The 57,239-nt window shown below is 70.0% G+C and carries 49 protein-coding genes and 1 other RNA gene (1 of these 50 only partly in view); 24 read left to right on the top strand and 26 right to left on the bottom strand.

Going from position 1 to position 57,239, the window contains the following annotated elements:
- The first annotated feature begins 1 nt into the window (after position 1).
- Entirely contained in the window at positions 2–835 is an 834-nt protein-coding gene (locus AB0395_RS06215; RefSeq protein ID WP_366277561.1) for a TetR family transcriptional regulator, read from the top strand.
- A gap of 830 nt (positions 836–1,665) precedes the next feature.
- On the top strand, positions 1,666–6,543 hold the full coding sequence (locus tag AB0395_RS06210; protein WP_366277560.1) for an NAD-glutamate dehydrogenase: 4,878 nt from the start codon (positions 1,666–1,668) through the stop codon (positions 6,541–6,543).
- A gap of 41 nt (positions 6,544–6,584) precedes the next feature.
- Here the strand turns inward: AB0395_RS06210 and AB0395_RS06205 are convergent, their stop codons facing one another.
- Complete coding sequence (locus AB0395_RS06205) at positions 6,585–7,628, bottom strand: hypothetical protein (RefSeq protein ID WP_366277559.1); 1,044 nt, start codon at positions 7,626–7,628, stop codon at positions 6,585–6,587.
- A 94-nt stretch (positions 7,629–7,722) separates the two neighbouring features.
- Here AB0395_RS06205 and prfB point away from each other — a divergent pair, with 94 nt between their 5' ends.
- The gene (gene prfB, locus AB0395_RS06200) at positions 7,723–8,841 is read left to right on the top strand and encodes a peptide chain release factor 2 (RefSeq protein WP_366277557.1); all 1,119 of its coding nucleotides are present in this window, start codon (positions 7,723–7,725) and stop codon (positions 8,839–8,841) included.
- Between the two features lie 194 nt (positions 8,842–9,035).
- Here prfB and AB0395_RS06195 read toward each other — a convergent pair whose 3' ends face one another.
- On the bottom strand, positions 9,036–9,227 hold the full coding sequence (locus AB0395_RS06195; protein ID WP_366277556.1) for a hypothetical protein: 192 nt from the start codon (positions 9,225–9,227) through the stop codon (positions 9,036–9,038).
- Positions 9,228–9,462: 235 nt separating this feature from the next.
- Here AB0395_RS06195 and ftsE point away from each other — a divergent pair, with 235 nt between their 5' ends.
- From ftsE to AB0395_RS06165, 6 genes are all read left to right on the top strand, one after another.
- Complete coding sequence (gene ftsE / locus AB0395_RS06190; RefSeq protein WP_012888192.1) at positions 9,463–10,152, top strand: cell division ATP-binding protein FtsE; 690 nt, start codon at positions 9,463–9,465, stop codon at positions 10,150–10,152.
- Positions 10,153–10,188: 36 nt separating this feature from the next.
- The gene (gene ftsX / locus AB0395_RS06185) at positions 10,189–11,097 is read left to right on the top strand and encodes a permease-like cell division protein FtsX (protein WP_366277554.1); all 909 of its coding nucleotides are present in this window, start codon (positions 10,189–10,191) and stop codon (positions 11,095–11,097) included.
- Positions 11,098–11,176: 79 nt separating this feature from the next.
- Positions 11,177–11,644, top strand: a complete 468-nt coding sequence (smpB, locus tag AB0395_RS06180; RefSeq protein ID WP_366277553.1) for an SsrA-binding protein SmpB — start codon at positions 11,177–11,179, stop codon at positions 11,642–11,644.
- 2 nt (positions 11,645–11,646) lie between these two features.
- Positions 11,647–13,530, top strand: coding sequence for a penicillin-binding transpeptidase domain-containing protein (locus AB0395_RS06175; protein ID WP_366277552.1), 1,884 nt, complete (start codon positions 11,647–11,649; stop codon positions 13,528–13,530).
- A gap of 330 nt (positions 13,531–13,860) precedes the next feature.
- Positions 13,861–14,245, top strand: a transfer-messenger RNA (tmRNA) gene (gene ssrA, locus AB0395_RS06170).
- A 231-nt stretch (positions 14,246–14,476) separates the two neighbouring features.
- Positions 14,477–15,307, top strand: a complete 831-nt coding sequence (locus AB0395_RS06165; protein ID WP_366277550.1) for an isocitrate lyase/phosphoenolpyruvate mutase family protein — start codon at positions 14,477–14,479, stop codon at positions 15,305–15,307.
- 5 nt (positions 15,308–15,312) lie between these two features.
- Here AB0395_RS06165 and AB0395_RS06160 read toward each other — a convergent pair whose 3' ends face one another.
- Positions 15,313–16,452 (bottom strand): trypsin-like peptidase domain-containing protein, encoded by a 1,140-nt coding sequence (locus AB0395_RS06160; RefSeq protein ID WP_366277548.1) that lies wholly within the window; start codon positions 16,450–16,452, stop codon positions 15,313–15,315.
- Positions 16,453–16,775: 323 nt separating this feature from the next.
- Here AB0395_RS06160 and AB0395_RS06155 point away from each other — a divergent pair, with 323 nt between their 5' ends.
- The 5 genes from AB0395_RS06155 (at position 16,776) to AB0395_RS06135 (ending at position 23,868) form a co-directional block, all read left to right on the top strand.
- Positions 16,776–18,194 (top strand): hypothetical protein, encoded by a 1,419-nt coding sequence (locus AB0395_RS06155; RefSeq protein WP_366277546.1) that lies wholly within the window; start codon positions 16,776–16,778, stop codon positions 18,192–18,194.
- Between the two features lie 53 nt (positions 18,195–18,247).
- Positions 18,248–20,506 (top strand): acyl-CoA dehydrogenase, encoded by a 2,259-nt coding sequence (locus AB0395_RS06150; protein WP_366277544.1) that lies wholly within the window; start codon positions 18,248–18,250, stop codon positions 20,504–20,506.
- A 350-nt stretch (positions 20,507–20,856) separates the two neighbouring features.
- Positions 20,857–21,747 (top strand): decaprenyl-phosphate phosphoribosyltransferase, encoded by an 891-nt coding sequence (locus AB0395_RS06145; protein WP_366277591.1) that lies wholly within the window; start codon positions 20,857–20,859, stop codon positions 21,745–21,747.
- Entirely contained in the window at positions 21,744–23,069 is a 1,326-nt protein-coding gene (locus AB0395_RS06140; RefSeq protein WP_366277542.1) for an FAD-binding oxidoreductase, read from the top strand. The genes AB0395_RS06145 and AB0395_RS06140 overlap by 4 nt, the downstream gene beginning before the upstream one ends.
- A gap of 55 nt (positions 23,070–23,124) precedes the next feature.
- Entirely contained in the window at positions 23,125–23,868 is a 744-nt protein-coding gene (locus tag AB0395_RS06135) for an SDR family NAD(P)-dependent oxidoreductase (RefSeq protein WP_366277541.1), read from the top strand.
- A gap of 105 nt (positions 23,869–23,973) precedes the next feature.
- Here the strand turns inward: AB0395_RS06135 and AB0395_RS06130 are convergent, their stop codons facing one another.
- From AB0395_RS06130 to AB0395_RS06120, 3 genes are all read right to left on the bottom strand, one after another.
- Positions 23,974–25,428 (bottom strand): FAD-dependent monooxygenase, encoded by a 1,455-nt coding sequence (locus AB0395_RS06130; protein WP_366277539.1) that lies wholly within the window; start codon positions 25,426–25,428, stop codon positions 23,974–23,976.
- A 72-nt stretch (positions 25,429–25,500) separates the two neighbouring features.
- Complete coding sequence (locus tag AB0395_RS06125; protein WP_366277537.1) at positions 25,501–26,106, bottom strand: TetR family transcriptional regulator; 606 nt, start codon at positions 26,104–26,106, stop codon at positions 25,501–25,503.
- Between the two features lie 111 nt (positions 26,107–26,217).
- Positions 26,218–26,862 carry a TetR/AcrR family transcriptional regulator C-terminal domain-containing protein gene (locus tag AB0395_RS06120; RefSeq protein WP_366277536.1) on the bottom strand — a complete coding sequence of 215 codons (645 nt, stop codon included), beginning with the start codon at positions 26,860–26,862 and terminating at the stop codon, positions 26,218–26,220.
- 89 nt (positions 26,863–26,951) lie between these two features.
- On the opposite strand from AB0395_RS06120, the gene AB0395_RS06115 reads away from it, so the two are divergent.
- Positions 26,952–28,469: an FAD-dependent monooxygenase gene (locus tag AB0395_RS06115; RefSeq protein ID WP_366277535.1), complete on the top strand. Its 1,518-nt coding sequence runs from the start codon at positions 26,952–26,954 to the stop codon at positions 28,467–28,469.
- A 360-nt stretch (positions 28,470–28,829) separates the two neighbouring features.
- Here AB0395_RS06115 and AB0395_RS06110 read toward each other — a convergent pair whose 3' ends face one another.
- Positions 28,830–29,264 carry a hypothetical protein gene (locus tag AB0395_RS06110; protein WP_366277533.1) on the bottom strand — a complete coding sequence of 145 codons (435 nt, stop codon included), beginning with the start codon at positions 29,262–29,264 and terminating at the stop codon, positions 28,830–28,832.
- A 751-nt stretch (positions 29,265–30,015) separates the two neighbouring features.
- Between AB0395_RS06110 and AB0395_RS06105 the strand changes: the two genes are divergently transcribed.
- Together AB0395_RS06105 and AB0395_RS06100 are read left to right on the top strand one after the other, a co-directional pair.
- Entirely contained in the window at positions 30,016–30,408 is a 393-nt protein-coding gene (locus AB0395_RS06105) for a DUF1622 domain-containing protein (protein ID WP_366277531.1), read from the top strand.
- Complete coding sequence (locus AB0395_RS06100; RefSeq protein WP_366277529.1) at positions 30,401–30,661, top strand: hypothetical protein; 261 nt, start codon at positions 30,401–30,403, stop codon at positions 30,659–30,661. Before AB0395_RS06105 ends, AB0395_RS06100 begins: the two co-directional genes overlap by 8 nt.
- Positions 30,662–30,698: 37 nt before the next feature.
- On the opposite strand, the gene AB0395_RS06095 is transcribed toward AB0395_RS06100, so the two are convergent.
- Together AB0395_RS06095 and AB0395_RS06090 are read right to left on the bottom strand one after the other, a co-directional pair.
- A complete protein-coding gene (locus AB0395_RS06095; protein ID WP_366277527.1) occupies positions 30,699–31,346 on the bottom strand; it encodes a LysE family translocator in 648 nt (215 codons plus the stop codon).
- Positions 31,347–31,381: 35 nt separating this feature from the next.
- Positions 31,382–32,368, bottom strand: coding sequence for a LysR family transcriptional regulator (locus tag AB0395_RS06090; protein WP_366277525.1), 987 nt, complete (start codon positions 32,366–32,368; stop codon positions 31,382–31,384).
- 75 nt (positions 32,369–32,443) lie between these two features.
- Here AB0395_RS06090 and AB0395_RS06085 point away from each other — a divergent pair, with 75 nt between their 5' ends.
- The gene (locus tag AB0395_RS06085) at positions 32,444–32,968 is read left to right on the top strand and encodes a cysteine dioxygenase family protein (protein WP_366277523.1); all 525 of its coding nucleotides are present in this window, start codon (positions 32,444–32,446) and stop codon (positions 32,966–32,968) included.
- A gap of 159 nt (positions 32,969–33,127) precedes the next feature.
- On the opposite strand, the gene AB0395_RS06080 is transcribed toward AB0395_RS06085, so the two are convergent.
- The 8 genes from AB0395_RS06080 to AB0395_RS06045 form a co-directional block, all read right to left on the bottom strand.
- On the bottom strand, positions 33,128–33,874 hold the full coding sequence (locus AB0395_RS06080) for a PspA/IM30 family protein (RefSeq protein ID WP_366277521.1): 747 nt from the start codon (positions 33,872–33,874) through the stop codon (positions 33,128–33,130).
- 9 nt (positions 33,875–33,883) lie between these two features.
- Positions 33,884–34,618 carry a hypothetical protein gene (locus tag AB0395_RS06075; protein ID WP_366277519.1) on the bottom strand — a complete coding sequence of 245 codons (735 nt, stop codon included), beginning with the start codon at positions 34,616–34,618 and terminating at the stop codon, positions 33,884–33,886.
- A complete protein-coding gene (locus tag AB0395_RS06070; RefSeq protein ID WP_366277518.1) occupies positions 34,618–36,444 on the bottom strand; it encodes a substrate-binding and VWA domain-containing protein in 1,827 nt (608 codons plus the stop codon). Before AB0395_RS06070 ends, AB0395_RS06075 begins: the two co-directional genes overlap by 1 nt.
- A 62-nt stretch (positions 36,445–36,506) precedes the next feature.
- Positions 36,507–38,300, bottom strand: a complete 1,794-nt coding sequence (locus AB0395_RS06065; protein ID WP_366277516.1) for a substrate-binding and VWA domain-containing protein — start codon at positions 38,298–38,300, stop codon at positions 36,507–36,509.
- A 57-nt stretch (positions 38,301–38,357) separates the two neighbouring features.
- Complete coding sequence (locus AB0395_RS06060) at positions 38,358–39,197, bottom strand: TetR/AcrR family transcriptional regulator (RefSeq protein ID WP_366277514.1); 840 nt, start codon at positions 39,195–39,197, stop codon at positions 38,358–38,360.
- 14 nt (positions 39,198–39,211) lie between these two features.
- A complete protein-coding gene (locus AB0395_RS06055) occupies positions 39,212–41,491 on the bottom strand; it encodes a YhgE/Pip domain-containing protein (RefSeq protein WP_366277512.1) in 2,280 nt (759 codons plus the stop codon).
- Positions 41,488–42,177 (bottom strand): ATP-binding cassette domain-containing protein, encoded by a 690-nt coding sequence (locus AB0395_RS06050; protein WP_366277511.1) that lies wholly within the window; start codon positions 42,175–42,177, stop codon positions 41,488–41,490. Before AB0395_RS06050 ends, AB0395_RS06055 begins: the two co-directional genes overlap by 4 nt.
- Before the next feature lie 121 nt (positions 42,178–42,298).
- The gene (locus tag AB0395_RS06045; RefSeq protein ID WP_366277509.1) at positions 42,299–43,645 is read right to left on the bottom strand and encodes a M20/M25/M40 family metallo-hydrolase; all 1,347 of its coding nucleotides are present in this window, start codon (positions 43,643–43,645) and stop codon (positions 42,299–42,301) included.
- 333 nt (positions 43,646–43,978) lie between these two features.
- Between AB0395_RS06045 and AB0395_RS06040 the strand changes: the two genes are divergently transcribed.
- Together AB0395_RS06040 and ald are read left to right on the top strand one after the other, a co-directional pair.
- Complete coding sequence (locus tag AB0395_RS06040) at positions 43,979–45,373, top strand: aspartate aminotransferase family protein (protein ID WP_366277508.1); 1,395 nt, start codon at positions 43,979–43,981, stop codon at positions 45,371–45,373.
- A gap of 115 nt (positions 45,374–45,488) precedes the next feature.
- Positions 45,489–46,604 (top strand): alanine dehydrogenase, encoded by a 1,116-nt coding sequence (ald, locus tag AB0395_RS06035; protein ID WP_366277506.1) that lies wholly within the window; start codon positions 45,489–45,491, stop codon positions 46,602–46,604.
- Between the two features lie 94 nt (positions 46,605–46,698).
- On the opposite strand, the gene AB0395_RS06030 is transcribed toward ald, so the two are convergent.
- The 7 genes from AB0395_RS06030 to AB0395_RS06000 all read right to left on the bottom strand — a co-directional run bounded on the left by AB0395_RS06030 (position 46,699) and on the right by AB0395_RS06000 (position 52,879).
- Positions 46,699–47,454, bottom strand: a complete 756-nt coding sequence (locus AB0395_RS06030) for a heme ABC transporter ATP-binding protein (RefSeq protein ID WP_366277505.1) — start codon at positions 47,452–47,454, stop codon at positions 46,699–46,701.
- On the bottom strand, positions 47,451–48,449 hold the full coding sequence (locus tag AB0395_RS06025) for an iron ABC transporter permease (RefSeq protein WP_366277589.1): 999 nt from the start codon (positions 48,447–48,449) through the stop codon (positions 47,451–47,453). The genes AB0395_RS06030 and AB0395_RS06025 overlap by 4 nt, the downstream gene beginning before the upstream one ends.
- A gap of 110 nt (positions 48,450–48,559) precedes the next feature.
- On the bottom strand, positions 48,560–49,561 hold the full coding sequence (locus AB0395_RS06020) for an ABC transporter substrate-binding protein (protein ID WP_366277504.1): 1,002 nt from the start codon (positions 49,559–49,561) through the stop codon (positions 48,560–48,562).
- The gene (locus AB0395_RS06015) at positions 49,558–50,193 is read right to left on the bottom strand and encodes a DUF3386 family protein (RefSeq protein ID WP_366277503.1); all 636 of its coding nucleotides are present in this window, start codon (positions 50,191–50,193) and stop codon (positions 49,558–49,560) included. The genes AB0395_RS06020 and AB0395_RS06015 overlap by 4 nt, the downstream gene beginning before the upstream one ends.
- A gap of 150 nt (positions 50,194–50,343) precedes the next feature.
- Positions 50,344–50,967: a Uma2 family endonuclease gene (locus tag AB0395_RS06010; protein ID WP_366277502.1), complete on the bottom strand. Its 624-nt coding sequence runs from the start codon at positions 50,965–50,967 to the stop codon at positions 50,344–50,346.
- A 122-nt stretch (positions 50,968–51,089) separates the two neighbouring features.
- Positions 51,090–51,737, bottom strand: coding sequence for a response regulator transcription factor (locus tag AB0395_RS06005; protein WP_366277501.1), 648 nt, complete (start codon positions 51,735–51,737; stop codon positions 51,090–51,092).
- Positions 51,734–52,879: a sensor histidine kinase gene (locus AB0395_RS06000; RefSeq protein ID WP_366277499.1), complete on the bottom strand. Its 1,146-nt coding sequence runs from the start codon at positions 52,877–52,879 to the stop codon at positions 51,734–51,736. Before AB0395_RS06000 ends, AB0395_RS06005 begins: the two co-directional genes overlap by 4 nt.
- A 132-nt stretch (positions 52,880–53,011) precedes the next feature.
- Between AB0395_RS06000 and AB0395_RS05995 the strand changes: the two genes are divergently transcribed.
- Positions 53,012–54,763 (top strand): gamma-glutamyltransferase family protein, encoded by a 1,752-nt coding sequence (locus AB0395_RS05995; protein WP_366277497.1) that lies wholly within the window; start codon positions 53,012–53,014, stop codon positions 54,761–54,763.
- Positions 54,764–54,927: 164 nt separating this feature from the next.
- Here the strand turns inward: AB0395_RS05995 and AB0395_RS05990 are convergent, their stop codons facing one another.
- Positions 54,928–55,095 carry a hypothetical protein gene (locus AB0395_RS05990; RefSeq protein WP_366277496.1) on the bottom strand — a complete coding sequence of 56 codons (168 nt, stop codon included), beginning with the start codon at positions 55,093–55,095 and terminating at the stop codon, positions 54,928–54,930.
- Positions 55,096–55,238: 143 nt separating this feature from the next.
- Here AB0395_RS05990 and AB0395_RS05985 point away from each other — a divergent pair, with 143 nt between their 5' ends.
- Together AB0395_RS05985 and AB0395_RS05980 are read left to right on the top strand one after the other, a co-directional pair.
- Positions 55,239–56,000: an SURF1 family protein gene (locus AB0395_RS05985; protein ID WP_366277494.1), complete on the top strand. Its 762-nt coding sequence runs from the start codon at positions 55,239–55,241 to the stop codon at positions 55,998–56,000.
- A 54-nt stretch (positions 56,001–56,054) separates the two neighbouring features.
- Positions 56,055–56,366, top strand: a complete 312-nt coding sequence (locus AB0395_RS05980) for a DUF3817 domain-containing protein (RefSeq protein ID WP_366277492.1) — start codon at positions 56,055–56,057, stop codon at positions 56,364–56,366.
- 72 nt (positions 56,367–56,438) lie between these two features.
- Here AB0395_RS05980 and AB0395_RS05975 read toward each other — a convergent pair whose 3' ends face one another.
- The gene (locus AB0395_RS05975; protein WP_366277491.1) at positions 56,439–56,630 is read right to left on the bottom strand and encodes a hypothetical protein; all 192 of its coding nucleotides are present in this window, start codon (positions 56,628–56,630) and stop codon (positions 56,439–56,441) included.
- 359 nt (positions 56,631–56,989) lie between these two features.
- Here AB0395_RS05975 and AB0395_RS05970 point away from each other — a divergent pair, with 359 nt between their 5' ends.
- Positions 56,990–57,239: the 5' portion of a winged helix-turn-helix transcriptional regulator gene (locus AB0395_RS05970; protein ID WP_366277490.1), read on the top strand. It continues 707 nt past the right edge of the window; the window shows 250 of its 957 coding nt (coding positions 1–250); its start codon is at positions 56,990–56,992; the stop codon falls past the right edge of the window.

Here is a 57,239-nt window from a genome sequence, read left to right as displayed (position 1 = left end):
CGTGAGTGAGACAAGTCCTCAGAACACCCGCGTGAGGATCCTGGAGGCCGCACGCGACCTGTTCGCCGCGCGTGGCTACCAGCGCACGTCGGTGCGGGAGATCGCCGAGCGGCTCGGTCTGACCAAGACCGCGGTCCTGTACCACTTCCCCGCCAAGGCCGACATCCTGGCTGCCCTGGCCGAACCGCTGATCCGCGACCTGGAGGCGGTGACGGCCACGGCGACGATCGCCCCGGCGGGCCCGCCAGGGCCACCGGACATGCGCGGACGGGTCGTCGAGGGGTTGCTTGAGGTCTACATCGCCCACCGGCACTCGCTCCGCCTCGTCCTGCGGGACATCGCCCTGTTCGCGCAGGAACCGGTTTTCTACCGCTTCGTCGCGGTCATGCAGGAGGCGAACCGCCTGGTCGCGGGGCCCGATCCGAGCCTGGGGGAAAGGGTGCGCGCCGCGCAGGCCATCGCCATGCTGAGCGACCCCGTCATCATCCTCGCCGACATGCCGGCCGAGCCGCTCAGGCGGGAGGTGCTCGAGGGGGTGAGGCTGTTGCTCGCCGGGAGACCCGCCGACCCCCCCTCCGCCGCCGGAACCGTCCCGGCACCCGGCCCCGGTTCCGGCCCCGCTCCCGGCCCCGCTCCCGGCTCCGGTGGCGGTGACGACCTCGCGCCGCGTCGCAGGGGCGGCGGAAGGCCCGGTGCGATGAGCCCCGAGATGGTCGAGACGGCGCGGCGGATGTACGCGGGCGGTTCGCGCACCGTGGCGGAGATCGCCGCCGACCTCGGGGTCTCCCGCGCCACGGTCTACCGCTACCTCGCCCCGCAGGGGCCGCCGCAGTGAAACCTCGCGGTGAAGTCCTGTTCTGAGAACCCCATATTGAGACAGTTGTGAGACTTAATTTTGAGACAGTGGGCGCGGTGTGAGCCGTTCGTGGGACACTGCTGAGTCATCGGGTACGGCCGGTCCGGGCTCGTGCTTACCGGCGAGGCGGCGGAGACCCCGGACCCCGCCGGGCGGGCCGGGTGACCGGCGCGCGGCATCCGGATCCAGGTCCGGTGGCGTGCCGGAGGCCTCAGGCCGGGCTCCTGTGCCGCGCACCGGAGGCGGGACGTGTGCCCGAGGTCCGAGCGCACCGGAGGCTCAGGGCGCGCCCGGGATCCCGAGCGTGCCGGGTCGTGCGCCACGCCTGAGAGCCCGTGGCGCACCCGGCGTTTCAGGGAGACACAGGAATCTTCAGCCCTATCAGGCTGGAGCGCTCCAATTCCCCTGATGTTGGCCGTAAGTCACATTGACGTTTTACAGCTTTTCGGGTGGTATCAGGAGCGGCGGCATGCTTCGGTCAACGGGGATCGGGACAGGTGGCCGCTGGAGGTGTCGTGCCACGGGCCATGCCCGATGGGCAGGGTTTCGGTCAGGTGAGTGGTGGGAGGGCCCATCCCGTCGCCCGTGTCCGAGGACCGGCCCGCCGTGAGCCTGCCGCGCTGTGGCGGGCTCGTTCCGAAGTGGCCGAGTGACAGATCCACACGAGACCGGGCAGGGGCGATACGACGGGGCGTCCCAGCCGGTACGGCGCGCGCGCCTGCATTACTTCCCCCGCCATGGGAACGACGATATTGATCGAAGTTCCCCCATCTAATACGAAAAACCCCTCACAAAGGAGTGAGAGCGACATGCCGCTCGACGAGGCGAAGGACGAGCTGCTGAGGAGTGCCGCCGAGACCTGCGCGCACACACCCGGCAGCGACCACGTGAGTGATGAGGAGGCACTCGCCTTCCTCAGGCTCTACTACCGGCATGTCGCGCCAGAGGACCTGCTGAGCCGCAACCCGGTCGACGTGTACGGCCCGGCGATAGCCCAGCGCCAGCTCGCGGAGAAGCGCCCCCAGGGCCGGGCCCTGGTGCGGGCCTACACGCCGAGCCTGGAGGAGCACGGCTGGGACCCCGGATGCTCGGTCGTCGAGGTGGTGACCGACGACATGCCCTTCCTGGTCGACTCCGTGACGATGGAGCTCAACCGCCACGAGATCACCACCCATCTGGTCGTCCACCCGCAGATGCGGGTGGAAAGGGACGTGACCGGCAAGCTGCTCGACGGCGCCCAGGAGGAGGCGGCGGGGCAGGCGATCACCGAGTCCTGGATGCACTTCGAGATCGACCGGCAGTCCGACCCCGCCGTGCTCAAGAAGCTCGAGTCCGACCTGCAGCGGGTCCTGGAGGACGTGCGCTACGCCGTCGAGGACTTCGCCAAGATGCGGGCCCTGGCCGTACAGACGGCCGAGGACGTCTCGGTCAACCCGCCGCCGCTCGACCTGGCCGGGGTCGAGGACAGCCTGGAGCTGATGCGCTGGCTGGCCGACGGGCACTTCACCTTCCTCGGCTACCGCGAGTACCGCCTGGAGGAGAGTGAGGAGGGCGACAGGCTCCGCCAGGTGCCGGGGACGGGACTCGGTATCCTCCGCCACGACAAGGCGGGCTCGCAGAGCTTCGCCGCGCTCCCTCCCGAGATGCGCGCGAAGGCCCGTGAGAAGCAGCAGATACTGATCATCACGAAGGCCAACACCCGCGCGACCGTGCACCGTCCCGCCTACCTGGACTACGTGGGCGTGAAACTCTTCGACGACAGGGGAGAGGTCGTCGGCGAGCGCCGCTTCCTCGGCCTGTTCACCCACGTGGCCTACAGCGAGTCGATCTCCCGCATCCCGGTGCTGCGGCGCAAGCTGGCGGAGGTCCTCGACCTGGCCGGGCTGCCCGCCGACAGCCACGACGGCAAGGACCTCATCGAGATCCTGGAGACCTTCCCCAGGGACGAGCTGTTCCAGACCCCGGTCGACCAGCTGCTGCCCATCGCGCTCGGCGTGCTCAGGCTACGCGAGCGCAAGCAGGTCAAGGTCTTCCTGCGGCCCGACGACTACGGCCGCTACATCTCCTTCCTGATCTACCTCCCCCGTGACCGCTACACCACCAAGATCCGCATCAGGATGCAGGAGATCCTGCTCAAGGCGGTCGGCGGCACCTCCTTCGACTACAGCGCGATGATCGGTGAGTCGGCCCTCGCCCGCCTGCACGTGGTCGTGCGCGGGGAGCGGGGCAGGCCGCTGAGCGTCGAGACGCTGAACGTCGACGAGCTGGAGACCAGGCTGGCCGCGGCCACCCGTTCGTGGGACGACGACCTGGCCACCGCGATCACCGAGCTGAGCTCGGAGGAGGACACTCCCCGGCTCGTCCGCCGGTACGCCTCCGCGTTCCCCGAGGGCTACAAGGCCGACTTCCCGCCCCGGATGGCCGTCGCCGACCTGCGCCGTCTCGAGGCACTCGCCGGTTCGTCCGACGAGATCGGGATGAACCTCTACGAGCCGTACGACTCGTCCGAGGGCGAGCGCCGGTTCAAGCTGTATCGGATCGGCGCGCCCATCTCCCTGTCGCACGTGCTGCCGCTGCTTCAGCGCCTCGGCGTCGAGGTGGTCGACGAGCGGCCGTACGAGATCGACCGCGACAACGACCCGGCGACCAACGACGCCTGGATCTACGATTTCGGCCTGCGGTACACCCTCTCACCCGAGGTGGACAGGGACGAGTTCAAGCGCCTCTTCCAGGACGCGTTCGACGCGCTGTGGCGCGGCCGGGTGGAGAGCGACGGCTTCAACGCCCTGGTCCTGGCGGCCGGGCTGACCTGGGAGCAGGCGGAGATCCTGCGGGTCTACGCCAAGTACCTGCGCCAGGCGGGGAGCACCTTCAGCCAGGACTACATCGAGCGGGTGCTGCTCGGCAACGTACGGCTCGCGCGGCTGCTGGTGCGGCTGTTCGAGGCCAAGCTCGACCCGAGGCGCGAGGAGGAGGTCCGCTCGGAGCTGGCCGACGCGCTGAACGAGGAGATCCTCGGCGCCCTCGACGACGTCGCCTCCCTGGACGAGGACCGCATCCTGCGGGCCTACCTGGAGATGATCGACGCCACGCTGCGGACGAACTTCTTCCAGACGGTCGACGGGGTGCGCAAGCCGTACATCAGCCTGAAGTTCGACTCGCCGTCGATCAGTGTGCTGCCACTGCCGAGGCCGAAGTTCGAGGTCTTCGTCTACTCCCCCCGGATCGAGGGCGTGCACCTGCGCTTCGGCAAGGTCGCGCGAGGCGGCCTGCGCTGGTCGGACCGGATGGAGGACTTCCGCACCGAGGTCCTCGGGCTGGTGAAGGCGCAGATGGTGAAGAACACCGTCATCGTCCCCACCGGCTCGAAGGGCGGCTTCGTGGTGAAGAACCCGCCGAAGTCGGGAGCGCGTGAGGAGGTGCTGGCCGAAGGCATCGCCTGCTACCGGATGTTCATCTCCGGCCTTCTGGACATCACGGACAACCTCGTCGACGGCGAGGTCGTCCCGCCCGCCGACGTGGTCAGGAACGACGGGGACGACACCTACCTCGTGGTCGCCGCGGACAAGGGCACCGCGACGTTCTCCGACATCGCGAACGAGGTCTCGAAGGAGTACGGCTTCTGGCTCGGGGACGCCTTCGCCTCGGGCGGCTCGATCGGCTACGACCACAAGGCCATGGGCATCACCGCCCGCGGCGCCTGGGAGTCCGTCAAGTACCACTTCCGCACCATCGGCGTCGACATCCAGAGCACCGACTTCACCGTCGCCGGGGTCGGCGACATGTCCGGTGACGTGTTCGGCAACGGCATGCTGCTCTCCCAGCACATCAGGCTGGTCGCGGCCTTCGACCACCGGCACATCTTCATCGACCCGGACCCCGACTCCGCGCGGAGCTATGCGGAGCGGGCCCGCCTCTTCGCGCTGCCGCGCAGCTCGTGGGAGGACTACGACGCGACGCTCATCACACAGGGGGGCGGCGTCTGGTCGCGCACCGCCAAGTCGATTCCGGTCTCCCCGCAGGCGCGCGCCGCGCTCGGCATCGCCGACGGGGTGACGTCGCTGGCCCCGAACGACCTGATCAGCGCCATCCTGCGTGCTCCGGTCGACCTGCTGTGGAACGGCGGCATCGGCACCTACGCCAAGGCGTCCAGCGAGTCGAACGCCGACGTCGGGGACAAGGCCAACGACGGCCTCCGGGTCAACGCCTCCGAGCTGCGCTGCAAGGTGATCGGCGAGGGCGGGAACCTGGGCTTCACCCAGCTCGCCCGGATCGAGTTCGCGCGCGACGGCGGGCTTGTCAACACCGACTTCATCGACAACTCCGCCGGGGTCGACACCTCCGACCACGAGGTGAACATCAAGATCCTGCTGGACCGGGCGGTCCGCGACGGCGAGCTGACCGACAAGCAGCGCAACCAGGTCTTCCTCGACATGACCGACGAGGTCGCCGAGCTGGTCCTGCGGGACAACTACGACCAGAACGTGGTGCTGGCCGCCGCCCGCGCACAGGCGGCCGAGATGCTGCACATCCACGCGCGCCAGCTCCGCAAGCTGGAGCGGGCCGGGCTGCTCAACCGGGAGCTGGAGTTCCTGCCGTCCGACAAGGCCCTCGCCGAGCGGCGCCAGGCCGGGCTCGGGCTCACCGCGCCCGAGTTCTCCGTGCTGCTGGCCTACACCAAGCTGGTCACGGACGCCGAGCTCCTCGCCTCCGACCTGCCGGACGATCCGTACCTGGCGTCCTGGCTGGTGTCCTACTTCCCGTCCGCGCTGCGCGGGCCGCTGCGGGCCTACATGGACACCCACCCGCTCCGCCGGGAGATCATCACCACCGGCGTGGTGAACGACCTGGTCAACTCGAGCGGCACCACCTTCATGTTCCGCCTGGGCGAGGAGAGCGGCGCCTCGGCGCCGGACATCGCCCGGGCCTACCTGGTCACGCGTGAGGTCTTCGACCTGCCGAGCTTCTGGCAGCAGGTCGAGGAGCTGGACAACAAGGTGGACACCTCAACGCAGATCGCCATGAAGCTGGAGTCGCGCAAGCTCGCCGAGCGCGGCACCCGCTGGCTGCTCGGCAACAGGCGCGCGCCGCTCGACCTGGCCTCGACGGTGAGCTCCTTCGCCAAGGGGATGAACGGCCTGCTGCCGCACCTGCCCAAGCTGCTCACCGGCTCCGACCTGGCGGGCTTCGAGGAGCGGCGCGACGCGTTCGCCGCCAGGGGGGTGCCCGCGGAGCTGGCCGAGCGGGTCGCCGCGATGGTCCCCGCCTACTCCACGTTCGACCTGGTCGAGGTGGCCTCGCAGACGGGCCGTCCGGTGAACGAGGTGGCCGAGGTCTACTTCGACCTGGCCGACCGGCTCCAGCTCTCCAGGCTGCGCGAACGCGTGATCGCGCTGCCCCGCGACAGCCGGTGGAACTCCATGGCGCGGGCCGCGCTGCGTGACGACCTCTACGCGGCGCACGCCTCGCTCACCCGCGACGTCCTGGCCCACAGCACGCCGGGGCTGACGCCGGAGGAGCGCCTCGCGCGCTGGGCCGAGGCGAACTCGGCCGCGGTCGCCAGATCCAAGCAGACCCTGTCGGAGATCTGGGAGAGCGACAACTTCGACCTCGCGACGTTGTCGGTCGCCCTGCGCGCCATCCGCACACTGGTCGCCTCGACCGGCCTGCCGCACAGCGAGGCCTGAGCCGTCCGAGCCGGGCCCTTCCACGGGGCCCGGCTCCCCCCTCAGTTGGCGGACACCCTGGTGACGCCGCCCAGATAGCCGATGACCTTGGCCAGTGCGCGGCTGTTCTTCGCGGGCACCGTGCTCACATACTGCTGCGTCTCCACGGTGCGCAGCTCCTTGCGCGCCCCCGTCGCAGAGGCCAGCTTCTCGGCGTTCGGCGGCACCCTGATGTCCGCGCACGGCTCGATCTTGGCCGTCACGGTCGTGGTCCTGATCAGCGAATACATCACCATGGCCCCGCCGTCGGCGGTGCGCAGCGCGTGGACCGGATAGTTGCTGGCGCCGAAGATCGAGTCATAGCCGAGGCAGTCGCTCTTGTACTTCGGCCGCTTGCCCGTGATCTCCTCGGCGTAGCCCGTGGTGTGCGGCCCCTTCTCGATCAGCCCGGCGGCGAACCCCGCGCTGCCCTCCTCCGCGGAGGTCGCGTGCAGCGGCGCCATGAGCCGAGGGCTGATCGCCGTGGTCGGGTCGTCGTCGGCCAGCGCCGTGGCGTAGCCCTCGGCGTCCTTGGCGATCTCGGGCGCCCGCGCGCCGGGGTCCAGCAGCGAGGTCGAGCTGAGGTACCACTCGTGCTCGCCGTACTTCGTCAGAACCAGTACGGCGCGGCGCACCCCGCCCGAGCTGTCTTCGCGGTTGACGACCGCGGCGAACCAGAAAGGGGGGCGCTGGGCCCTCGGCACCAGCAGCTCCGGCCTGCCCCAGGTGTAGTGCGGGAGCGCGCCCGCCGAGCTGTTGAAGGCGGCCATGGTGAGCGCCTCCTGAGCGTCGCGGGTCTGCTCGAGGATGTTCCTGCGGTCGGCCTCCAGGTGTGGTGTCGCGCCTTCGAGCACCGCCTCCGCGCCCAGGATGCCGGACAGCGCCCTGCTCGCCTCCGCCTGCGTGACGGGAGGCGCGCTCAGGGCAGCCGGGGCCGGGCTCGAGGCGAGGCCGGTCGTCCGCGTCGTGTGTTTCTGCGGGGCGTCGCCCTGGCTGGAACACGCCGCGATCCCGGTCACCAGGGCCAAGGCGAGCACGAGCAGCCCCCGTCGCCCACGTCCCCGCACGTCGCCTCCTCACGGTCCTTCGGCGCCCATGCTAGCCATGCCGCGAGCAAGGCCGTACACAACGGGGTGCGCCGGTCGCGTACCCTTTACAGACGTGGCACTCATCGATCCGGTAGAAGAGATCAACGAGCTTATCGGCACGCTGAACAGCATTCAGGACGTGCTCGACCTCGGCGCGATACGCAAGCAGATCGAGGAGCTCGGGGAGCAGGCCGCGGCGCCCGACCTGTGGAATGACCAGGAGCGCGCCCAAAAGGTCACCAGCAAACTCTCCTACCTGCAGGGTGAGGTCAACAAGGTCGAGTCGCTGGTGCAGCGTCTCGACGATCTGACGGTCCTGTACGAGCTGGCCGCGGCCGAGGACGACGACGACACCCGCGAGGAGGCCGACCGCGAGCTGGCCTCCCTGCGGAGCGACATCGGCGCGCTGGAGGTTCGCACACTCCTGTCGGGCGAGTACGACTCCCGCGAGGCGGTCGTCACGATCAACTCCCAGGCCGGTGGCGTCGACGCGGCCGACTGGGCGCAGATGCTCCTGCGGATGTACATCCGGTGGGCCGAGCGCAAGGGCTATCCGACGGAGGTCTACGAGACCTCCTACGCCGAGGAGGCGGGCATCAAGTCGGCGACCTTCACGGTCAAGGCGCCCTACGCCTACGGCACCCTGCGCGGCGAGCATGGCACGCACCGCCTGGTGCGGATCAGCCCGTTCGACAACCAGGGCCGCCGCCAGACCTCCTTCGCCGGGGTCGACGTGGTGCCGGTCGTCGAGACGACCGACCACATCGACATCAACGAGGACGACCTGCGGGTCGACGTCTACCGCTCCTCAGGTCCGGGCGGTCAGGGCGTCAACACCACCGACTCCGCGGTCCGGCTGACCCACCTGCCGACCGGCATCGTGGTCTCCTGCCAGAACGAGCGCTCGCAGCTGCAGAACAAGGCGACCGCGATGGCGGTCCTGCAGTCCAAGCTGCTTGAGCGCAAGCGGCAGGAGGAGGCGGCGGCGCTCAACGAGATCCGGGGCGAGTCCACCACCTCGTGGGGGACGCAGATCCGCAACTACGTGCTGCATCCCTACCAGATCGTCAAGGACCTGCGGACGGGCACCGAGGCCGGCAACCCGAGCTCGGTGCTCGATGGCGACCTCGACGAGTTCATCGAGTCGGAGATCCGGTGGACCCGTCGCCAGGAGTCGGGCGTCGAGGGGTAGGCACGCGGAGCGCACGAGGGCCCCAGAAGGGCCCAGAAGGCATGGTGCCTCCGCCGTGCCGGACGGGCCTCCCGCTCGGCGCTTCCCGGCATGACCCCCAGGCGGGTGCTCCCAGGACCACGCGGCGACGCCGTACCGGCGCTCACGGCGCTCTGCCGGAGGTCTCCTTGGACGGCCAGGGCGCCTCTGAGCGATCAGGTGCCGGTGAGGTGCCTCAGGGCGAGCGTGAGGAAGAACAGCGCGATCAGTAGCAACGAGATCATCGCGGGCGTCAGCCCGCCGAACCCGTGCTGGTGCATCCGCTCGCGGTAGGCCCGGCACTGTGGACAGCGGCCCTCCGCGACGGGGTGGGCGCACCGGGCGCAGACGAGGTCTTCACAGCTCATGAGAGCCTCCGTCTCCTAGGTCAGAACTACTTTATGCGGTCGTTACCGGGCGCCGAATCGTTTTGTTTCCGTTATGGACGTTCCATGCCAGTCTTCCCCCTAGACTGGGCTCCGGCCAACCGGAACGTCGATCGAGAGTAAAGACCGGCGCCCCCCGGCCGGCGAGAGGCGGAAGTGAACCTCTGCCACCACCGCGACTGTCCTAACCCCTAGACTGGCATGCCGTGATGCGCCCGTGATCCATTTTGATAATGTCACCAAGGTCTACGCGAACCAGAACCGGCCCGCGTTGGACCACGTCAGCGTCGATGTCGACAAGGGCGAGTTCGTGTTCCTCGTCGGCCCTTCGGGGTCCGGGAAGTCGACCTTCCTCCGCCTGGTCCTGAAGGAGGAGCGCCCCAACTCGGGGGCGATCCACGTGGCCGGCAAGGACCTCGCCCGACTGTCCAACTTCAAGATTCCGCACCTCCGCCGCCGGATCGGCTGCGTCTTCCAGGACTTCAGGCTCCTGCCGAACAAGAACGTTTACGAGAACGTCGCGTTCGCCCTGGAGGTCATCGGCAAGCCGCGCCGGTTCATCCGCAAGGTCGTGCCAGAGGTCGTCGAGCTGGTCGGCCTCGAGGGCAAGGCGCACCGGATGCCCGACGAGCTGTCCGGTGGTGAGCAGCAGCGGGTCGCCATGGCTCGTGCCTTCGTCAACCGTCCGATGATCCTGCTGGCCGACGAGCCAACGGGAAACATCGACCCGGCCACGAGCATCGGCATCATGAAGGTGCTCGACCGGATCAACCGAACCGGCACCACCGTCGTCATGGCCACGCACGACGCCGCCATCGTCGACTCCATGCGCAAGCGCGTGGTGGAACTGGAGGACGGCAAGATCGTCCGAGACCAGTCGCGTGGCGTGTACGGCCAGGCGTACTGACCCAGGACCTCAAGGAAGCGAAGCGACAGGAAGAGCATGCGGGCAAACTTCATCTTCTCCGAGGTCTGGATCGGCCTCCGCCGTAACCTCACGATGACCATCGCGGTCATCGTGACCGTGGCCATCGGCATGGCGTTGCTGGGCGTCGGCCTGATGATCAACTCCCAGATCTCCACCATGAAGGACTTCTGGGCGGACAAGGTTGAGATCTCTGTCTTCCTGTGCAAGAAGAACGACCCGTTCCCGCAGTGCAAGGGCAGTGGCGGCGTCAACCAGCAGGAGCAGGCCGCCCTCAAGGCGCAGATCGAGGGCATGACGCAGGTTCAGGCCGTGACGTTCGAGAACGCGGCGCAGGCGTACGCCAACTACCGCGAGCAGTTCAAGAACGACACCGTGATGCTCTCGGTGGTGCAGGCCGGTGACATGCCCGAGTCGTTCCGGGTGAAGCTCAAGGACCCGAACACCTACGCGGCGGTCATCGAGGCCCTCAAGGGCACTCCCGGCGTCTCCAACGTGGTGAACCAGAAGGAGATCCTGGAGAAGTTCTTCGGGCTGCTGGAGAAGCTTCGCTGGGCGGCCCTGGTCGTGGCGATCATCCTGGTGTTCGCGGCCACGCTGCTGATCGGCAACACGGTGCGCCTGTCCGCCTACAACCGCAGGCGTGAAACCGGCATCATGCGGCTCGTCGGCGCTTCGAACCTCTACATCCAGCTGCCCTTCGTCATGGAGGGCGTCATCGCGGGCCTGATCGGCGGTGTGGTCGCCGCCGTACTGCTGATCGTCAGCAAGGTCTTCCTGTTCGACGGCGTTCAGCTCTACCTCGCCAACAACAGCCCGCTCACCTGGGAGACCGTCGCCTCGGTGATCAGCCTTACGATGATCATCGGCGTGCTCATCTGTGTGCTCGCCTCGTTCGTCACGCTGCGCCGCTACCTGCGTGTGTGAGGGGTGCGGGAGGCGTCCGCCGGGCGCGCTCCCGCTCTTGGGCGCGGTTCGCCGCTCCGGTCCCCGGTAGGCTCGGAGCATGCCACGTGAGACCGGGCGGAAGGTCATCGCCCAGAACAAGCGTGCCTGGCACGACTACCACATCGAGGACACCTACGAGGCTGGTCTCGTGTTGCAGGGCACCGAGGTCAAGTCACTCCGTCTCGGCAGGGCCTCCCTCCTCGACGGATACGCCGTCATCAAGGACGGCGAGGCCTGGCTGATCAACGTCCACATCCCCGAGTACACCATGGGGACGTGGACCAACCACGCGGCGCGTCGCACCCGTAAGCTCCTGCTCCACCGTAAGGAGATCGACAAGCTGGTCGCGAAGACCAAGGAGGGTGGCCTCACACTGGTGCCGCTCGCGATCTACTTCAAGGACGGCAAGGCCAAGATCGAGATCGGTCTCGCCAAGGGCAAGAAGGACTGGGACAAGCGGCAGACCCTCGCGGAGAACCAGGCCAAGCGTGAGATGGCTCGCGCTCTCAGGCACAGGAACAGGTAATTGTGACGGGGAAGGCTCGGCGAACCGTCGCCGCGGCACTCGCGCTGGCGGCGACGGTCCCCATGCTGTCCGCGTGCTTCGAGGAGCCTTCGGCCCACGAGGCGGTGCGTGACTTCCTGGTGGGCTGGCAGATGGGCGACTACGTCGCCGCGGCCAGGCGCACCGACGGAGACGAGAAGACGGTCAGCAAGGCTCTTGAGGACGCCAAGATCCAGCTTGACGCGGCCTCGTTTCGTTTCCAGGTCAAGGGGATCAAGCGCACGGGAGACGAGACGGAGGCCGATTTCGACGCCGAGGTCGACCTGGGGGAGAACAACCCCCTGTGGGAGTACACCGGCAAGCTCCCCCTCCAGCTGGTGGACGGCCACTGGAAGGTGCACTGGTCGCCCAGCGTGCTCCATCCCGACCTGCACGAGGGCCAGCGCTTCGCCGTCGATGTCATCCCCGAGGGGCGCAAGCCGATCCTCGACCGCAACGGCGACCCCCTCCAGCAGGAGGCGACGCTGTACGTGGCGAACGTCGTCCCGGCCACGCTGAAGGACGACGTCGCGGTCTGCGAGCAGCTCTCGAAGATCACCGGTTTTCCGCAGGACCGGCTGCTGAGCCGGATCAGGTCCGCCAGGCCCAACGTCCAGGTGCCGCTCGTCACCTTCGGGCGCGCCAAGTACGCCCAGCTCAGCGGTCAGCTGACCGCCATCAAGGGGATCACCGTCTCCGAGCAGAAGCAACCGGTCGCGCCCGACTCTCCGGCCCAGATCGTCGGCACCGTCACCGCCGTGACCCCGGAGACCGAGCAGCAGCTCGGCGGACCGCAGCGGGCCGGGGACACCGTCGGCAGGACCGGTCTGCAGAAGGCCTACCAGGAGCACCTGACCGGATCGACGGAGACTCGGGTGATCACGGTCGACCTCAAGACGAAGGAGCAGGTGGCCGAGCTGCGCAAGTGGCGGCCGAGCCGGTCGACCTCGCCGGTGCGCACCACGATCGACGGCCCGACCCAGAAGGCGGCGGACACCGCGCTCCTCGGCGGCACCCCCGGAATGCTGGTCGCGGTCCAGGCCTCGACCGGCGAGGTGCGTGCCGTCGGCAGCACCAAGGAGTACCACCAGGAGAAGGACGCCCTCGCGGGCAAGTTCCCCGCGGGCACCACCTTCTCCATCATGTCCGTCGAGGGGCTGCTCAAGGCCGGGATCAGCACCAAGCAGAAGCTGGCCTGCCCCGTGGAGCGCAGCGTCGGTGGCGCCCAGTTCCACCAGCCGGACCCGCCGGGCGGGACCGCGCCCAGCATCCAGGGCGACTTCGCCAACGGGTGCGTGACCGCGCTGGCCGCGCTGGCCCGCAGGATCGACGGTGCCGAGCTGACGGCGAGCGCCGCCAAGTTCGGCATCGACTCGCCCTGGACCCTCCCGCTGAAGTCCTTCAGCGGCTCGGTGGGGCCGTTGAGGACCGACTCGGCCACGGCCAGGGCCATCGCGGGGCAGAACGTCTCCGTCAGCCCGCTGTCCATGGCGCTGGTCGCCGGAGCGGTCGCCTCGGGAACCTGGCGCCCGCCCGTCCTGGTCACCGACCCCCAGAACCCGGACCCCTCGGCCGAGGCCGAGCCGCCGAAGCCGCCGGACCCGATCAAGATCGACGAGAAGACGATCGGTACGCTCCGCACCCTCATGCGCGCGGGAGTCACCGCGGGCTCGGCCCGTTCCGCCGCGGCCGCGGGTGACCCGGTCCACGGCATCACCGCCGTCGCCTCGCAGGCCCGCAAGCCACTGGCCTGGTTCGTCGGGTGGCAGGGAGACATCGCGGTCGCCGTGCTGATGGAGAGCGCCGACTCCACGGCGGGGGCGAGCGTCGCGGGCCGGTTCTTCCGGAGCCTGCACGCCGGAATGTGACGTCGTGAAATATTCTCATCACCTTGAGCAACCATTGGGTGCCCGGTCTGCGTCCTTCTAAGTGACCGGGCACCGCTTGGGGGGTTGCGGACCCGGTCACCGCGATGGGACCAGGGCTTCGTCTCGGGGGAAGCCCTGGCCGTCCGGGCCGGCTCGACCCTGCCGGTCGACCCCGGGGACGTGCGCGATGACGCCGCGTTCCCGGGGTTTCGCCGTTGCGCGCCCTCCCGGCGAGGCTCGCCGCTCGCGGGGAATTGAGTTGGCGTTACCGGTGTTGTAACCGGTATCTTCGGATGACTCGGTCCCAGGGCCGGGTTGACAACTCAACAGGGGGGTGACTGGTTTCGACTTTGGCTTTGCAAGTCAGGGGAAGCGGGTCGAGGACTGCGGACATAACCTCGTTAACACTGTGACCGCGACCAACAAGTGCCAATAAGACGCACTCCGAAGTCAGCCAGGGCAACCTGGCGCTCGCCGCCTAAGCAGCGAGTGACTTCTGCCGGCCCGGGAGCGCCTCCGGCCCGGATCCGGCATCGCTAGGAGGCTCAACCGATCGACCCGGCCACGGGGAAGATCGGGAAATCAAACAGTGGCTGAGCCCGTCGGCGTCTTGCCTGTGTGATCGCCGGGGCTGAGAAAAGCAAAGCAGGCTGTGCCCGGAGAAGCCCTGTCTTGGAGTTGAAGGACGCGGGTTCGATTCCCGCCACCTCCACCCCCGTTCCGTGCTCGAAACACACGGAACAGATCGTCTGAGGGCGGTCGGGCAGACGGCGACGCCTGCCCGGCCGCCCTTGGGTTTTCCCCGCCGGTGGGGTCAGAGTTCGGTGGTGTGGTCGGCGGGCGGGGCTGAGCGTGGGCCACGGGCTTGTGTCCGGGACGTGTCCTGTTTGGGGTATGTCCGAAAACAGCGGTAACAAGCATGATCCAGGCTGGTTTACTACACCGCATGACGACTCTTCGAGGCAAGGCAGAGCTGTTCCACTCGCTACACACGGCCGGTGAGCCGCTGGTGCTGGCGAACGCCTGGGACGTCGCCAGTGCGCGTCTGGTCGAGGAGGCCGGGGCCAAGGCGGTGGCCACCACCAGTGCCGGGGTCGCGTGGAGCCTCGGCGCCCCCGACGGGGACCGGCTCAACCGGGACCGCGCGATCGACCTCGTCGCCCGTATCGCCACCGCCGTGAACGTCCCGGTCACCGCGGACATCGAGAGCGGCTTCGCGAGCAAGCCCGAAGGGGTCGCGGAGACGGTCCGAGGCGTGATCGAGGCGGGTGGCATCGGGGTCAACATCGAGGACGCGCTCCACGGCGGGAGCTCCCCGCTGCGCCCCGTGCAGGAGCAGTGCGACCGGCTCGCCGCGGCCAGGCAGGCGGCCGAGACGGCGGGGATCCCGCTTTACATCAACGCTCGCATCGACGTCTACCTGCGTGCCGTAGGGGCCCCCGAGGAGCGGCTTGAGGCGACGGTCGAGCGCGCCGCCGCCTACCTCGCCGCCGGGGCGAGCGGCGTCTTCGTCCCCGGGGTCCTCGACCCCGCGACCGTCTCCGCTCTCGCCGAGGCCGTGAAGGCGCCCCTGAACATCCTGGCGGGACCGGGCGCCCCCACGGTCGCTGAACTGGCCGGGCTCGGCGTCGCCCGGGTCAGCGTGGGTTCCGCGATCGCGGAGGCGGCCTACACCGTCGTCCGCCGTGCCACGCAGGAACTGTTCGCCTCGGGCACCTACAAGACGCTCGAGGGCGCCCTGGAGTACGGCAGGCTCAACGCGGTCCTGGGCGGCTGACGTCCTCAGCCGCCCGCGGAGAGCTCGCCCAGGGGGACGGTAATTGTCGCTCTGGAGCCGTCAGAGTGCATGATCTCGACCTTGGCACGGTCGCCCGGGTTGAGGCCCGCCAGGAGCTCGGCCAGGGCCTGAGTGTCCTTGGTCGGGGTGCCGTTGATCGAGACGATCACGTCGCCGCGCCTGATGCCTGCCTTGTCGGCGCTGCCGCCACTGGCCACCCGCACGACGCCGACGCCCGAGGGCCTGCCGTCCGGGCCGATCACCGTCTGCACCGTGATCCCGAGGGCGGCCCTGTGGGTGTTGGTGACCTTGCCGTACTTGATGATTTGGTCGGCGATGTCGGTGGCGGTGTTGGACGGGATCGCGAAACCGATGCCCGGGGCCTGGCCCCCGCCCAGCTCGGGGTTGACGGCGGTCAGGGTCGGGATGCCGATGACCTCGTTGGCGAGGTTGGCCAGGGCGCCGCCGCTGTTGCCGGGATTGATCGCGGCCGAGGTCTGGATGGCGCCGGTGATCGTCGCGCCGGGCGCGCCCTCCTCCTGCGGTTCGCTGACCGTACGGCCCAGCGCGGAGACGATGCCGTTGGTGACGCTGCCGGACAGGCCCAGGGGGTTGCCCATGGCGAGCACGAGCTGCCCGACCCGTAGTTTGCCCGAGTCGCCGAACTTGGCGGGTCTCAGCCCCGTGGGATCGTTCACCTTGATGACGGCCAGGTCGCCGAGCTCGAAGGCCTTGACGAGTTTCGCACTGCGAGGCTTGCCGCCGCTGGCGAGCGTCACCTCAAAGGTCGTGGCCCGGCCGACGACATGGGCGTTGGTGATGATGTGTCCTGAGCTGTCGTACACGACACCGGAACCGAGGCCGTTCTGCGTGGTGATCTGCACGATGGACGGCAGCACCGTGGCGATGACCTGTTCGTACTTGTACTCCAGGGCCTCCGGCCCGATGGAGGCGGCGCCCGGCGGCGCGCCTGTCGGAGTGCCGGGGGGCGTGCCGCCCGCCGAGGTGCTCGGCGGCGCGGTCGTCGCCGTGCCTGTCCCCGAAGGCTCCGGGCCCGGTGACGCCGGTTTCGCGCTCTGGCCGCACCCTGCGAGCATCATGACGACGGCGGCGAACAGCCCGACCCGTGAGCTCCATCCCTGCATGCGTGAGTATCTTCCCAGCTCATCGCGGAAGATACGCCGCTGGGGATCACCGGTGCCGGGCTCGGCCGGATCCCCGGGGCCGCGCCCGGCCGCGGGGCAGCCGATCGCCCCGAGACGTGTGGGCCGGGCGGCCAGGGATGTACGGCGGGCCCGCGGATCCGCGACGCGTCAGGACCCGGCGGCGGCCCGGCGGCCACGGCCGATGCGGAACTATATTCTGTTCCCTTGGAGGCGGGGTCATCGAGGGGATTAGGGATGCCTCGTGGCCGAAGTGTGATGGTATGCGTTCCATCTATCAGTCGAGGTGACATAGCCTGGCGCCCATGGCGGATGTTGGCGGCGACTCCTCCGGGCGCTCTCACGACAGATACATCCCGTCCTATGACGCGCCCACGGCGCCCATACCCGCTGTCCGCGCCGAGGACGGCACGATGATCAACCCTCGGGTGCCGCGCAGGTTCCCCATCGGGGACGGCGAGGAGACCGTGCTCGTCCCGAGGCCCGGCTCCACCGGATCGTCCCCGGAGGCCGGGGCCGAAACGGGGACCGAGGCCGAACCCGGCGCACAGGGGCCTGAGGAGCAGGAGTCCGTCTGGCTCTTCCCGATGACCGGCTTCCCCGGGCTCGACACGACCGAGTCGGAGGCCGGCCAGGCTGTGTCCGACAGCGTGTCCGACAGCGTGTCCGGCACCGGGTCCCGGGCCGGATCTCAGGCCGGGTCCCTGTCCGGGATCTGGGCCTGGGACGCCGAGCCGGGACCCGCCGGCCCCGGGTCCGCCCGTTCCGGGTCCGTCCAGCCCTTCCCCGCTTCCGGGTCCTCCCGCCCCGACCCCACCTCTTCCGGGGCGGCTCGCTCGGAGCTCGCCGGGCACGTCAGGGGGCTCGGCTCCGACGTTTCGCCTCCTGGGGTGCGGCCGGGCGGATCGCCCCTCGTTCCTGGGCCGCCTCCCGCGCCCTTCTCGCCCCGGGCGAACCCTGGGCCCGGCGGCGTGACCGTGCGCAAGAAGGACGGCCTGCTGATGCGGATCGGGGACATCCCGATCAGGTTCATCTACAGCCTCGGCGCCGCCCTCGTCACCGCCCTGGCGGTCTTCCTCATCTTCGTGCTCTTCTCCGGCGACGAGCCCGCCAAGCCCTCCGGGGCCGACCGGCCGGACACCGGCACCGCCGTGCGGGCCTCTCCGTCCGTGCCTCCGATCACACTGCCCGGCCTGCCCGCGACGACGGTCCTGCGGGTGCTGCCCGGTACGCCGAGCCCGGTGCTGGGCGCGATGACCGACAGCAGGGCGGCGATCACCTACGCCAAGCTGGGCAAGCCATGGGTGGTCGCCGATATCCCGTCCTTCTCCGCGGGCCAGCAGGTCGGGACGGGGCGGCAGCCGGGCACGATGATCGCCTCAGGCCTCCTTCCCGGGGCCGCTCCCCAGGCCGACCTGAAGACCGACGCGGAGTTCCGCAGGGCCGCGGCGGGCGCGGTGAAGTGGACGATCGGTAACTACTATCCGGCGGGCAGCAAAGTGGCCTGGACCGCGTCGCAGAAACCGGCGGCGGGCAAGGGGTGGACGCTCGGATACCGGGTGGCCTACACGGTGAAGGGCAAGAGGCACACCTCGCAGGCGGCGCTCACGCTGCTGGACATCGGCCGCCGCAAGCCGGCCATGCTCCTCATCACCGTGCCGGACACGCACAGGCAACTTTGGGCCGACATCGCCCCGCTGGTGGCCAGCGCTCGGGCGTTGTGACGGAAATACATTCTAGAATATGGTTCTGTCACTGACCATGTCTGGAGGCTGTCATGGCAATCGGGTTGAGCGAGGAGCACGAGGCGCTTCGTGAATCGGTGACCGGCTGGGCAGAGCGGAACATCTCCTCGGAGATCGTGCGGGCCGCGGTCTCGGCCGAGAGCGAGGAGCGCCCCGCCTTCTGGGCGAGCCTCGCCGCCCAGGGGCTTGTCGGTCTCCACCTCCCCGAGGAATACGGTGGCAGCGGGTACGGCCTGCTGGAGGCGGCCGTGGCCGTCGAGGTCCTTGGCGAGCGGGTCACCCCGGGCCCCTACCTCCCGACCGTTCTCGCCGGCGCCGCGATCCTGGCCTCCGACGGCAAGGCGCCCGCCGAGCTGCTGCCCGGCCTCGCCGACGGCACGCTGACCGGCGCCGTCGCGCTGACCGGTTCCATCATCGGCACCCGGGGCGAGGACGGCGGGCTGACGGTCGGCGGCGTCGCGGAGCCGGTCCTGGGCGGCGCGCTCGCCGACGTTCTGGTGCTGCCGGTGAACACGGAAACGGGGCAGGAGTGGATCGCCGTCGACGCCTCCGCCGTGACCGTGACCCCGATCAGGGCGCTGGACCTCACCCGCGGTGTGGCCAGGGTCGAGCTTGAGGCGGTCGCCGTACCGGCCGGGCGGGTCCTCGACGGCCTCACGGGGGATCACGTTCGTCACCTGGCCGCGATCCTGATCGGCGCGGAGGCCGCGGGCATCGCCGCGTGGTGCGTGACCGCCGCCTCCGAATACGCCAAGGTGCGAGTGCAGTTCGGCCGCCCCATCGGGCAGTTCCAGGGGGTCAAGCACAAGGCGGCCAGGATGCTCGTCGCGCTCGAACAGGCCCGCGCGACTGTGTGGGACGCCACCCGCGCCGCGAGGGCGGCGAGTGCGACGGCCGGCGCCGAGGGGCAGGGGGAGGAGGCCGTACGGGGCGCCGGTGACGAGGCGGCCTACGCCGCCGCCATCGCGGGTGTGGTCGCGCCCGACGCCGCCGTGCGGTGCGCCAAGGACGCGATTCAGATTTTCGGCGGCATCGGCTACACCTATCAGCACGACGCCCATCTCTACTACCGCCGCGCGCTGAGCCTGCGCGCGCTGCTCGGCCCCTCCGCCGAGTGGGCCGACGCGGTCGCCTCGCTGGCGCTGAACGGCGTGAGCCGGGAGATGGAGGTCGACCTGCCCGAGGAGGCCGCCCCGCTCCGCGAGCGCGTCCGCGCCGAGGTCGCCGGGTTCGCCAGGCTTGAGGGCAGGCAGCAGAAGCGGGCGCTGGCCGAGGCCGGTTACGTCATGCCACACCTGGCCAGGCCCTGGGGACGCGATGCCAGGCCCCTTGAGCAGGTGCTCATCCTCCAGGAGCTCAAGGCCGCCGGGATCAAGCTTCCCCAGATGATCATCGGCGCCTGGGTCGTGCCGTCGATCGCCGCGTACGGCACACCCGAGCAGCAGGAGCGCTTCCTGCCCGCCACGCTGAGCGGTGAGCTGATCTGGTGTCAGCTCTTCTCTGAGCCCGGCGCGGGCTCCGACCTCGCCTCGCTCCAGATGAGGGCGGAGAAGGTCGAGGGAGGCTGGAGGCTCAACGGTCAGAAGATCTGGACCTCGATCGCGCATATCGCCGAGTGGGGCATCTGCGTCGCCCGCAACTCCTCCGCGGGCTCGAAGCACGAGGGCATCACCTATTTCCTGGTGGACATGAAGGGGAAGGGCGTCACGGTCAGGCCGCTGACGGAGATGACCGGGGAGAGCCTCTTCAACGAGGTCTTCCTCGACGATGTGTTCGTCCCGGACGAGCTGGTGGTCGGCCAGGTCGGCGAGGGGTGGAAGGTGGCCCGCAACACCCTGTCCAACGAGCGGGTCTCGCTCTCCTCGGGGGCGGGGGGCACCGGTTCCTCGGTCCGCGACCTGCTCGGGCTGACGGCCAGGCTCGGCCGCGAGCTCACCGCGACCGAGCGTCAGACGCTGGCCGGGGTGGTCTGCGAGGGTCATTCGATCAACGCGCTCGGCCTGCGGGTGACACTGAGGCAGCTGGGCGGCGCGGAGCCGGGCGCGGACGCCTCGGTCCGCAAGCTGCTGTCCACCTCGCACGCCCAGCACGTCGCCGAGTGCGCGGTCGACCTGCTGGGGGCCTCGGCCGTGGTCGCCGCGGACATGGAGCTCGGTGACGCGGGTTATTGGAACCGCGCCGTCCTCGCCACCAGGGCCATGACGATCTACGGCGGTACCACCGAGGTCCAGCTGAACATCATCGCCGAGCGAATGCTCGGCCTGCCCCGCGACCCCGAGCCCGGCAGGTAGCCGGGGAGAGACCGGGAGAGGGCTTTTCGACGGTTCGGGGGGCCGCCGGCGCCCTGGGCCGCCCGGCGTCCCGTGTCACGGGTGATGGATCGGCACGTACGGCGCCGCCGCCTTTGCGGTCCCGGCCAAGATGACTTTTCCCGCCGTCAATGACCTTGTGGACGACGCCATAAGGAACAAGAATCAGGTCATCATGCCCAAGGTGACATTACCCCCCTTATCGATTCTCCTTCCCGGCTCTGTTCCGCCGGTCGACGGGTTCCCCGCGATCCACGGTGACAGCGGGGCTCGATGACCGAGAACCGGTGAACGAGGAGACGGCGCTCGAACGACCGCAGGCTGACCCGCCTGTGGCCGCAGGCGCTGCTCGAAGGTTCCTGCCCCTGGCCCTTCTGCGCGCCTGCCGTCCGCGCCAGTGGCTGAAGAACGGCCTGGTCTTCGCGGCCCCCACGGCCTCGGGCGTGCTGTTCACCGTTCAGGGGGCGCTGGACGCGCTGATCGCCTTCGCCGCCTTCTGCGCGGCGGCGAGCGGTGCCTACCTGCTCAACGACGCGGCCGACGTCGAGGCCGACCGCCGCCACCCGCGTAAGCGCCACCGCCCGATCGCCGCGGGCCTGGTCCCGGTACGGCTCGCCTGGGTCATCGGGATCATGCTCGTGGTGCTGGCCCCCGCGATCGCCGCGCTGTCCGGCGGCTGGCGCCTGCCGCTCGTCGTCGCCGGATACCTCTCGCTGACCTTCTCCTACACCTACTACCTCAAGCACCAGGAGGTGGTCGACCTCGTCGCGGTCGCGGGCTGCCACGTGATCCGGGCCTTCGCCGGAGCCATCGCCGTCCAGGTGCCGGTGACGAGCTGGTTCCTCGTGGTCATCTCGCTCGGCTCGCTCCAGCTCGTCGCGGGCAAGCGCGAGACCGAGCTGCGCGCCTCCCTGGGCAACGCGACGGGCAACGCGACGCGGGCCATCCTGGCCGCCTACACGCCCGGCTACCTGGCGGGCGTCCGGGCGATGGCCTCGGGGGCCATGATCGTGACCTACTGTCTCTGGGCGCTGAACGAGCACCCGGGGCCCTTCTACCCGATGAGCATCGTTCCCTTCGTGCTCATCGTCCTGCGGCACAACCTGCTGGTCGACCGGGGCGTCGGCGAGGAGCCGGAGGAACTCGCGCTGAGTGACCGGCCCCTGCAACTGTTCGTCGCCCTTCTCCTCCTTCCGCTCCTGATCGGGATCTACCTGAGATGACCTTGCTGACCGGCTGGGGCCGTACCGCGCCGACTGCCGCGCGCCTGGCCCGGCCCCGTTCCCCGGAGGAGGTCGCCGAGCTGGTACGGCGGGCCTCCGGCCGCGGTGTGGCCGCCAGAGGACTCGGCCGCTCCTACGGCGACGCCGCGCAGAACGCGGGAGGGCTCGTCCTCGACTGCACCGCGCTGACCTCGTGGTCCCTGGACGAGTCCACGGGACTGGTCACCGCCGCCGCGGGGCTGAGCCTGCACGACCTGATGACGGCCCTGGTGCCGAGGGGCTGGTTCGTCCCCGTCACCCCGGGCACCAGGCACGTGACGGTCGGCGGTGCCGTCGCGGCCGACGTGCACGGCAAGAACCACCACGTTGACTCCTCCTTTGGCGCCCACCTGCGCTCCCTCACGCTGGTCACGGCGGGGGGCGGCAGCCGTACGCTGACGCCGGAGGACGACCTGTTCTGGGCCACGGTCGGCGGCATGGGGCTCACCGGAGTGATCACCGAGGCGGTCTTCCAGTGCGTGCCGATCGAGACCTCGCGGGTGCGGGTCGACGTCGAGCGGACCCGCGACCTGGACCACACCCTCGAGACCATGACCGCGACCGACGACCGCTACCGGTACACGGTCGCCTGGATCGATCTGCTCGCCTCCGGCGCCCGGATGGGCCGCAGCGTGCTCACCCGGGGCGACCACGCCGGGCGTGACGAGCTGCCCCGGGGCGCTGACCCGCTGGTGTTCGCTCCGGGATCGCTCCTGAAGGCGCCGCCGTGGGCGCCGAACGGCCTGCTCAACCCGCTGACCGTGCGGGCGTTCAACGAGGCGTGGTACCGCAAGGCACGTCCCGCGACCGGCCTGATCCAGGGGATCGCGCCGTTCTTCCACCCGCTGGACTTCGTGGAGGGCTGGAACCGGGTCTACGGCTCCAACGGCTTCGTCCAGTACCAGTTCGTGGTGCCCTTCGGCGAGGAGGCGACGCTGCGGCGGATCGTCTCCCGGCTCTCCGCCGAGGGCGTGGTCTCCTTCCTGACCGTGCTCAAGCGGTTCGGTCCCGGTACGCGGGGGATGCTGTCGTTCCCCGTCCCCGGCTGGACCCTCGCCCTGGACATCCCGGCGGGCCGCGCGGGGCTGGCCCGGCTGCTGCGGGAGTTCGATGGCTGGGTCGCCGAGGCGGGCGGTCGGATCTATCTCGCGAAGGACTCCCGGATGTCGGCGGCGACCGCCGCGGTGATGTACCCCAGGCTTGAGGAGTGGCGTAAGGTCCGCGACGAGGCGGATCCCTCCGGGGTCTTCCGTTCCGACCTGGCCAGAAGGCTCGCGCTTTGACATCCTCATTTCCCACCCGCCCTGTAGGACGGGGCATCCATGCTGGAGGAACGTGGTGAAGAACGCCCTGGGCTCGATCGACACCGTGCTGTTGCTGGGCGGGCGCAGCGAGATCGGTCTGGCGGTCGTCGAGCGACTGGTCCGTGACGGCGCCCGCAGGGTCGTGCTGGCCTCGCGCGACCCCGGCGAGACGCCGCTCGTGATCGGGGACGCCGAGGTGCACCTGCTGGACTTCGACGCCTCCCTGCCCGAGACGCACGGCGAGGTGATCGAGGCCGCGGTGAAGCTGGTCGGCGACCTCGACGTGGTGATCCCCGCCTTCGGGGTGCTGGGCAGCCAGGCCGCCTACGACGCCGACCCGGTCGCCGCCGCGCGGGCGGTCGCCGTCAACTACGGCGGGCACGTCTCCGCGGGGCTCTTCGCCGCCCGGCACCTGCGTGAGCAGGGCCACGGCACGCTGGTCGTCCTGTCGTCGGTCGCGGGGGTACGGGTTCGCAGGGCCAACTTCGTGTACGGCTCGGCCAAGGCGGGCCTCGACGGCTTCGCGCAGGGACTGGGCGACGCGCTGCACGGCTCCGGCGCCCGGGTGATGATCGTACGGCCAGGCTTCGTCGTCGGCAGGATGACCAGGGGCATGTCCCCGGCGCCGATGTCCTCGACACCCGGCCAGGTCGCCGACGCGGTGGTCGCGGGGCTGCGTTCCGGCACCGAGGTCGTGTGGGTGCCCGGCACACTGCGCGCGTTCTTCGCGGTGATGCGCGTGCTGCCCCGCGCCGTCTGGCGCAGGATGCCCCGCTGACGTCCCGGCGCTGCGTTTTCGTGCTGCCGCGCCACCGTCTCGTCCTGGGCGGGGCGGAGGGCCTCGCCCAGGACGGGACGGCAGATCCCTGTGGGGCGCCGCCGCTCAGGCGGCCCTGAACCAGGCGCCCAGCGCCTGATCCAGGCCTTCGTCCGTGGTGCCCTGCCAGGCGACGTAGAAGTCGGGCCGGAGCAGCAGCGCGGTGTCCAGTTCCGGGACGGTCACGGTGTCGATCTGTGACGCGTAGGGACCCGCGTCGAGGGTGCCGGTGGGGTCGAGGAGGAGCGGGCGGCCGGTGCGGGTCAGTTCGCGCAGGCCTGGCAGATCGGGTGCCCATCGGCCGACGAGCGGCCCGTTTGCCCCTCCCATGTCGTAGGTGACGTCGGCGCCGGACAGCAGACCGGCGATGTGCTGCCGCGTCGCGGGCTGGGCGAGAAGTTCGCCGAACAGCTGGCGCAACGCCGTCACGTCGCCGCCCGGCCGGATCAGCAGCGACTGTGCCTGGGTGTGCATGGCGACCCGCCACGCCGCCGGGAATCGTTCCGATTCGTAGGTGTCCAGCAGTCCCTCCGGTGCGTGGCCGCGCACGTGCGCGGCAAGCTTCCACCCGAGGTTCATCGCGTCCTGCAGGCCCAGGTTGAGTCCCGGGCCACCGATCGCCGAGTGCACGTGCGCGGCGTCCCCCAGCAGGAACACCCGGCCTGCGCGGTACCGGGACGCGATCCGGGTGTTGCCGCCGAACAGCCGCCTTGCCAGGTGCGGTCCCGGCCCGGTCGGCGGTCCGAGCGGCACGTCCGCGCCGAGCACACGGCAGACGCTGGCCCGGAGTTCGTCGAGCGAGGCCTCGCCCTCGGGGGGCTGCTCCCACTCCACCGTGCTGACCAACGGGTCGCCGTTGGGGAACGGCGCCCAGATGATCAGGCCGCGTTCGGTGCGCAGGTGTTGGAACGGCGGTACGACGCCGAAACCGGGGACGACCAGGCCGCTGTCGGCACCGATCATGTCCCGGGGCACGCTCACATGCCTGGTGCGCGACACCGAGTCGTCGGTGGTCACGCCGGGGAAGTCGATCCCGCTGAGCTTGCGGACCAGGCTGTGCCCGCCGTCGGCGCCGACCAGGAAGGCCGCCTGGATCGGCTCCCGGTCGCGCAGCTCGACCGTCACCGACTTCTCGTCCTGTGTCAGGCCGATGACCTCGTGGTCACGGCGAACCTCGACTCCCAGTTCGGCCGCGCGCTCGGCGAGGATGCGCTCGATCCGGTGCTGGGGCACCATCAGTGCGTAGAGCGGGTTGTCTGGCAGGTCGTGCAGGTCGAGCGGGAACGCGCCGAACACGAAACGCGGTGCGGGCTCGGGGACGGCGCCGGGGGAGGTCAGCCGCTCGTACAGTCCGCGCCGGTCGAGCATGCGCACGACCTGGCCGACCAGGCCGTTCGCGCGCTGCTGGTCGATCGGCTCGGTGAGGCGTTCCAGGAGGAGTGGGCGCACTCCGGCCAGGGCGAGTTCGCAGGCGAGCATCAGGCCATTGGGGCCTGCGCCCGCGATGACGACATCGATCATGAGGGGACTCCCTTTCCGGGCATGAGAGATCGGCCCGGCTGTCCGCCGGGCTGAAATTGTTTCTGGTGGCTTCTAGGGGGTGGGCAGTCCCGCCGCGATCCGGGCGAGGGCGTCGGCCAGCAGCCGCTCGACCGGTACCGACGAGTTGGTGCGGAGGTGGTGCGCCATGACGGTGTTCGTCGCGGCCACGACCAGGGAGGCGACGAGATGCGGGTACAGGTCCTGGTTCAGGTCGGTGCCGGTGCGCTCGGCGACGGCCGCGGCGATCTCGGCCTCGGCGACGGCCCCGGCCCGCAGCAATTCACCTTGCAGGGCCGGTTCGGTGAGCATCATGCGCACGCCCGCCGCCCACTGCGCCGCGTCGGGAATGGGGAGGGCTGCCGCCGCGGTGTCCGGCTCGAACTGTGGCAGCAACGACTGGGCGATCGCGTCCCACAGCGGCTCCGCCGGGCGCTCGCGGAGCATCTCGGCGACGCGCAGGAGACGGTCGAGGTGGCGGGCGACGATCGCCTCACCTTTGCTGGAGAAGTAGTTGTTGAACGTGCGTGGCGAGACACCGGAGGCCCTGGCGATGTCTTCCACCTTGATGGTGTCGAATCCGCGCTCGACGCTCAGCTGGAGCGCCGCCCAGCTCAGCGTCGCACGCGTCTCGGCCTTCTTCTGCTCCCGCCATCCCATGGGGCAACGCTAACAAGTTTTTGCGGGATCCGCAAAAATGCGCACCTCGCAAATTTTGTGGGCGCCCGTCGGTGTGGGGTGGAGGCGTACGGGCCCGATCTTCGGCGAGTGCTACGGCGACTCCAGGCGGGCGCGCATGCCGCTGAGAATGACCTGCAGGCCGTGCTCGAAGCTCGCGTCGCCGTCGGGGTCGAACAGGTCGTCCAGCGCCCGTGTGGTGAGAGGGAAGCGTTCGGCGTCGAGTGAGAGGGCGATCCGGCCCGGCAGGTAGGGGTTGTCGTCGCCGTACGAGACGCCGGTGCGTGCCTGCTCCTCGATGGTGAAACCGATGGTGTAGTGCAGGAGTGTGGGGAAGGTGCGCGCGGCCTCGCGGAGGGAGAAGCCCGCATCCTGCATCGTCCGCAGGGACAGCTCGGTTATCCGGAAGATGGCCGGGTCGGTGACGTGGGTGCCCGCCATCATCCTGGCCCCGTCCCGGTAGCGCAGCATCACCCGGCGTAGCCGCCGGATCGAGTCGGTGACCCACTCCTCCCATGAGACGCCGCGCCCCGGCAGCTCCATCCCCTCGGTGCTCTCGGCGAGCACGAGCCCGCTCATGGCGTCGAGCAGTTCCTGCTTGTTCTTGACGTGCCAGTAGAGGGCGGGGGCCTGCACGCCGAGCTCTTTGGCCACCAGTCGCATGGTGAGCCCGTCGAGGCCGACCTCGTTGAGCAGTCGCAGCGAGGTCCGTGCGATCGCCTCGGGAGTGATCTTCATCTTGCCCTCCGTCCGGGAACGCTTGACAGCTTAACATCGTTCAATTAATCCTTAACGTAGTTAAATTTAACTGCGTTAAGGAGGCGATCGTGGCGAAAACGGACGTGGTGATCGCGGGGGGCGGGCCGACCGGGTTGATGCTCGCATGCGAGCTGCGGCTGGCCGGGGTCGAGGTCGCGGTGCTGGACCGGCTCGCCGGGCGCGGCGGCGAGTCACGGGCGGGCGGCATCCACGCCCGCACCATGGAGGTCCTCGACCAACGGGGCATTCTCGGGGGTTTCCTCGACGCCGGGCAGAGGCTGCAGAGGGCCCACTTCTCCGCGCTGTGGCTGGACCTCGGCCGCTTCGAGACCAGGTACCCCTTCATACTCATGGTCCTGCAGGCGACCATCGAGCGGCTGCTGGAGGAGCGCGCCGCCGAGCTTGGCGTGCGGGTGCGCTGGTCGTCCGAGGTGACGGGCGTCCACCAGGACGAGACCGGCGTCGACGTCGAGGTACGGGGGCCGGAAGGCGTGAAGACTCTGCGCGCGGACTACCTGGTCGGCTGTGACGGCGGGCGCAGCGCGGTCCGCAAGCTCGCCGGAATCGGCTTTCCCGGGACTCCGGCGACGATGACCGCGATGCTCGGCGATGTGGCGCTCGCCGACCCGCCCACCGAATGGATCTTCCAGGAGCGCAGGGAGCACGGCTCCTTTTCCGTGCTGCCTTTCGGCGAGGACTGGTACCGGGTGATGACCAACGAGTTCGACCACGTGGCCGATCGGGACGCCCCGGCGACCTTCGAGGAGCTGCGGGAGGCGCTCGTGAAGATCGCCGGGACCGACTACGGCATGCACGGCCCCCGCTGGGTCTCCCGGTTCAGCGACGCCGCGCGGCAGGCGGCGGAGTACCGGCGGGGCCGGGTGCTGCTCGCGGGGGACGCGGCGCACATTCACTTTCCCGCGGGCGGGCAGGGACTGAACATGGGGGTGCAGGACGCGGTCAACCTCGGCTGGAAGCTCGCCTCCGTGGTCAACGGTCACGCGCCGCACCGGCTGCTGGACAGCTACCACGCCGAGCGGCACCCGGTCGCGGAGGGAGTGCTGCGCAACACGCGCGCGCAGACGGTGCTGGGGCGTCCCGGTGAGCAGATGACCGCGTTGCGCGAGGTGTTCGGCGGGCTCATCGAGATCGACGCGGTGAACCGGCTGCTCGGCGGCATGATCACCGCGCTGGACATCAGATATCCGATGGGCGGCGGGCATCCGCTGCTCGGGCGGCGGGTTCCCGATCTCGACCTGCGGACCCCGGGCGGGGACATCCGCCTGTTCGGCCTGCTGCACGCCGCCAGGCCCGTCCTGCTCGATCTCGGCGCGAGCAGCGGGGGAGGGCTTGATCTGGCCGCGGTGGCCGAGGGCTGGGCGGACCGGGTCGACCTGGTCGAGGCGAGGTGCCGGGAGGGCGGCTGGCTCCTCCCGGTCGTCGGCGAGGTCCCCGCCCCCGCCGCGCTGCTCATCCGCCCCGACGGCCACGTCGCCTGGGCGGCCCCGGTGGGCGCGGCTCCCGAGACCCCCGAGGACGTGGCCCTCCGCACCGCCCTCACCACCTGGTTCGGCCCGGCCCGCTGACTCCGGGCAGGGTGAGGTGGTGCGCCCGGGAGCCTCTCACGGTTCAGTTTTTGGATCAAACGCTTGTTGGGTATATCGCGTCGGAGTTACTGAACCTCAACGCGATCTGAGCCGCCGCACGGCCCGACGGGCAGGGGCCGGTGACCGCGGGGACGGGGCGATCGCCCCGCCCCCGCGGCCCCGGCGCTTCGGGCATGACTCCCACGACGGTGACTTCCCGCTGCGGTGGGTTCTCACCGTGGTGCTTGTCGGCGCGACGGTGCCGCCGGGAGTCGTGCCCTCGGAGGCGGCGCCTTCAGGGGGCTCTTTCGAAGGCGTCGCCGGAAAGCCCGCACGGGGTGGGCGCGGGCCGTCTTCGGATCAGCAGTGGAAGATCGGGGTGGTGAGGTTGGCCCAGTTGTCGCTCGCGTCCTGGACGGAGCCCTGTACCTGGATGCACCGGCCCTTGCCGTAGACGCTCACCGGACCGGCGTACTGGCCGAACTGGCCGCTGTCGGATTCGTAGTCGAGCTGCCCGCACGGGTTGGACCCCGGCTGGCAGGCCCAGAGCTGGAGGATCATCCCCTTCTTGGTGCCGTAGTTCACGACCCGGTCGAGACGGGCACAGTTCCTGCCCGTGCTCGAGCTGTAGTAAACGTCGAGGTAGCCGTAGGTGCTGCCACCGGAGTTCACCGCTATGTGCTCAATGCGCGAGCCTCCGCAGGACGCGGCGTTGGCCGGGGTCGAGATGCTCAGCGGTACCGCGGTCGCGCCGATCAGGGCGATGGCGGCAATGCCCATCTTGGCAAGCTTCACAGCGTTCTCCTCCAGAAATGATCGAACAGCTACGTCAGTGGACCGTAATTAGCTTTATCTGACGACTCAATGGTTTTGGTCGGCAATAAAAGGGAAAATTGGTGCGACTTTGAGTGGATGCGATCATGAACGGATGGGAAACTGCCTGCTCATGGACCTGTAGTGATGATGCCCGCGTCGCCCGCCTTCGGGGCTTGAGATTTCGGCTTGTCTGGGAATTCCGTAGTCCGGAAAGGGGCGTTCCGTGGTCCGGAAAGGGGGGTTCTGTGGCTCGGAGGGGAATGCTTCATGATTTGGTGATGCATTCCGTTTTACGGAAAGTGGCGTTCCGTGGTCCGGAAAGGGGGGTGACTCGGGGGATGCTTCATGATTTGGTGATGCATTCCGCTTTACGGAAAGAGATGTTCCGTGATTTGAGCGTTCGGTGATTTGGGAATTGCGCTTTGTGGTGGCGGGCGTTCCGTTGGGCGGAAAGAAGTCTTCGGTCTTTTCGTGGGGAATTCCGTGATTCGGAAAGAGGCGCCCCTGTGCCGAGACGCCCGGCCCCGGCTTTCTCGTCTCCCGTCTATCCGCCCTCGCCGGGGCGCACCTCGCTCGGCCGGGATCGTGGCGCCCCGGTGGAGCTGCCCGCCGTACAGGAGCCGCACAGGAGTGGGGAGGGCTCATCCGCAGCCACGGTCCCGGGCGGTCACCGGAGGCAGGACCTGGGTGGTTACCGCTTAGGCGGGAGATCAACGGGTACCAGCAGCACATGCGTGACCTTCTGCCCGAGGAGACCCTCCGGGAGGTCGTCGACCTGTTCGTCCGGCTGGTCGAGGCGGCCGGTGCGGTCGTCATCTTCGTCGGCGCGGTGGTCGCGTTCGCCCGCTTCCTTGTGGTCGCCGTGCGCGAGCGCGACGCCAACGGGTTCGTCGTCGTGCGCCTGTTCCTGGGCAGGTTCCTCGCTCTTGGCCTGGAGTTCCAGCTCGCCGGGGACATCCTGCGTACGGCCATCACGCCGAGCTTCACGCAGATCGGGCAGCTCGCGGCGATCGCGGCCATCAGGACCGCGCTGAACTTCTTCCTGAACAGGGAGATCGAGCGGGAGGGGCGCTCGGTCGGAGAGGTGGCCACCCGTCCCGCGGCCGGTGCGGGAAATGGCTGAGCTGCTCCAGGCGGCCGTCGTCCCGGTCATCGCCATGGGACTGGTCGCCGCGCTCGCCGTCCTGGTGTTCGGCGGCGGCTCCGGGATCGCGGTGGCCGTGCTGCTCGACTTCCTCCTTGCGGCCGGGCTCCTACGCCTGTCCCAGGCCCAGACGTGGACGGCCATCGCGGTCGCGGCGCTCACGCTGGTGATCCGCAGGGTCGTCGCCGCGGGGTTCCTCCTCCGGCCGCGCTCTCCCCGCGGGGCGGGCTGAACGGGCCGGGCCGGATGGAGGGACGGGCGCGGGTCGCTCAGGCCCTGGCCGCGGCGGCGCTCTCGCCGGTGAACGCCGCGACCGCGCCCAGGCCGAGATAGACCACGCCGCTGGTCACGTCCAGGCGGCGACGGGCACGGGCGGAGCGGCGCAGGCGGCCCGCCATGGCCGAGGAGAGCAGGGCGAAGGCGGCGTCGCTCGCCATGCCGAGCGTGATCCAGATCATGCCGAGCACCACGACCTGCGGGGCGATCGGGCCGCGCGCGGGGTCGGTGAACTGCGGGAGGAAGGCCAGAAAGAAGATCGCGGTCTTCGGGTTCAGCACGTTGACCACGAAGCCCTCCCAGAACAGCCGCGCCCTGGACACGGCCTGCGCCTCCAGGGGGGCGTCGCCGTCGGCGCGGGTCATCAGCTTGCGGACGCCGAGCCAGACCAGGTAGGCCGCGCCCAGATACTTGACCGCGGTGAACGCGGTCGCGGAGGCGGCCAGGAGGGCGCTGATGCCGAGGGCGGCGGCGGCCACGTGCACCACGGAGCCGAGGTGGATGCCCAGCACGGACAGCAGCCCGGCGCCCCGGCCCTGGGCGACACTGCGGGTCACGATGTAGAGGACCGCGGGACCCGGCACGAGCAGCAGGGCGAGGGTCGCGGCAGCGAAAAGGGCAAGTGTCGTCAGATCCGGCATATCCGGATCCTAGACTCGGCCCGCTCCGGATCGCCTCAGATTTTCCCGGCCGCGCGCCCGGTGCCGCGCGCCGTACCGGCGCTCGGAGGCTGTCCGTCCCGTGCGGGTGCGGGTTGTCGCGTCGGTGCCGGCTTGTGGCGTGGGGGAGCAGGGGGCTTTCTGGGCGCGGCGGAGGTCAGGGCGGCCAGGAGGGCGGCGGTCGCGGGAGGGGACGGTGGCTCGCCATAGGTGGCGGCGTAGACGTGACGGGTCGAGCCGGGCAGTTCAACCGTTGTGACCTTGGGATGGCGGTGCGCGTGCAGGGCGAGCCCCGGCAGGACCGTCACCCCGATTCCCGCGGCGACGAGAGCCTGGACGGCGACGATGTCGTCGGTGGTGAAGGCGATCTCCGGCTCGAAGCCCGCCTTCGCGCACAGCCGCAGCAGGTGGCTGCGGCACCGGTCGCACCCTCCGATCCACAGGGAGTCCCGGTGCGAGGGCAGTTCGCCGCTCAGGCCGGAGGTGACCAGGTAGCTGGGGTCGTCCATCAGGTGGACCAGCCGGACGCCCTCCGGCTCGGGGGCGGTGTCGTCGTAGCGGAAGATGACCGCCACGTCCACGTAGCCCGCGCGGAGCATCCGCAGGGCCTCCGGCGGTTCGGTCTCGGTCAGGCGCAGCCCGAGCCCCGGATGCCTCTGGGTGAGCAGTGAGGCCGCCTCGGGGACGAACGTGCCCAGAGCCGAGGGGAAGGCGGCCAGTCTGACCCGGCCCGCGCGCAGACCGATGTGCGCGGAGAGTTCGGCGGAGGCGGATTCGATGCGGCCGACGATCTCGGTGGCCCGCTCGGCCAGCAGGCGGCCCGCCTCGGTGAGCCTGATGCCCCGGCCGACCCGCTGGATCAGCTTCGCGCCGGTCTCGGCTTCGAGCTTGGCGAGGTGGTGACTGACGGAGGGTTGGGAGTAGTGGAGTTCCCTGGCGGCCGCGGTGACCGAGCCGTGCCTCGCGACAGCGGCCAGGACGCGAAGCCGTACGACATCGAGCATGTATCAAAATTATCGATGAATGAACAGAAAGATAGGCATTAGACGTTATGTATTGGTGCGACACACCCTTGACGTATGGGAATCACAGCAGTTGTCCGTCCCGGTCTCGCGGAGCTGGTCACGGAGACGCGGGAACTGACCGGCCGGTCCGCGAGCCCCCGTGCGACGGCCTTCGCCGTGGCCGACGCGCTGCGCCGCAGGCCGCTTTCCCCGGAGATCCTCACCGAGGAGGAACGCCTCGGTGACCCCGACCACTACGTGGGTCACATCCTCCACACCGAGCCCGCCTTCTCGATCGTGGCCATCGTCTGGCGGCCGGGCCAGGAGACCGTGATCCACGACCACATCGCGTGGTGCGTGTTCGGTGTGCTGCAGGGCGTCGAGTACGAGACGATCTACCGTCTCGACGGCGACCACCTCACCGAGGCCGGCCGTACGGCCAACCGGGCGGGCGACGTCAGCGGCTTCGCCCCGCCGGGGGACATCCACCGGGTCCGCAACATCGGCGAAACCACGGCGATTTCCCTGCACGTCTACGGCGCCGATCTCGGCACCACCCCGAGCAGTGTCCGCCGGGTCTACGACCTACCGGTTCGCTGAACCCGCCCCGCGGCCCAGCCCCCGGCCCGACTCCGACACCCGGTGTGAGCCCGAGCGGCTCCCCGAGCCCCGACCCCGTGGACTGAGCGCCCGGCTCCGGTGTTCGGTGTGAAACCCGAGTCCCGAGCCGGATCTCCGAGTCCCGCGGACTCCGTGCGCTCAGTTCTCGATCTCGGGCTTCTTGTCGAGGCCGAGGCTCTCCCTGATGGCCTCGAGGCGGGCGGCGCCCTCGACGTCGATGGCGGCGCGCTCCACCTCGATCATTCTGGCCTCGACGGAGTTCGAGGTCAGCTCGGCCTCGCCGAGGGCGCGGGCGTAGCGCTTCTCGATCTTCTCCCGAACCTCGTCCAGAGTCGGGGTCTCTCCCGCGGGGGTGAGCCCGGACAGGTCGCCCATGGCCTTGTTGAGCTGCTCCTGCATCGTGGCCTGGTCGAGCTGGGACAGCAGCCGCATCCGCTCGGAGAGCTTCTTCTGCAGGGCCATGGCGTTGGTCTCGACCGCCGCGCGGGCCTGGGCCGAGGCCTGCCGGGCGCGTTCGTGCATGAGCTGGGCCTCCTGCAACGCGGTCTCCGCGGAGACGAGGCGGGAGGCGAAGGCACGGGCGGAGTCCTCGTAGGACAGGGCCTTGCGCTCGTCACCCGCGGCCCTGGCCTGCTCGGCGAGCAGGATCGCCTGCCGGGCGTTCGCCTGGAGCTTCTCGGTCTCCTCGAGTGAGCGGTTGAGCTTCATCTCCAACTCGTGCTCGTTGCCGATGACCGAGGCGGCCTGCTGGGTCAGGAGCCGGTGCTGTTCCTTGGCCTCCTGGATGGCCTGCTCGAGCTGGACCCGGGGATCGGACAGCTCGTTCAACCTGCCAGACAGGGCGAAGATCAGGTAACGCCAGGCTCGACGGATGACCTTGAACATGGGGGCTCCTCACCGGTCCAGCGCGTCGCGAGTGATCTGTTCGGTTTCGTGCAGGCCGCGCCGGACCCCTTCGAGATTGTCGGCCAGCTCGTCGAGAACCCCGGTCGGCTCCAGGACCCCGGTGGCCGCCGTCGCCGACAGCTCGACCACGCGCGCGAGGAGCTCCTCGATGCTGATCGTGCTCGACTCCATCCGGGCGAGCACCCGGTCCCTGGTCTCCGCGAGCCGGTCGATCACGGCCAGCTGGGAGGCCAGTGAGGCGAGGGCGCGGTCGATGTCGTCGACGAGCCCCTTCCTGGCCTGCTCCCTGGCGCCGGTCAGCCGCAGGCGCTCCTGCCTGATCTGGTCGAGGTCGAACCTGGCCAGCGCGGTCCCGGTTGTCGACGCCTGCCGGGCCAGCCGTTCCAGGGTGGCCATCGCGTCGTCAACCTGGGGCCGCATCAGCGTGATCCGCTCGGCCAGCGGGCCCTGGCCCATCGAGGCGCCCAGCTCGCCGAAGTCCCGGGCCGCCGAGTCCGCCCGCCGCAGCCAGCCGTCCTCCTGGCTGCCCGGGGCGACGGCGGACGCCGTACGGCTCTCGCCCCGCCCCTGGAACGCGGCGGTGCCCGCCTTGGCCAGCCAGACGGCGGCCCCGACGAACACCGCGGCGGCCGGGTGCACGTTGACGGCCCACGCGGCACCCGCGGCGGTCGCACCGAGCAGCAGACCCCACGGTTCTCGCAGTTCCTCAACGAATCGGGACATCAGAAGTTGGATACCACCGCGGTGAACACCTGGTCGATACTTCCCGGTTCGCGAGAGTCGTAGGCGGCGGCGTGCGTCGCCTCCGAGATCTGCTTGAGCACGTCGAGGTCGGCGTCCTGACCATAGGCGATCGTGAACATCCGCACCGATTCCTGGGCGGACTCGGCACGCAGGTCGGGCAGCAGGTTCTCCAGGGAGAGGCTGTTGTTGTCCTCGTTCTTGCCGTCGGTGAGGAAGACCACCGCGTTGATCGCGTCACCGCTGTGCTTGCCGCGCACGTGCTGGTAGGCGGCGAGCGCGGTGTCGTAGAGACCGGTCCCGCCGTCGGGGGTCAGCCCTTCGAGCCTGCTCCGCAGCGTCTTGCGCTGGGCCTCGTCGACGGTGGCCATCGGTGCCAGTTCCAGGTAGTCCTTGTCGCCGTCACGCGCGGTGGAGAACATCCACAGGCCGACGTTGTCGTGCGGGCCGAACTGGGGCAGCGCGTTGACCGCCGCCTGTTTGGCCAGATCCAGCTTGCTCTTGCCGGTGCCCGGCACCAGGGCGCCCATCGAGCCCGAGACGTCGATGACCATGAGCACGTTCGCGGGTTTGCGCAACTCGGCCCAGCTGGAGAGCACCTTGTCGAGCACGTTGGGGGCGGGCGGGCTGAGCGTCGTCTTCGGCTCGGCGGGCAGCAGCCCGTTCGCTTCGGTGATCAGCGTGCCCGGCTTGCCGTCGTAGGACCGGAAGGCGAAGTCGGCGAAGCGCGCCTGCTGCGGCGCGGCCTGCAGGTATGCCAGGAAGTCGGCGGCCACGGCGCGCTTGGCCTCGTCCACCCACGGTGCGGTCAGCACCGCGTACGGGCTGTCCGAGTAGAGGGTTCCCTCCTTCGGGTAGATCGCCACCAGCGGCACCCTGGGCTTGCCGTGCTTGCCCAGTGTCTTGGGGTCACCGGTCGGGTTGCCCTGGTTGTAGTCCCAGACCGACTTCTCCTCGACCGCGACGGCGGAGATGTAGCTCAGGCCCGCTCCCGCGTCGTCGGCCCGCTGCAGGTTCGACAGGAACGTCAGCGTCGTGTCGCCGTAGTGGACGATCGAGCGTTCCACTCCCCGCACGAACTCCCTCGCCTTGGCGTCGGCCACGTTCTTCTCCGACAGGTCGCCCGACAGGCCGGTGGCCGCGAAGTAGGCGCCGATGGTGGCGTTCAGGCCGCTGGTCGAGTAGTTGGGGTTGGTCTTGCCGAGCTTGAACTGCCCCCACTCGGGGTGGCCGTACTTGGCCCACGAGCTCTTCGACAGGTCGAGCAGGTCGGACCAGCCGAGCTTCTTACCGGGCCAGCCCAGTGCCTCGGCCATCGGCTTGGGGATCGCGATGACCAGCGGTGTCTTGGCGATCGACGGGTTGGCCGCGGCGACGAGCGGGCCGGTGTCCGAACCGGCGGCGCGTTGCTGGAGCAGGGTGATCCAGCCGCTGCTCGCCGGAGACCAGACATCGGGACGCGGGCCGTCCTGGCGCTCGTCCCAGCCCCTGGCCAGCGCCTGCATGACGCTGCCGCTGGTCTTGGTCACGATGACGACGTCGGCGCAGCGCCCGCCGACCTTCCTGCCGTTGTACCCTGCCACGATCTTCCGCAGTAGTTCGCCCTTCTCCGAGGACGCCGCCACGGTCAGTTTCACCCCTCCACCGGCACAGGCCTCGGCCTGCGCCGCGCCCTGCTCCGTACCGGAGCCGCCGGACTCCCCGCTCCCGATGTACAGCCGCAGCCCGACGATCAGGGCACCGGCGAGAATGATCGCGATGACGAACGGGGCGAAGTTCCTGCGCCGTCGCTGCGGCTGTTGATACACCCGGCCTCCCGTTGGTGTCGGTACCTATCCGACGAATGAACTCCCGCCAGAGTTCGCCGCGTTCAGAAGTTGGAGATGACGCTGGTGAAGATCCGGTCGATGCTGCTCGCGTCCGAGGAGTCGTAGGCGGCTCCGTCGGTCGCCTCGGCGATTCGTCTGAGCACGTCCTGATCGGCTCCCTCGCCGTAGCCGATGGTGAACAGCCGCACCTCGGGAGTGAGCCTGCGGAGCAGGTTGTCCAGGTCGATGCCGTTCCCCTTCTCGTTCTTGCCGTCGGTGAGGAAGACCACCGCGTTGATCGCCTCGAGGTCCTTGGCCGCCCGCATTCGCTCGACGGCCGCGAGTGCGGTGTCGTAGAGCCCGGTCTCGCCGCCCGCGGTCAGCATGCCGAGTTGCCTGGTCAACTCGGGCCCGGTATTGGAGATCGCGTCGACCGGGACCAGCTCCCGATAGTCGTTCTCGCCGTCCTCCGCGACGGAGAAGGACCACAGTCCGACACGGTCGTCCTTCCTGAACTGTGGCAGCGCGTTGATCGCCGCCTTGCTGGCCAACTGGAGGCGGCTCTCGCCGGTGCCGGACACCTCGGTCTCCATCGAGCCTGACTTGTCCACGACGATCAGCACGTTCGCCCGCTTGCGGAGCTCTGCCCAGCTCCGCAGCACCTTGTCCAGCACCGCGGGGGAGGGCGGGCTGAGTGTGGTGATCTTCGCGTTGGGCAGGATGCCGTTCGCCTCGACGGCCATCGGCCCCGGCTTGCCGTCGAAGCCGCGGAAGCCGTAGGACTGGAACCTCGACTGGATCCGGTCGCTGTGCAGGTAGGTCAGGAAGTCGTCGGCGACGGCTTTCTTCGCGGGATCCATCCAGGTCAGTTCGATGTAGGGGTGGTCGGTGAGGAGCGTGCCCTCTTTGGGGTTGACCGCGACCAGCCGGGTTCGCGGCGCGGCGTGCTTGCCCTGTGTCTCGGGCTCTCCCGAGGGGTTTCCCTGGTTGTAGTCGCTGACCGTCTTCTCGTCGATGGTCACCGCTGAGATGTAGGACATCGCGGAGCCCCGGTCGTCGGCGCGGAGCAGGTTGTCCATGAAGGTCGTGGAGACGTCGCCGTAGTGGACGATCGACTGCTCGACGCTTCCGACGAACTCCCTGGTCTTCGGGTCTGCCACATCGGCGGAGGTCAGATCGGAGGTGGCGCCGGTGGCGGCGAAGTAGGCGCCGACGGTGGCGCTCAGGCCACTGGTCGAGAAGTTGGGGTTGGTCTTGCCCAGTTTGAACCGTCCCCATTCCGGGTGGCCGTGCGCGGCCCAGCCTTGGGGATCGGTCGCCAGCCTGGCGAGGTCGGACCAGCCGATCTCCTTGCCCGGCCAGCCCAGGGCCTCGGCCATCGGCCTGGGCATCGCGATGACCATCGGCGAGGACACGATCGAGGGCGGCTTGCCGTCGGTGACCGGCACCGTGTGATCGGAGCCCCCGACCTGCTGGCGGAGCAGCGCCAGCCACGTCGAGGCCGACGGGGTCCACACGTCGGGCCGTTTGCCGTCGGTGCGCTCGTCCCAGCCTTTGGCCAGGGTGCGCATCGAGCGGCCGGAGTTGACGGCGTCCACGGTGACCACGGTGCAGTGCCCGGCCACGGTACGCCCGCTGTACTCCTTGGCGGCCTCTCGCAGGGTGGCGATCTTGTCCTGTGAGGAGGCGATCCTGATCGTCACGGCCTGCCCCTGGCAGGCTGCCCTGTTTTCCTCGTTTTCCGCACCGCCTCCGCCGAAGAACCAGCGAAGTCCGGCGATCAGTCCGATGGCCAGCACCACGGCCATGAGATAGGGGAGAACCCGCCTGCGCGGTCTTACTCGGGAGTTGACCACGGGACGATCGTAAGAAGAACCTTTTTCCCCTAACAAGAGGTGATCGAGTACTCGTTTTCAGCCAGTCAGTGGTTTACCGGACACCCGTCCGTGAAGAAGATCGACGAGGGTCGCGTGCAGCTGCTCGATCGGGCGGTCAGGGTGCAGCGCCCTGCGCTCGATCGAGACCGTCAGCACCATGCCGAACACCGCGGTCGCCGCGGTGTCCACGTCAAGGTCCGCGCGGATCGTGCCCTCGGCGACCGCCCTGCGCAGCACGACCGCGTAGACGCCCAGCGCCTTCTCGCGGAGCCTGGCGATCGTGTCCTGCCAGGCCGTACGCCACATCTCGGTCAGCAGCACCCGGGCGAACGCGCCGTACTCCTCGAAGAAGCGCAGCTGCGCCATGACCACCGCGTCCAGCGCGCCGAGCGCGGTCCCGACCCCGTCCTCACCCGCTTTCGCCCCGACCTCGCCCTCATCCGCTTCCGCTTCCGCTTCCGCTTCCGCTTGCGCCTCGCCCGAGCCCTCACCCGTTCCCGCCTCGCCCGGCAGGCCGCTCGGAGGGGAGGCGTCTCCTCCGGCACCCGCCCGCCCGGTGTCCGCCTCGCTCATCGCGTCCGCGAGCCGCTGGATCCCGTGTTCGAGCAGGGCGGTGAAGAGCCCCTCCTTGCTGCCGAAGTTGTAGAACACCGTGCCCTTCGCCACCCCGGCGCGCTCGGCGATCGCGTCGACCGTCGCCGCCGTGTAGCCCTGCTCGGCGATCACCTCGACCGCCGCGGCGAACAACCGCAGCCGCGTCTCCGCCCTGCGGCCGTCCCCCCTGCCCGCGGCCGTGCTCTGGCCGGTCCCCGAGCCTCGCCGCTCACGCCCGGCCTGCGTGCCCGCACCCCTGGCCAAGGTTCGCCGTTCAGTCATGAGATCAACCGTAGTCAAAGGGCCAGCTCGGGGTGGAGTCGGCGCATCGACCAGGTACGTCCTTTATGTACCGCGTAGACGCTCAGGGCCAGGCCGAGCGCGGTGAACAGGGCCAGCACCCCGCAGGCCTGCCAGACCACGGTGAGGTCGCCGCCGCTGATCAGCCTGCGCAGCGCGCTGACCACCCAGCTCATCGGGAGCCACGGCGAGATCGCCCTGAAGAAGCCGGGTGACGTCTCGATGGGGTAGGTTCCCGCGGCCGAGGTGAGCTGGAGCATCAGCAGCGCCAGCACCGCGACCCGCCCCGGCGGGCCGAGCAGGGCGCTGACCGCCTGCACGATCGCCAGGAACGCGGCCGTGGTGAGCAGCAGCAGGCCGGCCATCCCGGCCCAGTGCGCGGCCTCCAGGCCGAGCCCGAACCTGATCACCGCCAGCAGCACGCCGACCTGCGCCGCGCCCAGGACGAGCCCGGGGAGCCAGCCCGCGAGCGCGATCCGCCACGCGGGAGCCGTACCGGCCAGGAGACGGGGGTTGAGCGGGCGCAGCACCATGTAGCTCACCATCGCGCCGACCCACAGCGCCAGCGGGACGAAGAACGGCGCGAAGCCGGTTCCGTAGTTCGGCACCCCGTTGAGGACCTGGCTGGCCAGCCTGACCGGCTCGCTCATCATGTCGCCACGCCCGGCGCGCTCCCGCTCGTCGTAGTCGGGGATCCGCGCCGCTCCGTCCCCGAGCCTGTCGCTCAGTTCCTTTGACCCGTCGGCCAGCCTGCCGAGGCCGGTGGTGAGCTCTCCCGCGCCGTCGCGCAGCCTGCCGACCCCGGTGTCCACCTTGGCGGCGCCGTCGCTCAGCCTGACGATCCCGCCGTCGAGCTGGGCCAGCCCCCGGCTGAGCCGGGTGGCGCCGTCACCGAGTCGGGTCAGGCCCGAGGTGAGCTTGCCGCCCGCCGCGCTCGCGTCGCCGAGCCCCGCGCTGACCTTGGCCGAGCCGTCGGCCAGTTCGCCGAGGCCCGCGTCCAGCTGGTCGATCTTCTTCCTCGCCTGTTCGAGGCGCTGCCCCGCGCTCGGCGCGATCTCGGCGGTGCGGGCCGCGATCTCCGAGATCTTCCCGGCGTCCCGCCGCAGCCGGGCCAGGGCCTCGACGTCACCGCCGCCCGCCGTGCTCGGGACCCCGCCGGCCGTCTGCCGGGTCGACTCGGTGAGCCGGTCGGCGATGGCCCGCAGCCGGGGGTCGGCGTCGGGGTTGGCGCTCAGCCAGTCCTGCAGCTGCCGTGCCTGTCGCGAGGCCTGGTCCGTCTCCCGCCCGATCCCGCTGGACGGCCCGGTGCCGTTCGCGACCAGCTCCGCGTCCCGCTCGACGGCCTGGGCCAGCGACCGCAGCCGCGCGCCGTCGCCCCCCAGCACAGGCCCCAGCTGGTCGGCGATCTTGTCAAGCGTCGTGACCTGGGCGTGGACCTGCCGGTAGACCCGCGCGTTGCCTTCGGCGACCCGCTTGGCGCCCTCCCCGAGCTTCGCCAGGCCCCGGCCCAGCTCGCGCGAGCCGCTCTCCGCCTCGCCCAGGCCGCTCGCCAGGCCGTCCGCCCCCGAGGACAGCCTGCCGGTCGCGGTGTTCGCACTGCCCAGGCCGACGGCGAGCCTGTGGGTTCCGTCCTTGGCCTGGCCGAGACCGGTGTTCAGGGCCGAGGCGCCCTCGCCGGCCTTCGCCGTACCGTCGTGCAGCTCGTCCGCTCCGCCCGCGGCCTTCGCGGTCGCGTCGTGCAGCTCGCCGAAGGAGACGAAGACGTCGTCCCAGTAGTCCTTCAGCGCGGTACGGCTCGCCGCGTTCTTGACCTCGGTGAACACCGCGTCCGAGATCGTGCGCATGACGTAGCTGCGTCCGGTGTCCACCCGAACGCCCAGCTCCGCGGGTTTCGGCGTGCCGTCGCCCGAGGGCGAGGCGAGCCTGGCGCTGAAGTCGGCGGGGATGGTCAGCGACAGGTAGAAACCGCCGTCGTTCAGGCCGTCCTCCGCCTGGCGCGCGTCGACCGTGTGCCAGGCGAAGACCCGGCGTTCCCGCAGCTGCCCGGCCAACTCCCGGCCCGCGTCGACCGTTCTGCCGTCCACGGTCGCCGCTCTGTCCTCCACGACCAGCGCGACCGGGATGTTCCCGAGATTGCCCTGTGGGTCCCAGAACGACCACAGGTACAGCCCGGCGTACAGCAGCGGCAGCACGACCACCGCCGCGAGCGCTGCCCTGGTCAGCCGCGACCGGGTGAACCGCCGCAGCTCCAGATCGCCCAACCGCAGTGATCTCATCGCTTTTCCTCCCCGGCCGTGGCGACCGACGTCCCCGGCTCCTCGCCGTGAGCGGCCAACCGCCTCGACGGCAGGCGCAACGTCGTCGGTCCGCCGCTCTCCGTGCATGCCGCGATGACGGTCAGCCCCAGCCCCGCCAGGTCCGACAGCGTCGCCCAGAGCGCGTCGCGCCGCTCGGCGCCGAGACCGGCGTCCACGTTGTCGAGGGCGAGCAGCCCCGGCTCGTCGAGCAGGGCGAGCGCGATCCCGAGTCGTACACGCTCCTCCCGGTCCAGGTCACGGATCAGGGTCCGGTCGCCGGGGGAGCGCCCGAGGCCGGCCAGGGTCAGCGCGGTCCCGGCCCGTGCCGTCTGCCGCCCGCTCCACAGCGGCCCCCTCGCCCGCTCCCGCAGATGCTCGCCGACCGACAGCGCGCCCTCCAGGTCGTTGACCCCGTCGACCAGGCCGAGCGCGGCGACCCGCCGGATCGTCCTCGGTGTGCGGTGTCCTCCGACGGTGAGCGTGCCTCCGGTGGGTTTCATCCGCCCCGCCAGGGTCAGGAGCAGGCTGGTCCGCCCGCTGCCCGCCTGCCCGGCGACGGCCGTGAGGCTGCCGGGGCCGGCCCCGGCGGAGACGTCACGGTAGACCCACCCGTGCCCTCCGCTGAGGGACAGACCGTCTGCGCGGACCGCGACTCCGTGGAACACCGGACCCCCCCTTTTTAGACTGACCAGTCAGTTCAAAAAGTACCACAAAGAAAAACCCCACCCGGTGCGGGTGGGGTTTTCCGATGGACTCCCCTGCCGGGGACGGCTGGGGCGGCCCCGCTCAGAAGGCCGCGGAGCCGTACTCCTGGAGGAAGAGCGCCTCCGCGGTGGCCGTACGGCGCAGCTCCTCGATGTTGACGCGCTCGTTCGGCGCGTGGATCGAGGCGTCGTCGTCCTCCGCGCCGAAGAGCAGAATCGAGGCGGCGGGGAACTGCTTGACGAGTGTGGAGACCAGCGGGATCGAGCCGCCCGCGCCGACGTCGCGCGGCGGCCTGCCGAAGGCGCGCTCCATCGCCCGGTTCAGCGCGGAGCGGGCCGCGCCGCCCGAGTCGGCGAGGTAGCCGGAGCCCAGCACGTAGTCGGTGAAGCTCGCCTTGACGCCCCACGGGGTGACCTGGTTGAGGAAGTCGATCACGGCGTCCGCGGTCGTCTTCGGGTCGCCCGCGGGAGGAACCCGCACGGTCACCCGTGCTCTGGCGACCGGCTGGACCGCGTTGATCGCACCCGAGACGGTCGGCACGTCGAGGCCGGTGACCGTGATGGCGTACGAGGCCCACAGGCGGTCGGCCAGCGAGCCGGAGCCGACCAGGGAGACGCCGTCGAGCACGCCCGCGGTCGCGCGGAACTCCTCCTCGGAGGGGCCGGCGCCGAGGAAGGCGCCGCGCGGCAGGCCGGGGACGCGGATGTCGCCGTGGTCGTCGTGCAGGGCGGCCAGCATCCGGATCAGCGCCGCGAGGGCGTCGGGGGCCGCGCCGCCGAACGAGCCGCTGTGCAGCGCCTCCTTCAGGGTGCGTACCTCGACGGTGAAGGCGGCCAGGCCACGCAGCGAGGTGGTCACGGCGGGGTCGCCGATGCGGGGGTTGCCGGTGTCGGCGACGATGATCGCGTCGGCGCGGACCAGTTCGGGGTTCCGCTCGATGAAGGCCTCAAGGCGCTCCCCGGCGTACTCCTCCTGGCCCTCGATGATCACCTTGACGCCCACGGGGAAGCGGCCCCTGAAGGCACGGAGCGCGGCGACGTGTGAGATGACGCCGGACTTGTCGTCGGCGGCGCCGCGACCGTAAACGGCCCCGTCGATCTCCGTCGGCTCGAAGGCCGGGGTGCGCCACAGCGCGGGGTCGCCCGCGGGCTGCACGTCGTAGTGCGCGTAGAGCAGGACGGTCGGCGCACCGGGCGGGGCAGGGGCCTCGGCGTAGACGGCGGGGAAGCTCCCTTCGACCGGAATCTGCTGGACGTGCGGCAGGCCCGTGCTGCGCAGCAGCTCCTCGGTCACCGCCGCGGCGGCGAGCACCGGCTCCTCCGGATGGCCGGGGAAGGCCACGGAGGGGATGGAGACGAGCCGCTTGAGGTCTTCGATCGCCTGGGGTAGGCCCGCGGCGACGGCGCCCTCGATCTCGTCAGGAGTCACGACGTTCCCTCGCATCTCAATATCTGGTCCGTCCTATTGGATCACAACCGGCGGACAGGCTGTGTGACCGTTCGTGTCCGATTTCCCGGCACGCCTCCCGCCCAGCGGTTTCCCGGCCCGCCTCCCGCCCGGCGGTCCCGGCTGATTCCGCTGGACGGAATCGACCAGGTGAGAGTCCGGACACTCCCAGATTCTATTCGCGGATTTCGTTGTTGTTACACGAAGCTTTTGCGGATTCCGAAGTTCTTGCACTCTGTTGCCACGTTTTCACTTGGCAAGACCTTCTTCGGGCATGCACACTGTGGGAAGCTCAGCTACCGAGGGAAGATCGCAATGAACCACCCCGAAAACACCGACGTGGCCTCGATCATGAAGGCCGCGCAGGACAACCTGTGGCTGCACTTCACCCGGCACAGCTCCCATGAGGGCTCAGAAGTGCCGATGATCGTGCGAGGCGAAGGCAGCTACATCTACGACGTCCACGGCAAGCGTTACCTCGACGGCCTGGCCGGGCTGTTCGTGGTCCAGGCCGGGCACGGCCGCAGCGAGCTGGCCGAGGCCGCCGCCAAGCAGGCTCAGGAACTCGCGTTCTTCCCGCTCTGGTCGTACGCGCACCCCAAGGCCGCCGAACTGGCCCACCGCCTGGCCGAGCAGACCCCCGGCGACCTCAACCGGGTCTTCTTCACCACCGGTGGCGGCGAGGCCGTCGAGACCGCCTGGAAGCTCGCCAAGCAGTACTTCAAGATCACTGGAAGGCCGCTCAAGCACAAGGTCATCAGCCGTCAGATCGCCTACCACGGCACTCCGCAGGGCGCCCTGTCGATCACCGGCATCCCGGCCTTCAAGCAGATGTTCGAGCCCCTGGTCCCCGGCTCGGTGCGCGTGCCGAACACCAACCACTACCGGGCCGACGAGATCACCGGCGTGCCCGGCATGACCCCGGAGCAGTACGGCTACTGGGCCGCGGAGCGCGTCGCCAGGGCCATCGAGATGGAGGGCCCCGACACCGTGGCCGCCGTCTTCGTCGAGCCGGTGCAGAACGCCGGAGGCTGTTTCCCGCCGCCGCCCGGATACTTCAAGCGCCTGCGCGAGATCTGCGACGAGTACGACGTCCTGCTCGTCTCCGACGAGGTCATCTGCGCCTTCGGCCGCCTCGGCACCATGTTCGGCGGGCAGAAGTTCGACTACGTCCCCGACATCATCACCTGCGCCAAGGGCATGACCAGCGGTTACTCGCCGATCGGCGCCATGATCGCCTCGGAGCGACTCTTCGAGCCGTTCAAGAACGGCACCGAGATGTTCGCCCACGGCTACACCTTCGGCGGTCACCCCGTCTCCTCCGCCGTTGCCCTGGCCAACCTCGACCTGTTCGAGCGCGAGGACCTGCTCGGTCACGTGACCCGCAACGAGCCGGTCTTCCGCGGGACCCTCGAGCGCCTGCTCGACCTGCCGATCGTGGGCGACGTGCGCGGCTCCGGCTACTTCTGGGGCATCGAGCTGGTCAAGGACAAGACGACCAAGCAGACCTTCAGCCTGGAGGAGTCCGAGCGCCTCATCCGCGGCTACCTCTCCTCGGCCCTCTACGAGGCCGGTCTGTACTGCCGGGCGGACGACCGGGGCGACCCGGTGATCCAGCTCGCCCCTCCGCTCATCTGCGGCCCCAAGGAATTCGATGAGATCGAGTCGATTCTTCGCTCCGTGCTGACGGAAGCGTGGAACCGTCTCTGACGCCACCACGGCGGCAGCACAATAGTTCTCACCCAATCGTCACGGCATTCGCTGAAACGTCACCACGTTTGGTGGGCCGTGCTGTGACATCCTTTGGAATCCGAAAGGACCCGTTATGAAGATCGGCGTGCCTGCCGAGGTCAAGAACCACGAGTACCGCGTCGCCGCTACTCCGGCGGGCGTCCACGAGCTGGTCCGACACGGCCACGACGTCTACGTGCAGCGCGACGCGGGCCTTGGCTCGCACCTGCCCGACGAGGAGTACCTGTTCGCCGGAGCCAAGATCCTCGACACCGCTGACGAGGTGTGGGGCGAGGCTGACATGATCCTCAAGGTCAAGGAGCCGATCGCGGAGGAGTACCACCGCATGCGTCCGGGGCAGGTGCTCTTCACCTACCTGCACCTGGCGGCGGGCCGTGAATGCACGGAGGCCTTACTCAGCCAGCGGGTCACCGGCATCGCGTACGAGACCGTCCAGGTCGGGAACACCCTGCCGCTGCTCGCCCCGATGTCCGAGGTCGCGGGCCGCCTGGCCCCGCAGGTCGGCGCCTACAACCTGATGCGCTTCAACGGCGGTCGCGGCGTGCTGCCCGGCGGCGTGCCGGGTGTGGCGCCGGCCAAGGTCGTCGTCATCGGCGCGGGCGTCTCCGGTCTCAACGCGGCGCAGATCGCGGTCGGCATGGGGGCGGACGTCACCGTCCTCGACCTCAACGTCGACCGTCTGCGCTTCATCGACGCCATCTACCAGGGACGGCTGAAGACCCTCGTCTCGACCTCGTACGCGATCGAGAAGGAGGTCCTCGAAGCCGACCTGGTCATCGGCGCGGTGCTGATCCCCGGGGCCAAGGCGCCGACCCTCGTCTCCAACGAGCTGGTTTCCAGGATGAAGCCGGGATCCGTGCTCGTCGACATCGCCATCGACCAGGGCGGCTGCTTCGAGGACTCCCGCCCGACCACGCACGCAGAGCCGACCTACCAGGTCCACAACTCGATCTTCTACTGCGTGGCCAACATGCCGGGTTCCGTGGCGAACACCTCCACCTACGCGCTGACCAACGCGACGCTGCCCTACGCGGTCAAGCTCGCGGGCCTCGGCTGGAAGTCCGCCCTCCAGCAGGACCCGGGCCTCGCGCTCGGCCTCAACACCCACGCGGGCCTGCTCACCAACGACCAGGTCGCCCTGGCCCTCGACCTGCCGTTCACGCCGGTCTCCGAGGTCATCGCCGACTAGGCACACCCGTAGGGCGGCGGCCGTACCGCCGCCGTACGGTCCCCGCCCCGTGCTCACCCGAGCGCGGGGCGGTAGGGCCAGGCGAGCCGCCGGGTCAGTGGGCGCGGCGGGGGGAGACTGTGAGGCCCGAGCCGCCGTGGTGGACGTCGATGGCGCAGCCGTACACCTCGCTCAGCACATCGGGGGCGAAAACCTCGGCGGGGGAGCCGTCGGCGACGACGGCGCCGGAGCGCATGACGACCACCCGGCCTGCGTAGGCCGCGGCGAGGTTGAGGTCGTGCAGGACGACCACGACGGTGTCTCCCGCCGCGGAGCGGTCCCTGGCGACGCACATGACCTGTTCCTGGTGCCGGATGTCCAGGGCCGCCGTCGGCTCGTCCAACAGCAGCACCGGGGCACGCTGCACCAGGACCCTGGCCAGAGAGACGCGGGCCTGCTCCCCGCCGGACAGGGTCGGGTAGGCGCGGGCCGCCAGGTGCGCCACGTCCGTAACCGCCATGGCTCCCTCGAGGAGTTTCTCCTCCTCGACGGCGGTGAGGCGGGAGCCGTACAGGCCCATCGCGACCACCTCGGCCGCCGTGAACGGGAAGGCGACCGTGACGCGCTGCGGGAGCACCGCGCGCATGCGCGCCAGCCTGGCCGGGCGCAGCGAGCGCAGTGGCCGCCCGCCAAGGGTGACCGAGCCGGACGACGGCGCGACGTCCCCGGCCAGCACGGACAGCAGCGAGGACTTGCCCGCGCCGTTCGGGCCGACCACCGCGACCAGCTCACCCGGCCCGACCCGCAGTGAGACGTCGGCGAGCAGCCGTGCGGGCCCCGCGGAGACGGAAACCGAGCGGACGTCGATCACGCCCATCCTCCTTGTCTGGATCGGGTACGGCGCAGCAGCCACAGGAAGAACGGGCCGCCGAGCAGGGCGGTCAGGACACCGATCGGCAGCTCAGCGGGGACCGCGACCGTTCGCGCGACCAGGTCGGCGGCCAGCAACACCAGGGCTCCTGCCAGGGCGGAGGCGGGCAGCAGCACCCGGTGTCCCGGCCCCGCGGCCAGGCGGATCAGGTGCGGCACGACCAGGCCGACGAAGCCGATGATCCCGGCCGCCGCGACGGCCGCGCCGGTCAGCAGCGCGGCCAGCAGGATCACACCGAGGCGGATTCGCTCGGTGTCCACCCCCAGATGCCGGGCGCTCCGCTCGCCCAGCGCGAGCACGTCCAGCGTCCCCGCGAAGAACGGGACCAGCACCAGCCCGACCACGGCGAACGGAAGCACCGCGGCGACCACGGGCCAGGTCGCGCCGCCGAGGCTGCCCAGGCTCCAGAAGGAGATCGAACGCAGCTGCGCGTCGTCGGCGAGGAAGGTCAGCAAGCCGACGATCGCTCCCGCGACGGCGTTGACCGCGATGCCGGTCAGGACCAGGGTGACGACCTCGGTCCTGCCGTCCGAGCGGGACAGCAGGTAGACGAGGAAGGTGGCGGCCAGCCCGCCGAGGAAGGCGGCCACGGTCACCGACCAGCCGCCGAAGGCGCTGATGCCCAGCACGATCGCGCCGACGGCGCCGACGGCCGCGCCGGAGGAGACGCCGATGACGCCGGGCTCGGCGAGCGGGTTGCCGAAGACGCCCTGCATGGCGGCTCCCGCGACGCCGAGCGAGGCGCCGATCAGCACGGCCAGGACCACGCGGGGGAAGCGGATCTGCCACAGCACCGCGTCGTGCGGGCCGGTGCCGCCGAAGAGGGAACCCACCACCTCCTCGAACGGCACCGGGACCGCGCCGATCCCCGCGGATGCGACGCAAAGCGTGGCGAGCAGCACCGCGAGAGCGGGGATCAGCGCGTTTCTCAGCACCGTGCGGCCGGTCCGGGGAGCGGACGACCCCGGTGCCCCTGTCTCCCCGGTCCGGCCGCCGGTCGCGGCGGGGGCGCTGTGGGACGCCCTCGCCACGGTCTTGGGGAAGCTCACCGCTGCTGGAAGGCGGTGACGAGCTTGTCGAGTGCCTGGCCGGTACGCGGGCCCATGCCGAGCAGCTCCAGGTCGTCCAGTGAGACGATCCGCTTGTTCTTGCCCGCCGGGGTCTCCGCCACGCCGGGCAGCTTGAGCAGGCCGTCGACGCCGCCGACCGACTCCAGGCCCATGGACATCACGAGGATCTGGTCGGGAGCGGCCTTCACCATCGCCTCCGCCGTGATCGGCTTGTAGCCCTTGACCCCGGCCGCGGTGCCCGCGTCCTCGGCCCCGGCCGCGGCGATCATTGCGTCCGCCCGGGTGCCCGCGCCGCCGAGCTGGTAGGTCTTCGACTGGCCGCGCAGGTAGAGGAAGGCGACCCGCGCCCTGTCCGTGCCGGTGACCTTCGCCTTCGCGGCGTCGATCTCCGTCTTCGTCCTGGCCGCCAGTTCGACGCCCTTGTCCGCGACGCCGAGCGCCTTGGCGACGAGCTCGATCTTGCCGGGGACGTCGTCGACGCTCGTCGCCCCGGAGGGGACCGTGACGACCGGGACGCCGGCGCCCTTGAGCTGGTCGATCACGGCCGGGGGGCCCGCCTCCTCGGTGCCGACGAGCACGGTCGGCTTGAGGGAGAGGATGCCCTCCGCGGCCAGCGACCGCTGATAGCCGATCTGCGGCTTCTGCCGGGCCTCCGGCAGTCCCATCGCCGACAGATCGACGCCGACGACCTTGTCGGCCAGGCCCAGTGCGAACACGATCTCGGCGACGTCTCCCGTCAGGGGAATGATCCTCGAGGCGTCCTTCACCTCGACGCTCGTCCCGTCCGCCGCCTGCACGGTGACCGGGAGCCCCTGGGCCTGGGGAGCGGCCTGTGACTGCGCCGCCGAGGGATCCGCTGAGGGAGCCGCCTGGGGAGCGGTCTCCTGGGCGGCTCTCGCCTGGGGCTCCGCCGTACTTCCGCAGCCCGCCAGGGCGAGCGTTCCCGCGGCCAGCAGGACGGCCAGACCGTGCTTCATGATTCTGCCTTTCCATGTGCGCCGAGCTCGATGACGCGGGCGACGACCCCGCGCGAGCTCTGGCTGATCACCGACCGTCTGGCCGGGAGCATCAGCCCGTCCACCTCGACGTACCGCTCGTCCAGCAGTTCGAGACGGGTGATCGTGCCCGTCTCCGGATCGCTGAACGTGGTGGCGAGGTGGCAGGGGAGGAACCTGCCGTCAGGGGTCGTCTCGCGGTTGGCCACGTAGACCCGGACGGTCGCCGACGGCGTGTGCCGGGTGGTCTCGGTGATCCAGTCACCCCTGACGCGGTAGGCGGACCCGAACCGGTCGTCCGTCCTGACCAGGACACCGAGCGGGTGGTCCGCGGACTCCTCGGCGAGCGTCGGCGCGGCCTCGTCGTTCCGGCGGGCACGCCGGTGCGCGACCAGGGAGGCGAGCTGCCGCGTCACCCACTCGACCTGCTCGCCGCTCGCGCCCTCGAGCGTGACCTCGGGCTCCGCGGACCGATCGGTCCCGATCCTCGCGGTGCCCCGGAACGTGTGCGTTGCATCCTTCAGTGACAGGTTCGCGGAGAACCCGGCGAAGTCGGCGGGCCAGCGGTAGATCAACGCTCTGGCACGTTCCAAAGCCGAGCTCGCCGAGGACATCCCGCTCCAAGTTTAGGTAAGCCTAAGCTGTTCTTAGGTAAGGCATACCTAAACATGGCCTGTTGTGGGCGTCAAGTCCAGAGAAAGATGATTCTCATCTGGATTCATGGTGAATGTCGGAAATGTCGGGGCTGGCGGCCCCCGTGGGCTTCAGTGGCGGTCGAGGGCGTCGATGAAGATCGAGGTGTCCAGGGTGAAGCCGACCGGGTCGGGGATGTGCACGGGCGACCCCATCGCGACGCGGGCGGAGGTCAGGTAGACGCCCTCCTTGGGGTCGCTGAGGACCGTCACGGTCGGGGGTGTGGCCACGGGGTCGATGAGAACCATCACCGGGACCTCTCCGAGGGCGTAGACGCCGGGCTTCCTGTCGCGGTCGTCGGTGACGCTGCCGGGCGAGACGATCTCGGCCACCATGATCAGGCCGGACGACAACAGCTCGCGCTCCCCCCAGCGGGGGCAGTCGGGCGGGGCCAGCACGAAGTCGGGCTCGACGGGATCGCGGGGTCCGTCGATGCAGACGTCGACGTTGCCCGTATAGGCATGCCAGCCGCGCTCCCTGACCAGCTCGTACAGCTCATAAGCCAGAAGTGTCGCGGTCCAGCCGTGCTCGGGGGTGCCCACCGGGCTCACTATCAGTCTCCCATCGATGATCTCTGTGCGGAGCCCGGGGAGCTGCGGGAGCGCGTCGAACAGCTCGCGCGGCGTGCCGGGCAGGGGGTGGGACGCGGTCTCGGGAGTGGGCCTCAGGCTGGCGGGGCGCCGTCGTGACGTCATGAGCACGATTATTTCCCTTCGTGTCCTTGAGAACACGCACAGTATCGCCGACATGCCGTGAAGGCATGGGACTTTTTCCGAACTTGCTTTCACATCGCGTCAGGAAACCTCCCGGCCTGGAGTCAGAGCCAGCCGGGGCGGACCAGGCCGGACTCGTAGGCGATGACGACGAGCTGGGCGCGGTCGCGGGCGTGCAGCTTCATCATGGCGCGGCTGACGTGGGTCTTGGCGGTCGCCGGGCTCATGAAGAGCTTCTGGGCGATCTCGTCGTTGGTCATGCCCGTGCCGACCAGTGTGAGGACCTCGCGTTCGCGGTCGGTGAGCAGGCCGAGCTCCTGGGAGAGGACGGGGGTCTTGGCCCGGCTGGCGTACTCGGCGATCAGGCGGCGGGTCACGCCGGGGGAGAGCAGCGCGTCGCCGTCGGCGACGACGCGGACGGCCTGGATCAGCTCGGCGGGCTCGGTGTCCTTGACGAGGAAGCCGCTGGCGCCGTTGCGCAGGGCCTCGAAGACGTACTCGTCGAGCTCGAAGGTGGTCAGGATGATGATCCTCGGCCCCGGAGGCATCTCCCGGGTCGCGGTCAGGCCGTCCATGCCCGGCATGCGGATGTCCATCAGGACCACGTCCGGCTGGTGTTCGGCGGCCAGGCGCAGCGCCTGGGCCCCGTCGGCGGCCTCGGCCACGACGATCATCCCCGGCTGGGCGTCGAGCAGGGCGCGGAACCCGGCCCTGACCAGCGCCTGGTCGTCGGCGAGAACAATCTTGATCATGCGGACTCCTCGGGGATCGGCAGCCGCGCCTCGACGCGGAAGCCTCGTCCGTGACTGCCTGCGGTCAGCGTGCCGCCGAGGGCGGAGGCGCGCTCCCGCATGCCGGGGATGCCGTTGCCGCTCCCCAGGCTCTCACCTGTGCCCGCGCCGCCCGAGTCGGTGATCCGGATGAGCAGCTCGTGGGGGCCGTACTCCAGCAGCACCGTGACCGTTGAGCCCGGCGCGTGCCTGGCGGCGTTGGTGAGCGCCTCCTGCACGATGCGGTATCCGGCCCTGTCCGTCCCCGGCGGCAGCGTCCGCACCCGCCCGGAGATCTGTTTGACGACCGTCAGGCCGTTGTGCTCGGTGCGCTCGACGAGCTCGTCGAGGCGGTCGATCCCGGACGTCGGGGAACGGGGGGCGCCGTCGCGGAGCACGCTGAGCACCGAGCGCATCTCGGTCAGCACGTCCTTCGAGGCGTGCTTGATGGTGGTGAGCGCGGTGCGCGCCTGCTCGGGATGGTCGTCGATCAGGTGCAGCGCCGTCGAGGCCTGCACGTGGATGAGGGAGATGTTGTGCGCCAGCACGTCGTGCAGCTCCTGGGCCATGGTCAGCCGCTCCTCGCTGGCCTGCCGCCTCGACTCCTCCTTCTCGACCCGCTCGTGCTCGAGCAGTCGTTCCCTCCTCGCCCTGGCGTACTCGCCCGCCGCCAGCACCATGCCGATGAAGGCCGCGACGGCCAGGTTGTGGTACCAGGTGGGGATCGGCAGAGAGGCGAACCAGGCCACGTAGCCGGAGAAGAACGCGTACATCAGCCCGCCGGCCAGCCAGGCCGCCCGCCGGTGCCCGGTGGCGACGGCGCTGTAGAGCGCGATGACCGGGCTGAGGAAGATCGGGCCGTAGGCGTATCCCATGGCGATGTAGACACAGGTCGCGACCAGGGTCACGGCGAGGGTGACCAGCGGGTGGCGGCGCCGTACGGCCAGGGCGATCGGGCCGGTGAGCAGCAGCATGTAGCCGGGGCCGTCCAGCATGACCCGCATCAGCCCGGCGTTGTGCAGCTGGTTCCACTCCGCGCCCTTGGTGCCCATGATCTGGAGGACCGCCACGAGCAGCGGTAGCGGCAAGAGGGGCAGGCGGGGGTTGACGCGCACGGTCAGCACTTTACGTCCCCTTCTCTGACCTGCGCGTCCACCGTGGGAGGCAGGCGGGACTACGTCGCCTGAGGTAGGACGGGTGAAAGAAAGGGCTGACAAGGGAGGTCAACTGAGTCAAGCTGGCTGCGGGAGGCCATCATGATCAATAGACGCCTGGCGGTGTCCGCCGCCGTGATCCTGACAGGAAGCTCCATCCTGCTCGTGCGGCCCGCCGCCGCGTCGCCGCCGCAGCAGACGGAGAAGAAACCCGTCGCGGAGGGGTACGGCGGCGCCGTCGCGACCGTCGACCTGGATGCCAGCAGGGCCGCGCTCGATGTGCTGCGCCGGGGCGGGAACGCGATCGACGCCGCGGTCGCGGGCGCGGCCACGCTCGGTGTCACAGAACCGTACTCGGCGGGGCTCGCCGGGGGCGGCTACATCGTGTACTACGACGCACGGCACGGAAAGGTTCACACGATCGACGGCAGGGAGACGGCGCCGCGGGCGATGACCCCGGCCTCCCTGGAGGGGATCCCGTTCGACGACGCGGTGACCAGCGGTCTTTCCGCCGGGGTCCCGGGCAGTGTGGCGCAGTGGGAGCTGGCCCTGCGCCGGTTCGGCACGATCTCGCTCGGCCAGGCGCTCAGACCCGCGATCGAGGTCGCCTCGAAGGGATTCACGGTCGACCGGACCTTCCACGACCAGACGGCGGCGAACGCCGCCCGCTTCAAGGACTTCACCTCGACCGCGAAGCTGTACCTCCCCGGCGGCGCCCCTGCGCCGGTCGGCTCGACCTTCCGCAACCCCGAGCTTGCCGAGACCTACCGGCAGCTCGGCAAGCTCGGCGGGGCCTGGCTGTACGGCGGGCGGCTCGGCTCCGAGGTCGTGGCCACGGTCAAGAACCCTCCGGTCACGCCCGGCTCGACCCGCAACGTACGGCCGGGCCTGATGGAGCTGTCTGACCTGGCCGCCTACCGGGCGATCGAGCGTCCGCCGACGAAGGTGACCTACAAGGGCATGGACGTCTACGGCATGGCGCCCTCCTCCTCGGGCGGTTCCACGGTCGGCGAGGCGCTCAACATCCTTGAGGCGCTGCCCAGGATCGGCCCGCACGAGTATCTGGAGGCGTCCAGGCTCGCCTTCGCCGACCGGGCCAAGTATGTCGGCGACATCCCCGGCGTGCCGCTGAAGGAACTGCTGTCCGACGGCTTCGCCAAGGAGCGCGCCTGCCTGATCGGCGAGCGGGCGATCGCGCATCCGGCCGCGCCCGGTGACCCCGACGGCGCCTACGGGCCGTGCCAGGCCGCGCCGCCCGCGCAGGCCACGCCGACGCCCGCGGAAGGCCCGGAGACCACCCACCTGGTCGTGACCGACCGCTGGGGGAACGTCGTCGCCTACAACATCACCATCGAGTCCACCGGCGGCAACGGCATCGTCGTCCCGGGCCGCGGCTTCCTGCTCAACAACGAGCTGACCGACTTCACCTTCGGCCCCGCCCCCGGCGACCCCAACCTGCCGGGCCCCGGCAAACGGCCCCGCTCCTCCATGGCCCCGACGATCGTCCTGTCCGATGGCAGGCCGCTGCTCGCGGTCGGCTCGCCGGGCGGTTCCACGATCATCACCACCGTGCTGCAGATCCTGGTCAACCGCTGGGACTTCGGCATGTCGCTGCCCGAGGCGCTCGCGGCTCCGCGCGCGACACAGCGCAACACCGCCCAGACTCAGGCGGAGCAGGCCTTCATCGACCGTTACGGCCCCGAGCTGACGGCCAGGGGGCACAGTTTCGCGCTGAACCCGGAGATCGGCGCGGCGACCGCCGTCGAGTTCCTCGGCGACGGTAGGGTCCAGGCCGTCGCCGAACCGACCAGGAGAGGAGGCGGCAGCGCGCTGGTGGTGAGCGAGCGTCACTGACGGCTTCCCGCTTTTTCGACCCTCGGCGAGGGCTCTCCCCTCTTGGGCCCTCGCCGAGTCCTCGTCCTCCTCCCCGCGCGGGGTTCCCGGGAGTCGAGAAGGACCCGGAGAACACGAAAAGCGCCGAGGGCGGTTGCCGTCGGCGCCGTCGGTTCTCCGGCTTCCTAGAAGATCAGGTAGGCGGCGATCGCCGCCACGACCACGACCGCGAGCACGACGACGATCGGCACGACCATCGACCGCTGCCTGGGCGCGGCCTCGGGCTCCTTGCGCTGGGCGAACGCACGGAACTGCTGGGTGTTGCCCGCGGGGTCAATCTGAGGATCAGACATGGGTCGACTTTAGCGACATTCATTGCTATCCCACTACCGATTCATGCCACTTTCGTGGGGGTCCGTGGCGCCTGGAACCTCGGAGGGTGGTGAGGTGCGGTGCTGAGGGCGGGACCGCACGACCGGGCGGATAGCGTGGTGTCATGCTCCGGATCCTGTTCTCTCCCCGCGTGCTGGTGTTGCACCTGCTCGCGATCGGAGCGCTTGTCGCCTGTGCGCTGCTCGGCCGCTGGCAGCTGGGAGTGTTCGAGGACTCCGGCAAGCCGCACGCGGCGCGGGACCCCGCGCCGGTCGCGGTCGCCGCCCTCACCCAGCCGGGCAGGCACATGACGAGCGATGCGGTCGGCCGCAAGGTGACCGCGTCGGGAGTCTTCGACCCCTCACGGCAACTGCTGGTCGCGGAGCGGGACGGGGGGCTGTGGCTGCTCGCCCCGCTCGACCTCGGCGACGGAACCTCGATCCCCGTCGTGCGCGGCTGGGTGTCCGGGGCGGCCGATCCGGCCGCCGCGCCGGGCGCGGTGCCCGGGGGCACGGTGACCGTGACCGGGCGCCTGCAGCCCTCTGAGGCGACCGACAGCGTGCGGCGCGGAGCACGCCAGCTGCCGCAGGGACAGGTCATGACCGTCTCCTCGGCCGAGCTGGTCAACCTGTGGCGCGGGGTGAAGCTGCGCGACGGGTTCGTGATCGCCACCGCCCAGACCCCGGCCTCCGCCGTCGCGGTCAAGCCGGTGAGCGCCCCCGCCCCCACCGAGCCCGGCGGGCTCACCTGGCGCAACCTCGCCTACGCCGCCCAGTGGTGGATCTTCGGGCTCTTCGCAGTCTTCATGTGGTGGCACTTCGTGCGGGACATCGTGCGCGGCCGTACGGCTGAGCGGGAGTCGGAGCCCGAACCCGCGACGGCCTGATGGCCGTGGAAGCCGACGTATCTTTTCAGTGTCCGAACTCCCAGACCGAGGTAGATGACCGTGGAATCCGCCCTCAAGCCCTTTCGCATCCTGGCGTACGTCGTCGGCGTGATGCTGCTCGTCCTGGTCTCGTGCATCGTGCTCAGGTACGGCTTCGGCATCGCCGGGCCGTCGAGGGTCGTCTCCCCGATCCACGGCTTCCTCTACATGCTCTACCTCGTGGCCACGATGAACCTGGGCATGAAGGCTCGCTGGTCGTGGCCGTACATCGCGGGTGTGATGCTCGCTGGCACCGTGCCGCTGCTGTCGTTCGTGTTCGAGCGCAAGGTCACCCGGCGCGTCGAGGTCGAGCTCGCGACCGCCTGACCCTCGAGCCCGCCGGTCTCTGAGCCCACCCCTCATGGGGCGGGTCTCAGGGGCCGGGCCTGTCCGTTGGCGTCAGCGCCCGATGCCGCGCTTGCGGATGCGCCTGAGCCTGGCGCGCTGCGACGGGTCGAGCATCAGGTAACCGACGATCGGGGCGGCGATGACGCCCAGGACCACCAGGGTGAACAACAGGTTGGGCAGGAACAGCCACGACAGGAACACCACCACGCCTGCTCCGAGCAAGTACTTCTGAACGGGCGACATTCTCAACATCCTCCGAACGCGGAGCGAGCGCCCCGCCTGTCGTTCATTCTGCGTCTCCTGGTCAACGTGTGGGGCCGCCTCCGGGTTCCATCCGAGATATATCGTGTTTATCCGGTCTGGAGTCCGGTTTTCGGCTGCTTCACGCGTGCCCAGACAGAGGCCGGGCGGGGGACGGGCCGCCGGGCTCGTCCATGACCGCCACGGGGTCCGTCATCCCCCAGAAGCTATGGTAAAAGAAGTCAGCTCGTCGATGACCGTCGCCTCCAGGACGTGGCGCCCGGACACGGGCCCGCGCGAGGCGACGTCACACCGGACGGCTCCCCGTCGTTGACGATCAGGACGAGCGGTGGAGGGCGGCCGTGGGCGGCATCGTGCGGAGGGTGACGGAGGCCGGGCCCGGCGCGTTTGAGCAGGCGCTCGCGATGGTGGGGGACCGGTGGGTGCTGCTCATCCTGCAGCGGGCCTTCATACTGCGGATCCGGACCTTCGCCGGGTGGCGGGACGCCCTGGGAATCTCCGAGTCCGTCCTCTCCACCAGGCTGAAGGAGCTGGTCGGCCACGGGATCTTCGAGCCCGCCCCCTACCGGAACGGCCGTACCCGTCACGAGT

The organism is Streptosporangium sp. NPDC051023, from assembly GCF_040689595.1.
Classification (GTDB): Bacteria; Actinomycetota; Actinomycetes; order Streptosporangiales; family Streptosporangiaceae; genus Streptosporangium.
Note: the sequence above shows the minus strand (reverse complement) of the source record. Positions and strands in the feature narration are given on the sequence as shown.

Bases quoted from the DNA above. Each gene is read 5' to 3' on its own strand.
- AB0395_RS05995 (WP_366277497.1), top strand. From the start codon at position 53,012: ATGATCAATAGACGCCTGGCGGTGTCCGCCGCCGTGATCCTGACAGGA.
- AB0395_RS06020 (WP_366277504.1), bottom strand. From the start codon at position 49,561: ATGAAGCACGGTCTGGCCGTCCTGCTGGCCGCGGGAACGCTCGCCCTG.
- AB0395_RS06195 (WP_366277556.1), bottom strand. From the start codon at position 9,227: ATGAGCTGTGAAGACCTCGTCTGCGCCCGGTGCGCCCACCCCGTCGCG.
- AB0395_RS06210 (WP_366277560.1), top strand. From the start codon at position 1,666: ATGCCGCTCGACGAGGCGAAGGACGAGCTGCTGAGGAGTGCCGCCGAG.
- AB0395_RS06130 (WP_366277539.1), bottom strand. From the start codon at position 25,428: ATGATCGATGTCGTCATCGCGGGCGCAGGCCCCAATGGCCTGATGCTC.
- ald (WP_366277506.1), top strand. From the start codon at position 45,489: ATGAAGATCGGCGTGCCTGCCGAGGTCAAGAACCACGAGTACCGCGTC.
- AB0395_RS06005 (WP_366277501.1), bottom strand. From the start codon at position 51,737: ATGATCAAGATTGTTCTCGCCGACGACCAGGCGCTGGTCAGGGCCGGG.
- smpB (WP_366277553.1), top strand. From the start codon at position 11,177: ATGCCACGTGAGACCGGGCGGAAGGTCATCGCCCAGAACAAGCGTGCC.
- AB0395_RS06040 (WP_366277508.1), top strand. From the start codon at position 43,979: ATGAACCACCCCGAAAACACCGACGTGGCCTCGATCATGAAGGCCGCG.
- AB0395_RS06060 (WP_366277514.1), bottom strand. From the start codon at position 39,197: ATGACTGAACGGCGAACCTTGGCCAGGGGTGCGGGCACGCAGGCCGGG.
- AB0395_RS06010 (WP_366277502.1), bottom strand. From the start codon at position 50,967: ATGACGTCACGACGGCGCCCCGCCAGCCTGAGGCCCACTCCCGAGACC.
- AB0395_RS06100 (WP_366277529.1), top strand. From the start codon at position 30,401: ATGGCTGAGCTGCTCCAGGCGGCCGTCGTCCCGGTCATCGCCATGGGA.
- AB0395_RS06150 (WP_366277544.1), top strand. From the start codon at position 18,248: ATGGCAATCGGGTTGAGCGAGGAGCACGAGGCGCTTCGTGAATCGGTG.
- AB0395_RS05980 (WP_366277492.1), top strand. From the start codon at position 56,055: ATGACCGTGGAATCCGCCCTCAAGCCCTTTCGCATCCTGGCGTACGTC.
- AB0395_RS06105 (WP_366277531.1), top strand. From the start codon at position 30,016: ATGCGTGACCTTCTGCCCGAGGAGACCCTCCGGGAGGTCGTCGACCTG.
- AB0395_RS06140 (WP_366277542.1), top strand. From the start codon at position 21,744: ATGACCTTGCTGACCGGCTGGGGCCGTACCGCGCCGACTGCCGCGCGC.
- ftsX (WP_366277554.1), top strand. From the start codon at position 10,189: ATGCGGGCAAACTTCATCTTCTCCGAGGTCTGGATCGGCCTCCGCCGT.
- AB0395_RS06165 (WP_366277550.1), top strand. From the start codon at position 14,477: ATGACGACTCTTCGAGGCAAGGCAGAGCTGTTCCACTCGCTACACACG.
- AB0395_RS06055 (WP_366277512.1), bottom strand. From the start codon at position 41,491: ATGAGATCACTGCGGTTGGGCGATCTGGAGCTGCGGCGGTTCACCCGG.
- AB0395_RS05985 (WP_366277494.1), top strand. From the start codon at position 55,239: ATGCTCCGGATCCTGTTCTCTCCCCGCGTGCTGGTGTTGCACCTGCTC.
- AB0395_RS06155 (WP_366277546.1), top strand. From the start codon at position 16,776: ATGGCGGATGTTGGCGGCGACTCCTCCGGGCGCTCTCACGACAGATAC.
- AB0395_RS06075 (WP_366277519.1), bottom strand. From the start codon at position 34,618: ATGTCCCGATTCGTTGAGGAACTGCGAGAACCGTGGGGTCTGCTGCTC.
- AB0395_RS06160 (WP_366277548.1), bottom strand. From the start codon at position 16,452: ATGCAGGGATGGAGCTCACGGGTCGGGCTGTTCGCCGCCGTCGTCATG.
- AB0395_RS06015 (WP_366277503.1), bottom strand. From the start codon at position 50,193: ATGTCCTCGGCGAGCTCGGCTTTGGAACGTGCCAGAGCGTTGATCTAC.
- AB0395_RS06095 (WP_366277527.1), bottom strand. From the start codon at position 31,346: ATGCCGGATCTGACGACACTTGCCCTTTTCGCTGCCGCGACCCTCGCC.
- AB0395_RS06080 (WP_366277521.1), bottom strand. From the start codon at position 33,874: ATGTTCAAGGTCATCCGTCGAGCCTGGCGTTACCTGATCTTCGCCCTG.
- AB0395_RS06120 (WP_366277536.1), bottom strand. From the start codon at position 26,862: ATGAAGATCACTCCCGAGGCGATCGCACGGACCTCGCTGCGACTGCTC.
- AB0395_RS06085 (WP_366277523.1), top strand. From the start codon at position 32,444: ATGGGAATCACAGCAGTTGTCCGTCCCGGTCTCGCGGAGCTGGTCACG.
- AB0395_RS06090 (WP_366277525.1), bottom strand. From the start codon at position 32,368: ATGCTCGATGTCGTACGGCTTCGCGTCCTGGCCGCTGTCGCGAGGCAC.
- AB0395_RS05990 (WP_366277496.1), bottom strand. From the start codon at position 55,095: ATGTCTGATCCTCAGATTGACCCCGCGGGCAACACCCAGCAGTTCCGT.
- AB0395_RS06125 (WP_366277537.1), bottom strand. From the start codon at position 26,106: ATGGGATGGCGGGAGCAGAAGAAGGCCGAGACGCGTGCGACGCTGAGC.
- AB0395_RS05975 (WP_366277491.1), bottom strand. From the start codon at position 56,630: ATGTCGCCCGTTCAGAAGTACTTGCTCGGAGCAGGCGTGGTGGTGTTC.